This is a genomic window from Plesiomonas sp. ISS29, assembly GCF_056522795.1.
The window spans coordinates 1,095,761-1,153,431 of record NZ_JAWRZQ010000001.1; the positions used below are offsets into that span (position 1 = coordinate 1,095,761).

Genomic DNA, 57,671 nt, shown 5'->3' on the forward strand with positions numbered 1-57,671 from the left:
AGTGGCGAGCCGGTACAGTGGCTTGATGATCAGCTGGCGCTGATCTTAAAAATACCCCAGCGTAAAATGACCCGTTTTGATCGCCCGCTGGCCGATAAAATTCAGCAATTTCAGACCCGTTTTGGCTTGAATGCCGATGGTATGGCTGGCCCGATGACGCTGATTGCATTAAATGCGGCGCTCGGCAATGCTGGGCCTACGTTAACCGCCAAGGAGGCTGAGTGATGTCTAGCATACTTGAAGCGCTGCGCCGCTCTGAGCGTGAACGTCAGCAACGTAATGGCAAGGATTCGGCCTCATTGATTGCTCTGCATCTGGCCGATACTGCCATGCCAGTATTGCCTCAGCCGCTTTCGGTGCGTCAGCGTACGGTGTTGGTGTGTGCAGGCGCAGTGGCTGGCGCTGCCTGTACTGCGGCGATACTGCTGTGGTGGCATACCCATACATTGGCGGTTAAAACCGCAGAGGCGCGCTTGGTTGAGCCTGCGGTTGTTATGATGGCGGAGAGTGATGCTACCACGCTTGCTGCACCGCCGCTGATTGATGGACGGCAGATTTTGCCACTGCCGCGGCTGGATACCGAGAGTGTCAATTTGGCCGAACTAAGTCAGGCCACCGCAATAGCCGAAGCTGGAAATCAGCCACTCACCGCTCCGTGGCTGGATGATGCCATTTCACCGGACGACATTTTACCAACACCACCGCTACCGACTGATCCGGTGCGTAAACCTCAGGCCAGTGGCAGTAACAACCCGCCTCGCCAACAGCTTGGCGCTGCGGCAGCAATGAAAACCGATAAACTGGATTTAAGTGGGGTATCACCCGAGCTGGCTCTGGCTTTTCGCAGTGCGTTAGATGCCGACAGTGCTAGTAATGGCGTTGGCAATAGCGCGCGTTTACAGCCGCTGCCTTCGTCACCCAAAGCAAATGCAATGACAACAAACAGTATATTGCTGCCAAGCCTGACAGATTTACCGGCCGCCAGCAGGAAGATAATCCCGACTTTACGTTTTGAAGTGCACAACTATGTCTCTGATCCTAAAAAACGTTGGGTGAAATTTAACGGAAATGTCTATCGTGAGGGTGCTAAGCTGGCTGACTCAGTCGCCTTAAAACGCATTGAGGCCGGACAGGTGGTGTTGTCGGTGCGTGGGCAAGAAGCAACACTCAATGCGCTACAAGATTGGATTTAAGCCATCAGAATGGCATCTGTAGCATGAAATGTTAATTTAAATCCATATGCTGACTGATAGCGCTAATTGAAGCAGAAAGCTGAAGTTACCGCTCAGAAAAAAGACCGGAGATACCGCGCATTATGTGCGTATATCTGCCGGTCTTTTTAATTACAGCGTTGGTTTAATGACTGTCACGGATTATCGCATCCAGCGATCTTTGCGTCGGCGTGTCGGCATAATGCTTGGCAGCACCAGACCAATGAGCAGACCAATACCAGCAACGCCACCGCCGTAGATAAACCAGCGCATCAGGATCTCACGCTTTTCGCTGTTTAGGTGGGTATTGAGTAGCTGTACTTTATCCTGCGTATTTTTTAATTCGCTTTTCAGGCGGTTATTCTCATCTTGCAGGGCGTTCAGCTCAGAGTCACTGTTGCTGACTTTGTGCTGCATCTCTTTGGTGCGCTCTTGCCAGCTGCTATCAATGGTATTGAGCTTTTCGCTGAGGGTTTTAACCTGTGCTTCAAGTTCCGGCACACGGGTTCGTAAGCTCGGCAGAGGGCTTAACTGATTGGCCGGTAACCAGACCTGACGGCCTTTACTGTCGGTCACCTGCGCATAGCCCGCTTGTGCGTTAGAGGCGTTGAGTGTCACCGGCTCACCGGCATTAAGTGTACCAACAATCCGGTACTGATTACCGGGGCCTGAGTGCACATAGGTTTGCAGCTCATCGGATATATAACGTGTTTCTGAAGCCTGTGCGCTGAACGTGCAAGCAGCCAGCAGCAGAGCGGCAATGTTTGTGCTTAGTTTGGACATAAGGTCAAATTTTGTGCGTGTTCAAGATGGGGGAATAGTAGAAGGTTTGCGAAGGTGAAGCAAATCGGTGGCGCGCCAGTTTGACGCACCACCCAGTTAGCACTGTTATCTTTTGAACTATTTTTCGGCGATTAAGAGAACACCGCGCGGAAAAAGTAGAAGAAAATGATCGACAGGAAAGCACCCGCAGGTAGGGTAATGATCCATGATGCGACAATGTTTCGCACCACGCCCAAGTTTAGCGCCGCAATACCACGCGCAAAGCCAACACCCAATACCGCACCCACCAGTGTTTGGGTAGTGGAGATAGGCAAACCTGTACCTGAGGCGATAACCACGGTAGTGGCGGTAGCAAATTGTGCAGCAAAACCACGGCTCGGTGTCAGATCGGTGATCCCGGTGCCGACAGTTGCCATCACTTTATGACCCAGCAGTGCTAGACCAATCACGATACCGACTGCGCCAAGAGGCAAGATCCACCAGACGATTGGCGAGGTACTTTGTAAATCGCCTCCGCTGTTGATCACGGCAACAATCGCCGAAAGTGGGCCAATGGCGTTGGCAACATCGTTTGAGCCATGGGCAAATGCCATTGCACAGGCGGTGATCACCATCAGCACACTAAAGACCCGCTCTACACCGGCAAAACCGTTTTTAGACACCGCTTTGGCGGTAAAACTTTTGCTGGAGATATACAGGTAGCCGCCGATCATCACGGCAAAGGCAGATAACACGGAAATTAGCAGTGTTTCGCTGTCGCTCAGATCCAGACCAACATGTTTTAAGCCTTTTTTGATGGTTACCAAGAAAATAACCAGCGCGGTTAAAAACATGTATACCGGACCATAGCGCTTGGCATTTTTCATCGGATTTTCGGTATCAAATATCAGCCGTTGTGCACTGATAAATATGCCATAAGCTAGTACCCCCGCAATCAGCGGTGTCACCAGCCAGCTCCCGACGATGCCTTTTACACTGCTCCAGTCAACCGCATGTGGCCCAACAGACACACAGGCAAAACCGATAATTGCACCGATAATGGAGTGGGTAGTGGATACTGGCCAGCCCATGAATGATGCCACTATCAGCCAAGTACCGGCTGCCAGTAGCGCTGACATCATGCCAAAGACCAGAATTTGCGGTTGATGGTTGAATAACGAGGTCTCAATGATCCCGTTACGAATGGTTTGGGTAACTTCACCACCGGCCAGATAAGCGCCGGCAAACTCAAAGATCATCGCGATAATAATCGCTTGTTTGATAGTGACCGCTTTTGAGCCGACAGAAGTACCCATTGCATTGGCGACATCATTTGCGCCGATACCAATAGCCATCAGTAAGCCTAAAAGGGCCGCGACCAGCACGATAAGTGAGCCGTGTTGTGCCAAAATTTCCATTGAATTACCTATTATTTGCTACGTTATGAGCGAGCTAGCATCAGTTCCAGACGAGCGCCTACGCGCAATGCCTGATCGGCTAAATCACCCACCCATTCCAGAGTTTTGTACAGGAACACCACATCAATCGGATTGAATTGATCTTCCAGCGTCAAAAGCGTCTGACGTAGCAGGATCTGGAGGTGGTCTGTATCATCTTCGATGTGATCCAACTCCGTGATCATCGTTTCTACCAGTGCAACCTCACGGCCTTTAAAGCCGGTTTCGAGCAAGCCGTCCATTTCGGCGATAACTCGATTTGATTGCGCGGTTGCGTCCAAGCAGCGTTGCAGATAGTTCATGAAAGCAGGGTGCATTTCATCGGGAATGCGCAAATGGCGGCCGATAATGCGCCCAGAGATGTCTTTCGCACGGTTGGCAAGTTTGTCTTGCTGAGTCAGCAATTCAAGCATGTCAGTACGGTCAACGGGCAGGAATAAGCCGCGTGGCAGCTTAAGTCGGATCTCACGTTTCAGCGTGTCTGCCTGTTTCTCAAGCTGAGAAATATGCTCGCGTAGCTGATTCGCTTTTTCCCAATCATCGTTTGCAGTAGCTTCAAAAAAAGGCACTAGCTGCAAGCAGCACTCGTGTACTTTTTTCGCATGCTCACCCAAAGGTTTGATGGGAGACTTGGCAAAAAGACCTAAAATAGTATTAACTGGCATAACCAATGTACCTATGTTGGCGTTTAATTGCGCAACAGTTGTCAGAGGATGCGCATGTTATCGTATGTCACCGCAGACTTCACCCGCTTGACGTCAAATAACCTCATTTTTCTGCTGCCATTAAGATAAAAGAGCAGTGCTATTTACGTGACAACATCTGGTTTCCCATTATGAATACTGAAATTGAGCTGAAATTTATTGTGTCTTCGGCGATCGAAGCCCCGTTGTTACAGCTGCTGAAAAAACAGCTGATCAGCGAACAGCGCCAGCGACAACTGATCAACACCTATTATGATACGCCTGCGCAACTTTTGCGTAGTGCCAAGATGGGATTACGTGTACGCACGGCGGATAATGCCCATACCCAAACCTTAAAAACAGATGGTCGGGTCGTGGCGGGGTTGCATCAGCGGCCGGAATTTAATGTGGCTATCACACAGGAAACGCCCGATTTGGCACTGTTTGATACCGATATCTGGCCAACCGAGTGGGATATCAGTGCGGTGAATGCACAGTTGCAACCGCTGTTTAATACCGATTTTTTGCGCCAGCAGTGGCTGATTCGTTTTGAAGATCATGATGATAGCGGAAAGCCGTGCAACCGTTTTTCTGAGATAGAGCTGGCGTTTGATCAGGGGTGGGTGATTGCCGGTGATCGCCGTGAAGCGATTTGTGAGATAGAGCTTGAGTTAATCAGTGGCCAGCCGCGTGCGCTATTTCAGCTAGCTGCACAGTTGTGCCAGTTGGGCGGATTACGTCAGGGCAGTGACAGCAAAGCGGCGCGCGGATACCGTTTGGCGCAGCAACTTGCATCACCACGCGCTGGGTTGTCAGAGCATTATACTGCTGATATGGCCACCCCGATGTCATTGATGGCAGTATCGCGAAAAGCCAATTTGGAGCTGGCCTTCGTGCAGGCATTAGAGCAGGCGCTGGCTCACTGGCAGGCCAATGAAGCGCTGTTTCATGCGGCAGTCGGTAAGGTCAGTGAGCCAACATACCGTGCTCCACAGGCATGGTCTGCGCTACAAGAGGTGCGTTGTGCGGTTGATTTTATCCGCCAATGGTTCACGCTGTTTGGCCGGCAAATTCCGCGCAAAGCAACCGCAGCTTTGCGGCAGGATTTACTGTGGCTTGATGAGCAATTGGCGGTTGTTGATGGCTTAAGCCCATTGGCTGCATGGTTAGAGCAACCGGATGTTGCGTTGGAAACCCGTGCTCCGGTGCTGTTTGAGGCCGCTGAAGTGGCATTACGCCCGCTGTGCAGTGCCCATTTTCAAGCGTTACTGCTTAGCCCGCGTTATGCCCAACTGTTGCTGACGTTTAACCAGTGGTTGATTGAACAACGCTGGCAGGGTTTCACTGATGCAAAAGGCAAGCAGGATTTAGCCGCACCGGTCAAACGGTTTGCCGATATCCAGTTGGCGCGCCAGTGGTCTGAGGTAAAAAGTGTCTTTGTTGGCGCAAAATCGCTGGCACGGCAAAACTATCTGGACCAAATGCCACGGGTGCAGCGTTATGCCCAAACTGAACTGGCTCTGGGTGGGTTGTATTCCGCCGAGCTCTGTTTGCCGTTCCGTCAGGCGTGGCAGGCATTGTGGGCACAGCAACAAACTCTACAACAGCACGATGTGGCGCGCCGTTTTGTCCAGAAATATACCGACAGCCTGCTTGCTACTGCAAACGTAGAGCAGGAAAGCGTAGATAATGCAGAGCATGATTTGACGCTAGATACAGACTTGCTTGCGTGCTGTGAACAGTTATTGAGCAGCCTCAATGCTGAAGAGGTTCATTTAGTCGGGCAGTTGGAGTTGGCGCGGCATCATGCCTTGGAACAGGCTGGCTATTGGTTTTGATGGTTAATTATTCAGTGCCAGACGGTGGTGCGTAATTCAGATTGCATTATTGAAATAGCATTATGGAAATAGAAATAAACCCATAATGTAATAGATAAAAGAAAAGGGCGGATGGTTTATCCGCCCTTTTTTATGGGTATCTGAGATGTGTATCTGATAGTAGATATCAGATACCTGACTCCGTTAGCGGTTTATCGGTGTGATTGGCAACATACTCGGTAAACCGACAAGTGTTAGCATGGGCACTTACTCAATGTGCCTTTTTTACCCGGATAGCGCGCCTCAATACAGGCGCGGTGAAATTCGGCTTCCGTTAATACTGGGAGTTCAGGGTGGGCTTCCTGCATATGTTCAACATAGCGCAGATAATCAGGTACACCGACCATCAAACGTGCAGTTTCTGCCACTCGCTGGTAAAGCAGCTTGATACGGCTAAACCGTGTAATCATTTTTGCTGTCGGCATTATAATCCCTCCGGCTGATACTGTGCGGGCGTCTCTTTTGCCGTGGCAGTGTGGCTGCGATGGCCTTTTAACGCTGCGCGGATACCAAAAAACAGCATGGCCAGTACCACACTGATAAACAGGGTGCTTAACCCTGCGTTTACGTAGTCGTTCACGATCACCTGTTGCATCTGCTCGAGGGTTTTTGCAGGCGCTAGAATCTCACCTTTTTCTGCTGCTGCCTGAAATTTATCGGCATGTGCCAAAAAGCCGATTCTTGGATTTTCGCTGAAAATTTTCAGCCAGCCGGCATACAGAGTGGTAATCAGTACCCACGAGCAAGGCAGACCGGTGATCCAGGCAAAACGGGCTTTTTTCATCTTAATCAGTACGGTGGTGCAGAGGATCAGTGCCATTGCGGCTAGCATTTGGTTGGCAATGCCGAACAGTGGCCACAGAGTGTTGATTCCGCCGAGCGGATCTATCACTCCCTGATACAGGAAATAACCCCAACCACTGACGGCCAGCGTGGTGGCCAGCAAATTTGCCGGCAGAGAATCGGTATTGCCCAGTGGTTTAAAGAAGCTGCCGAGCAGATCCTGAATCATAAAACGGCAGACCCGAGTTCCGGCATCAATAGTCGTTAAAATAAACAGCGCTTCAAACAAGATGGCGAAGTGATACCAGAATGCCATCATCGCTTGCCCGCCAAACACTTGCGATAAAATATGAGCCATACCTACCGCGAGTGTCGGTGCGCCGCCGGCACGCGATAAAATGGTTTGTTCACCCACATCACGCGCCATTTGGGTCAGCATTTCCGGTGTGATCACAAACCCCCACTGGCTGATCACTCGGGCCGCTTCTTCAGCGGTTGTACCGATCAGTGCGGCAGGGGCATTCATCGCAAAATAGACTCCCGGCTCGAGTACACAAGCGGCAATCAGCGCCATCATGGCTACAAATGACTCCATCAGCATTGCGCCGTAGCCGATCATGCGGGTGTGCGATTCATTCTCGATCATTTTCGGGGTTGTGCCGGAAGCGACCAGTGAGTGGAAACCGGAAATTGCCCCACAGGCAATAGTGATAAACAAAAATGGGAATAAGCTTCCGGCAAAGACCGGGCCGCTGCCATCAATAAAGCGGGTGATTGACGGCATTTGCAGATCTGGGGCAACAATCACAATACCCAATGCTAAACCGACAATTGTGCCGATTTTCAGGAAAGTAGAGAGATAATCACGTGGTGCGAGCAGCAACCATACCGGCAGTACCGAGGCGATAAAACCATAAATAATCAGCGCCCAAGCCAGATCTTTTCCTTCCAGCATAAACCAACTGGCTATACTGCTTTGGGCAACATTTTCACCGTAGACAATTGAGAGCATTAGCAGGACAAAGCCAATTACCGAGATCTCACCAATCTTGCCGGGGCGGATATAGCGCATATAAATGCCCATAAACAGCGCAATCGGAATAGTGGCAGCAATGGTAAATGTGCCCCACGGGCTGCCTACCAGTGCCTTCACGACCACCAGAGCTAGTACGGCGAGTAAGATCACCATGATCATCAAGATCCCGATTGAGGCAATTGCTCCGCCCACCGGCCCTATTTCTGCACGGATAATTTCACCGAGTGATTTGCCGTCACGGCGGGTAGAAATAAACAGCACGATAAAATCTTGTACCGCACCGGCAAACATCACCCCCACTAAAATCCACAGCGTACCCGGCAGATAACCCATTTGTGCGGCTAATACTGGGCCAACTAATGGGCCTGCGCCGGCAATGGCGGCAAAATGGTGGCCAAACAGCACCCATTTGTTGGTGGGAACATAATCTAGCCCGTCATTGTGGCGCTGAGCCGGCGTTATGCGGGTGGCATCAAGTTCGAGCACTTTGCTGGCAATAAAACGGCTGTAAAAACGGTAGGCGATCAGATAGCACGAAACAGCAGCCACAATCAGCCAGATGGCATTAACGGTCTCACCGCGGTTGAGGGCGATAGTGGCAAAAGCCAGCGCGCCGATCAGGGCAACGGTGAACCAAATAGCCCGCTCCTTTAGGGTTTGCATACACACTCCTTGTTGTTGCGTAGGGCATTACTTGTTGCAAAATGAGGTCAGCACCTTTCGGTCTGTCGGTTTTTAACGTTGCAATTTTGTAAACGTAACAGAGGAAAGACAAGCAGAGTTGCTCTTTGAGGGAAAATACTCAGTTTGTGTTTTTTTACCGAAGAATATGTGGGTATTTCTCCTTACTTGACCGGTTATACAGGCTAATCCTGTGTTCTCTCGAGTTTTAAACGGTACGGGCTATTTCTCCGCATACTTTCTGTTTCGACGCCTTGTTGTATTTGTGATGAAGATCTTCTTTATCCAGCCAGATTATTTTCTTGTCTGTGATTTTTGTGAACCTAATCGCTTATTTTTGTCGCCAAAATTATGTATTGACGCGCTTTGCCGATAGAGGGGGCAGACGAAAAATCTTCCGCTGAAATCAGGCATATGCAGAAACAGGGATGAGTATGAATACAATAACGTTTAATTTCGTAGAGCGCTGTCTGGTCAATATTCGGTTGTTACCGAAAATTGTGCTGTTGATGGTGGTCAGTACCCTGCTTCTGGCGGGAAAGCAGTTGTTTGATGCCAATTTATTACAGCAAAGTTTGCTGATGTCGGCTCAGCAAAACGCACAGCATCAGGCAAAAGTGGCGGCGGCATTGCTGGATAATTTGTACACCGCGGGGCAGGCTTCAACACTTTCCGGTGCGTTACAACCGTTGTCGGGCCAGGAGAACGGTGGCGTTTATGTGCTGACACCGGAAGGAGAGTTGCTAGGGAATTCCCGCTTTCGTGATCGCGAAAGCTGGCAGCAGGCGGTAGGCGGGGTGTCGGCTGGCTGGGTGAGTGAGGGTGGGCAGCAGACTTATCTGCTCAGTCATAACGGGTGGGTTATCGGGGTGGCGCTTGACCGGCAGTTTGCTGATCAAACATATCAGGATTTTCTGCTGAAAATATTGTGGCAAACCGCAGCAATAGCGGTGTTGTTTATTGGTTTACTGGTTAGTGCTGTGCGGACTATGCATAAGCAGATCAACTATTTAACCTGCAATATTAAGGCGATTGCCCACAAAGATCTGACATCGCCGATAGTGATGCCGTGCCGTGATGAATTTGGTGATATGGCGCGGGTACTGGAGCAGACCCGTTTGAATTTACACAATATTGTGGCGATTCAAACCTCAACCGCGCAGGAGTTAACCGCGATTGCCGAGGTAATGTCAGTTGCCATGAGTGAAACCGGCGAGGCGACTAAAGAGGAGTTTGCCGAGATCGATCAGCTGGCATCAGCAATGAGCGAGATGAGCTCTACTGTACAGAATGTGGCACAAAATACCGAGTTGGCCTCACAAGCGACCACCATTAGCGCCGAACAAGCTAAACAGGGGGCGCAGTTTGTCGGGCGAACCACTGAGGTTATCCGCCAACTGTCGGCAGATATTCGTGAGTCAGCTCATGCGGTGAATCAGGTTGAGGAGCGGGTCGGTTCGATTGGATCGGTAGTATCAACCATTCGTAGCATCTCTGAGCAGACGAATCTGCTGGCCCTTAATGCGGCGATTGAAGCAGCACGGGCAGGCGATCAGGGCCGTGGTTTTGCGGTGGTAGCCGATGAAGTTCGCCAGTTAGCCCAGCGTACCCAGAATGCGACTGTTGAAATTCAGGAGATGATTTCACAGCTACAAGGCAGCGCCAGTCAGGCTGTTGAGCTGATGGAGCAAAGTGTCACCGAGGCGGCCGAGGGCACAGCGCAGATTATTCAGGCTGGCAGCGAGTTCAGCAAAATTGAGTCGAGCGTGCTCAGTATCAGTGAAATGAACTTTGAAATAGCCTCGGCTGCTCAACAGCAAAGTGCGGTAGCGCAAGAGATGAGTAAAAATCTGAGCAATGTGCGTGAGCTGATCTCCGGCTCGGTGACGGTGATGACTGAGCTGACTGAAACCGCTGATGCTATGCAGCAGCAGGCAGAAAAATTGCAATCAGAGATCGGTGAGTTTCGTTTTAAGCACGGATGATGTTCCCACATAAAATGCATTGAGCATAAAAAGCCCCGTATTCATGATGATGAAACGGGGCTTTTTTGTTAGTTTAAACCCTTATTGACGTACTGTTTTTACCGGATTGGATGCCGCCATGACCCAGACTTCCTCTGTTCTGCCCGCCACTGTGCTGAGTAATTTCTCTGCCGCCAGTTATGCGGCTTGCGCGTTATTGCCCGAGCCACTGGTGTATGCCACACAACCGCTGTTGCAGCGCTTAGATCAATGCTTAAAACAGCGCCTAGAACGGGAATTGGAGCAGGGCTTAGCTCAGCAATCAGAACAGCAATGTTGCCATATTGCGGCTCTGGATCTTTTGTCTGCGCTGACAATGTTGTCGGCACCCACTTCTGCATCAACACTGATTTCATTGGTTCAGTTGTTAGCGCTTTCTGAATTTGCAGCGGAAACCCTGCTGATGCAGCCGGATCTGCTGGTTAGCTTGTGTAACGAACCGCCGGCTTATGGGCGTGAGCGGCAGTACGCAGTATTGTTGGATCAGGCGCTGGCCGGTGTGAATGATGAAGCCACATTTATGCGTGTATTGCGCCAGTTTCGGCGCGCTGAGCTGACACGTATCGCGTGGCTGCAAGTTGCGGCTCGAACGGCTGCAGATAGCGCGGTACTTCTGGTTGATAGTTCAGAATTAGCGGATCGCCGACCGTACGATAATGCGGCATTACATTCGTTGACCCAAAATAGCCTGACGCAGTTGAGTTTGCTGGCCGAAACCTTAATTGTTGGTGCGCGCGATTGGCTGTATCAGGCCGCGTGTCGTGAAATGGGCACGCCGTGTAATGCATTGGGTGAGCCGCAGCCCCTGTTGATTTTGGGAATGGGGAAACTGGGTGGTGGCGAGCTGAACTTTTCATCGGATATCGATCTGATTTTTGCTTACCCAGAAAACGGCGAAACGCAGGGTGGGCGGCGATCGCTAGCCAATGCCCAGTTCTTTACCCGTTTAGGGCAACGGCTGATTAAAGCGCTCGATCAACCCACGGCCGAGGGGTTTGTGTATCGGGTGGATATGCGGTTGCGCCCGTTTGGAGACAGCGGCCCGCTGGTAATGAGTTACGCGGCGCTGGAGGATTACTACCAAGAGCAGGGGCGCGATTGGGAGCGTTACGCGATGATCAAAGCGCGCCTAATGGGGGAAGATGGCAGCCGTTATGCACAGGAGTTGAAGCAGATGTTGCGGCCGTTTGTGTTCCGCCGTTATATCGATTTCAGTGTGATCCAGTCATTGCGTAACATGAAAAGTATGATCGCCCGTGAGGTTCGGCGGCGCGGTTTGGTGGATAACATCAAACTCGGGGCGGGCGGCATTCGTGAAATTGAGTTTATCGCACAGGTCTTTCAGCTGATCCGTGGTGGTCGAGAACCCGCTTTGCAGGGGCGATCGCTACTGCCCGCACTACAGGCCAGCGCTGATTTGGGGCTATTAACCTTGGAGGATGCGCAGCAGTTGCGTTGTGCATATCTGTATCTGCGTCGGCTAGAAAATCTGCTGCAGGCGATTCGTGATGAGCAGACCCAGACACTGCCAACTCAGGATTTACCGACACAGGAACTTGATCGTGCCCGTTTGGCATGGGCAATGCACCACGATAACTGGTCTGCATTGGAACAGACACTCAACCGGTATACCAATGCAGTACGGCTGATTTTCACCCAGCTCATTGGTGAGGAAGAGGAGGAAAACTGTACCTCTGATGAGCGTACCGCGAATGAGCATGAATCGCAGCATTACCTTGAGTTGTGGCTCGGTGAGCTGTGTGATCCTGAAACCCGCGCGCTACTTTGTGTTGCGGGTGTTGCGATAGAGCAGCAGGATAAAGTGCAGCGCACTGTGGCTGATTTTCGCCACGAAATGGATAAGCGAACGCTCGGCCCGCGCGGGCGTGAAGTGCTCAATCGCCTGATGCCTAGGCTGTTGGAGGCCGTGCTGACACATCCACAAGCTGCCGATCTATTACCGCGCATTATCCATCTGATGAGTAAAATCGCCACCCGTACCACCTACCTTGAACTGTTGGTTGAGCACCGCGCCGCGCTAGGGCATCTGATTACGCTCTGTGCAGCGTCTCCGCTGGTGGCTGAACAACTGGCTCAGTACCCAATTTTGCTTGATGAACTGCTAGACCCGAATACCTTGTACCAGCCACTCTCTTTGCAGCACTATCCTGATGAACTGCGTCAGTATTTACTGCGCGTACCCGAGGAGGATGAAGAGCAGCAGATGGAGGCACTGCGCCAGTTTAAACAGGCGCAGTTATTGCGAATTGCGGCCGCCGATATTGCGGGGGTACTGCCACTGATGAAAGTCAGTGATCATCTGACCTATCTGGCTGAAGCGATCATTGAAGCGGTGGTGCAGCAGGCATGGAGCCATGTTAGTGCCCGTTTTGGTGAACCGGAACATCTGCGCGAACGCGGAGGCCGTGGTTTTGCAGTGGTCGGTTACGGTAAGCTCGGTGGTTGGGAGCTCGGTTATGGCTCAGACCTTGATCTGGTGTTCCTGATTGATTGCCCGCCAGAGGCTGTCACTCAGGGCGCTAGGCAGATTGATGGCCGTCAGTTTTACCTGCGTCTGGTGCAACGGATTATGCATCTGTTTGGCACGCGTACCGGATCGGGGATCTTGTATGAGATTGATACCCGTTTACGCCCTTCCGGTGCGGCAGGGTTGCTGGTTAGCCCACTGAGTGCGTTTCATGCTTATCAGCAACAAGAGGCATGGACATGGGAGCATCAGGCGCTGACGCGCGCGCGCGTAGTGTATGGCGATCCGGCATTACGGGCTGGGTTTACCCAGATCCGACAGGATATTTTATGCCGTTCGCGTAACGAGGCAGCACTCCGACATGATGTGCTGACTATGCGGCATAAAATGCAAGATCACCTCTCTAACCGCGATCTAGCTTGGTTTGATTTGAAAGCCGATCCGGGTGGGATCACGGATATTGAGTTTATCGCTCAGTATTTGGTGCTTCGCTTTGCTGCAGAGCAGCCAGCCGTTACGCTATGGTCTGATAACGTGCGGATTTTTGAACAGTTAGCCCGTTATGGGCTGATGCCAACCGAAGAGGCGCGTGCGTTGACTGAATGCTATTGTCATTTGCGGGATGAAAATCACCGTTTAGCACTGTTACAGCAAGCTGGAAAAGTCAGCACTACTGAATTTGTTGCTGAACGGCAGCAGGTGTTGGCAAGTTGGAATACGTGGCTTGCTGAGCCTGAACAGTAGCATTTATCGCAGTAATCTATATCGATAGTAACTCGCTAGTTACTCGATAGAAACAATAAGGGCCTGATTATCAGGCCCTTATTGTTTCTGGCATGGTGACGCTGTGATGTACGGTTAACACCGATAACTCATGCGTTACGAATACAGTGAAGGCTCACCGTCTGGCCGCGTTTTAAAACGGCGGTGTAGCCACATATATTGGCCCGGTGCGCGTAAAATTTCCTGTTCAACTACCTGATTCATAAAGGCGGCGGCGGCCAGCTCATCTTCCATGGGGAAGCCTTGTGCTGGAGGCTGAACCAGCAGGCGATAACCGCTGTTATCTTGATTACGAATTGGGGCAAACGCAATAATCAGCGGGTTGGCCGCTTTCATTAAAATACTGGTGCCAGTGGTGGTGGCCGCTTTTTCTACCGCAAACAGCGGTGCAAAGACACTGCGGCGCGGGCCGTAATCGTGGTCGGGGGCATACCACATGAGTTCACCTTGCCGTAGAGCCCGAATCATCCCTTTGACATCTTTACGGTCGATCATAAATTTATTTGAGCGCAATCGGCCCCAAGTTTGCAGCCAATCGAGCAGTGCGTTGTTATTGGCGCGATATACCCCAACACCGGGAGTATACGTCCCTAAAATACGGCCACCGAGTTCGAGCGTCAGGAAATGAACGCCAATCAGCAGTACTCCGCGTTTTTGGGCTTGTGCTGCATGAATATGCTCTAATCCCTCCACCTGAAAGACATGCCTTATTCGCCAGTCAGGCCAGAACCATGCCATACCGGTTTCCATGATCGCCATGCCAGTTGACGCGAAATTTTCGCGTAAAATTTGCTGGCGAGCTTCATGGCTCATCTCTGGAAAACAGAGTTCCAGATTACGTTCAGCAATTTTTACCCGACGTTTTCCAACGCGCATATACAGACGGCCAAGGGCGAACCCGAGTTTTCGGATCACTGAATAAGGGAGCAGAGTAACCAGAAATAGGGCGCTGATCCCCAGCCACGTTAACCAATAACGTGGATGAAAAAATGCGGAGCGAAATTGAGTTTGAACCATGATGCACTTCATAATAAATAACGCAGACAGTTTAGTTTACCCTCATCTGTCGCGCCTTGCATGTCTGTTATTTACCCTTGTGGTACACTCAGGCATCATTTGATTATTTTTTGCTGTCTGTGGAGCAAAGCATGAATGTGATGTTGCCTGATTACTCTCGCGCCGGTGTCTTAGTCGTAGGGGATATCATGTTAGATCGCTACTGGCATGGGCCAACCAGCCGTATTTCGCCGGAAGCGCCCGTTCCTGTGGTTAAAGTTGAGCAAATTGAAGAGCGCCCAGGTGGCGCGGCTAACGTGGCGATGAACATTGCAGCGTTGGGTGCTCAGTCACGCTTAGTGGGCTTAACCGGTGTTGATGATGCGGCGATCGCGCTGTCACAGGCTTTGAACGTAGTGAAAGTTGACTGCGATTTTGTGGCCGTGCCAACCCATCCGACCATCACTAAGTTGCGTATTTTATCGCGTAATCAGCAGTTGTTGCGGTTAGATTTCGAAGAGGGTTTTGAGGATATCGATCCTCAGCCGCTGTTTGATCGCATAGCTGCCGCGTTGCCAAATATTGGAGCGCTAGTGCTGTCTGATTATGCTAAAGGGGCGCTCAGTTCTGTACAGCCGATGATTCAACTGGCGCGTGCAGCGGGTGTTCCGGTGTTGATTGATCCAAAAGGCAGTGATTTTGAGCGCTACCGTGGTGCAACGTTGCTGACACCGAACTTGTCAGAGTTTGAAGCTGTGGCCGGCCGTTGTAAGTCAGAGCAGGATATTGTTGATCGCGGCATGGAACTGCTGCGCCGCTTTGAACTGGATGCTCTGCTGGTTACGCGATCAGAAAATGGGATGACGCTGCTGCGTGAAGGGCATGTGCCATTACATTTGCCAACGCTGGCCCAAGAGGTGTTTGATGTGACCGGTGCCGGTGATACCGTCATTGGCACGTTGGCTGCCAGCCTTGCGGCTGGAAAATCGCTGGCGGAGGCCTGTTTTCTGGCTAACGCTGCTGCCGGTGTGGTGGTGGGTAAATTGGGTACATCAACCTTATCACCGCTGGAGCTGGAAAATGCCATCCGAGGGCGTACTGACAGCGGTTTTGGTGTGATGACCGAACAGAACCTGAAAGCGGTGATGACACAGGCGCGTCGTCGTGGTGAGCGAGTGGTGATGACCAACGGCTGCTTTGATATTTTGCATGCCGGCCATGTTTCATATCTGGAGAATGCCCGTAAGCTCGGCGATCGGCTGATTGTCGCGGTCAATACTGATGCTTCGGTGCAGCGTTTGAAAGGCGAAAGCCGCCCAGTGAACCCATTGTCGCAGCGCATGGCTGTGCTTGCTGGCTTGGGTGCAGTTGATTGGGTTGTGCCGTTTGATGAAGACACGCCGCAGCGTTTAATTGCCTCAGTATTGCCTGATTTGCTGGTGAAAGGTGGTGATTATCTGCCTGAGCAAATTGCCGGAGGTGCGGAAGTTATTGCCGCTGGTGGTGAAGTAAAAGTGTTGAATTTTGAAGATGGTTGTTCAACCAGTAACATTATTGCGGCAATCCGTAGTGGGCGCGGATAAGGGTGACGAGCCGATTGATGTAGGCGGGTTTGTACTAATACGCTAAGTGCGCTAAACCTGTTGTATCGGTAAATGAGCCATATTTGCCAGATTATTTTTTCTGCAATCACTCAGATCCCATCAGGCTTCCCTTTATGGGGGCCTCTTTCTTGTGCACAAGGATGTGCCATCTATGTCTATTTTTTCGCGTTTTTTTGCATCCAAATCCTCTAAATTGTCATCACCGTTAGCAATAAAATCGGCAATCAACATAAAAAATACCTCTGGATTAAAACAAGATCTTGGGTTGCTGCAAGGTATCGGCTTGCTGGCCACTTCTCTGCTGGGTACCGGTATTTTTGCTGTTCCAGCTTTAGCGGTAGCGTTGGCCGGTTCGGGAACACTCTGGTTATGGCCGTTGCTGATTATGTTGGTTTTTCCTATAGCAATTGGCTTTGCTGCCTTGGGGCGTACATACCCGCATGCTGGGGGTACGGTACATTTTGTTGAACTCGCTTTTGGCCTTCGCTTGGCTCGGGCAACCGGCTGGCTGTTTTTGTCGGTAATTCCCGTTGGATTACCCGCCGCGCTGCACATTGCCGCTGGATTTTGGATCGCTGCATTTGGATTTAGCCCTGTGCAAGCACTGGGTATTCAATTACTGACTCTGCTGTTGGTGCTCGGGTTGGGGCTACGCAGTGCTGGTTCGTCGGCCAATGTTCAAACGTTGATCGCGCTACTTGTCGTCGCCGTGGTGGTATTAATTGGCTACTACGGTCAGGTCTGGCAGGTGCAGGTGATCCCCTCATGGCCAGCACCGAAGCCCTTAACGGCGGCACTGGCGGTGATGTTCTGGTGTTTTGTCGGGATTGAAGCGTTTGCCCATTTAGGCTCTGAATTTCGTCAGCCAGCCCGTGATTTTCCGCGCGCACTGCTCGGAGGCTTACTGTTGGCGGGCAGTGTGTACTGGGTTTGTACACTGGCAGTTTTGCATTTTCAGGCGTACGGCCCAGCAATCGAGCCGTCTGCGTCTATCCCATCAATTGTGGGTGGTTTGTTTGGGAACACCGCGCAGCAGGTGGCTTGTTTGATCGGGTATCTGGCCTGTTTTGCCAGCATTAATATTTATCTACAAAGTTTTGCCCGTTTAGTTTGGTCACAAGCGCACCAGTATGCGCCACATAGCCGTATCGCACAGCTTTCTGTTCGCCAAACCCCGGTTTGTGCGTTGCTATGGGTTGTGAGTATTTGCGCGTTATGTACGGTGATTATTTATGGGCTGACCATCTCATTGTCGAGTCTGATTACCTACGCCAACGCTATTTTTGTACTGATTTATCTGCTGGCAATGCTGGCTGGTGTGGTGTTATTGCGTGGTACAGCGCGGGTTATGTCACTGATCGGCGCATTGCTGTGTGGTGTGTTATTACTGTGGGTGATTGGCGCACAGAGCAGCTATGCGCTGTTACTGCTGCTGCTCTGCTATCTTGTTGCTGGAGTGTTGGCTCGTCAGTCAACACAGGCAGGGCATAAGTAACGTTGAGATCAGCGCCTGTACCTGTGCATGGTGCTCATTATCGCGGGCGTGATAGATCCAGATAGGCTGACTGTCATCGGCATCGGCCAGCTTACGCCAAACCAGTGCGTTGTCTGGCAGCAGCTGCATAGCGGTAGCCGGCAGAACCGAGATCCCTAAATGGGCATTAATGGCGGTCAATATTGCGGTGATCTGGCTCAGTGTCGCCGAGATTTTTAGCGGTAAATCCTGCTGACGAGCCATATGTAACAGCGTAGTTTGGGTGATGTGTGGTTCTGGCAACAAAATCAGGTTTTGATCCAACAACTGATTAAAATAGATCTGCGGCTGGCTAGCCAGATAGTGATTTTTGGGTACAACCACCATCAACTGATCATCACAAAATGGTTGTTTTTCAATCTGATTGGCCAGTAACGGCACTGAATGACCAATCACCATGTCTAGCTTGTGTAAGCTGAGTAGATCGAGCATCTCGGCAATTGGTGCTTCGGTGATGGTAATAGAGAGCTTAGGCTGTTGCAGGGCATAGCGCAGCAGGTTATTGATTACCGGTTCAACCGACTGCACCACGCCGATATGCAAGTGCTGCTGGGTTTCGCCTTTGTAATCATTGACGCAGTGGTTGAGCGAATCAACTTCATGCAAAATACGCTTTACGTGCGGATAGATGTGGTCGGCAAATTCAGTCGGCAGCATATAGGTTTGCCGCCGTTCAAATAATGGCTGGTTGTAGTGCTGTTCCAAACTCATCATCTGCTGTGATAACTCAAGCGGTGAAATAAACGCTTTACTGGCTGCTTGCGTTATATTCTGCTCTTGATAGAGCGCACTAAAATAGTGCAAAAGCGTTAAATCAGTTAGCCGCATTATCTTCCCTTATCGCTTTTTTTGGATATCACTGCCCGCATCGCCATGCTGTATACCACATATCACAGCGTATATTTAAGTGTAAGAGTGTAATCAGATATGAAACTGACTGTCGGTATTGTTGCTTATATCGTCGGTAATGTGGCTTGTATAACAGGGGGGATACCCCTGAAATCGGCTAGAAGGCTGATGTTTTTTTATGCGAGGATTCCGAGAAACTGATCAGTTCCGCGGTGAGTTTTTTTCCGAACTGAGTATACTAGCCCACAGCTGTAAACCAGAGGTGATTATGCTTGTTGTTTTCCGTACCCTTATTGTTGTGCTGTATGCACTGTTAGTGTCTATCGGCGGTAGCCTGTATTGTCTGTTTAGCCCGCGCAATCCGCGCCATGTTTATACCTTCGGCCGTTTATTCAGTAAACTCGATCGTATTTTGGGTTTACGTGTTGAGCGTCGTTTTGCCCAGAACTCTGATCAATTCGGTAACTGTATTTATATCGCCAACCATCAGAATAATTACGATATGGTCACCGTATCAGGCATGGTAATGCCGCGGACTGTGACTGTCGGTAAAAAAAGCCTTTTGTGGATACCGTTTTTTGGCCAATTATACTGGTTAACCGGCAATATTTTAATTGATCGGAACAACCGCTCAAAAGCGCACGACACTATCGCGCAAATTGTGGAAAAAATAAAAAATCGCAATATTTCGGTGTGGATGTTTCCTGAAGGCACACGCAGCCGTGGGCGCGGATTAATGCCGTTTAAAACCGGTGCGTTTCATGCAGCAATTGCTGCCGGTGTGCCGGTAGTATTAATCTGTGCGTCAGAGCAGCATAATAAAGTCAGATTAAATCGCTGGAATAATGGCGAGGTGATTGTTGAAATGTTGCCGCCGATTGATACAACAGGTTATAGCCGTGAGAATGTGCGTGAATTAGCCGAGCACTGCCATCAATTAATGGCAGATAAAATTGCTCAGTTGAATGCGGAAGTGGCTGCGCGTCAATCACATTAATTTATTTTCAATGTGCATACATTTTGGGCTTATATCCCGCTTACCTGACGTTATGATCCGGTATAAATGCCTGTAGACTTACAGGATCTTTCATTTATCCATCAGGGCATGATCACAATATTGATACCACGATATTGATCATATCCTGATGGGTGATGTGACCACGCAATACTGTTTTTAGATTCGGAGAGAGAGATGTCTGTCAGCCGTCGACGTTTTTTGCAGCTTACGGGGGCTACCTTATGTGCAGGCGCTGCCTATCCGGCATTCAAAGTACAAGCCGAGTCAGACGTGAGTAGCCAAAAGCTGCCTATTCCACCGTTGCTGGAGTATCGTCACGGGCGGCCACTGTTTTTGACGCTGCAATCAACACAGTGGGCGTTTAACGGTGCAATGGCGTCTTCGGTATGGGGCATCAATGGCCGCTATCTGGGGCCAACAGTGCGAGTCCGCCGTGGTGATAACGTTAAGATGATTTACAGCAATCGGTTGGATGAAGCCGTTTCCATGTGCGTACAGGGTTTGCGTGTTCCGGGTATTCTTGATGGCGGAAACGCATGGCTGATGGCACCGAAAAAAGAGTGGGCACCGATTCTGCCGATTCGACAGGTAGCATCAACCTGTTGGTATCATGCTGATACACAAGGCAAGATGGCTTCACAAGTCTACCGTGGTTTGGCCGGTCTGTGGCTAGTTGATGACGATCATACCCGTGATCTGCGTCTGCCCAAGCACTATGGCGTGGATGATCTGCCGTTGATCCTGCAAGACAAACGCTTTAATGCTTTTGGCGAGCCCAAATATGAGCCAGATGAGAGCGGATTTCTGGGCAATATTTTGCTGGTTAATGGCGTGCAGTCACCGTTTATGGAAGTGTCGCGTGGTTGGGTGCGCTTGCGGTTGCTTAACGCGGCCAATGCACGCCGACTGACCTTACAACTGAGTGATGGCCGCCCGATGCAGATCATTGCCGGTGATGCCGGATTGCTGCCCGTACCGGTTACAGTCACACAGTTTACCCTTGCGCCGGGCGAGCGTCGGGAAGTGTTGGTTGATTTAACCAGTGGTGATGAAGTCTCTTTAACGGCGGGTGAAACGGCGACGATCATCGAGCGTTTTAAAGGTTTTTTTGAAGACTCCTCGACACTGGTCTCTTCGTTGGTGTTGACGCTAAAACCAGAAGGGTTACTGCCGCTGATGACCGACAAGTTGCCAGAAACGCTGCCGTCAGATGATTTTGGCCTGACCAATATCGAGCGTACTCGCACCCTGCGTCTTGGCGATGCGAGAAACCCAGGCATCAATGGCGCGCTTTGGGATGCCAATCGGGTTGATATTACTACCCGTGTGGGGGCGGTCGAGCGTTGGATGGTGAGTACAGTCACTCCGCAACCTTTTACGCTGCACGGTGCGGCATTTAGGGTGCAATCGGTGGGCGGTTTGCCGCCAAAAGCCGAGGATATGGGCTGGAAAGATACGGTGTGGGTCGAAAATGAGGTGGAATTGATTGTACGCTTTGATCAGCCTTCCACTGCAAAAACGCCATTCCGTTACCACAGCGGTATTCTTGAACTGGCCGATGCCGGTTGCATGGGGCAGTTGGTGGTCAGTGAAGGGTAAGTGTCCGGTTTTTCAGTGATTATTCGATAAAAAAACGCCACACAGCCGGTTTCGGTAAGGTAATGTGTGGCGTTTTTATATTTAATTAGCTGCGACGCAGAGCAATCGCTTCGATTTCAATTTTTACATCTTTTGGCAGACGCGCCACTTCAACACATGAGCGAGCTGGGAATGTCGCATTGTGTTCAACAAAGAAGGCTTCATAGACTGCATTGACAGTTGCAAAGTCATTCAGATCTTTGACAAAAACAGTCATTTTCACAATATCAGCAACGCGCAGGCTGCCAGCCTCAACGATAGCGCGCACATTTTCTAATGATTGGCGAGCTTGTGCAGCGATATCATCAGGGATCTCGCCGGTGGCTGGGTTCACTGGGATCTGGCCAGAGGTCAGGATCATGCTGCCCAGATCAACGCCTTGCACATAAGGACCAATGGCGGCAGGGGCTTTTTCCGTATTGATAATGTGGCTCATCTGTTTTCCTTTTTAATCATACCAACGAGAATTTGCCTGCAAGTATAGAGGCTGTTGCGTGTGAAACCCAGCCTCCAGTGTAACAGCCTGTATGTTACTGGTTGAACATTAAGATTGTTCGGTGACGACATCACTGGCGAACACTTTCTCGCAATATTTGCATTTTAATAGGATGTTTCCCTGCTGTTTGCGCACACTAAAACCGGAGTTAATCGGCTCACTGTGGCTGATACAATTGCTGTTTGGGCAACTGAGAACCCGCTCAATGAACTCTGGCAGCGTCGGTTTTAATTTACGCACCACCTGATAATTCTCTATCTGATTGACGCTGGCATCTGGCGCGTAGATCGCTAACTGATTGGCCTGATCTTCGGTCAGGAAAATATTCTCAATTTTGATCAGATCTTTTTGGCCGAGTGCCGCAGAGGGCAGATTTAAACCCACGGTGATCCGCTGGTGGGTTTGAGAGAACTTAAACAAACTTAAGATCTTTATACCAATTTGGGCGGGAATATGATCGATGACTGTGCCGTTTTTAATAGCTTCAACTTGTAATTTATTTTCGCGATCCATAATCATCTGCTCCTTGTCTTCACAATTTGTTGCCGTGCGTGCGTGCGTGCGTGCGTTCGTACGTGTATGTATGTTTTGTGTGCCGATAAACCGTTATCTGGTTAGTCTGCTTGATAAGGGATTATGCCGACTCAGCACTTTCCGCGACGACTGGCGAAAGCTCGGCATTGAGCACCAGCGCTAATAGAGCTTGTCGGGCATACACACCGTTATCGGCTTGCTGGAAGTAGTAGGCATGCGGCGTAGCATCAACATCAACGGTAATTTCATCAATACGCGGCAGCGGATGCAGAATCTTCATATTGCTTTTGGCATCGTGCAGTTCGGTGGCGGTGAGCACAAATTGTGATTTTAAATTGGCATATTCTGATGGATCAAAACGCTCTTTTTGTACTCGCGTCATGTACAGAATATCAATAAACGGCATCACCTCTTCAATGCTTGGGTGCACGCTGTAGGCAATTCCCTGAGCGTCAAGCTCTTCGAGGATATAATCAGGCATCGCCAGAGCATCAGGCGCGATAAAGTAGAAGCGGTTGGCGTTGAATTTTGCCAGAGCCTGCGTGAGCGAGTGTACGGTGCGGCCATATTTTAGATCGCCCACCATTGCGATACTGATGTTATCCAAACGCCCTTGTGTTTCACGGATGGTAAATAAATCCAGCAATGTCTGGCTTGGGTGCTGGTTTGCGCCATCACCGGCGTTGAATACCGGAATACCGTTGGAAAATTCAGAGGCTAAACGCGCCGCCCCCTCTTGCGGGTGCCGCATTACAATGGCATCGACATAGTTACTGATCACGCGAATCGAGTCGGATAAGCTTTCACCTTTTTTACCCAGTGAGGTGTTGTTGCTGTCAGAGAACCCGATCACATCGCCGCCAAGACGCTGGATTGCCGTTTCAAATGATAGGCGGGTACGGGTTGAGGCTTCAAAAAAGCAACTGGCAATCACTTTACGCTTGAGCAGTTCAGGCTGTGGGTTGGCCTTCAACTGCGCGGCGGTATCCACCACTAATTCCAACTCTTCCCGCGTAAATTCAGGAATGGATATGATGTGTTTGCGATAAAGCGGGTTAGCCATGGTGCGATCCTCTGCATCCGGTAAAGGTGAATAGGGCGATGTGCCGTGTGGCCATGTGTATGGCTACGTTGTTGCGCAGCACGATCGCTCCCCGAGCGTGTAGATAAAGGTCGTGGCGAAAAAAAAGCCCCTTCATTAAGGGGCTTTTTTCATTGTGTGTATGATAGGAAAAACACCAATAGCCGCGTCTGGTGCGGTATTGTGGCTCAGTGTCACGAATAATCGTTGCATTGGCGATTGTGTCCTGTCATACGCAGCATAAAATACACTGCGCGAATTATACGCCATTTTATATCGCCTGCAATACGCCTGCGGTTGTATACGCAGCAGGCGGTTAACCGTTTGCGTGCGGTGTCATTGTTGGCGGGAGATCCCTTGCCTGATAGCACGACAAAAAATCAGTGGCTGCATTATGCGCCGAGTGTCGCAACCATCACCGCTTTGATGGTGTGCATACGGTTTTCCGCTTCATCAAACACAATAGAGTGTGCCGATTCAAACACCTCGTGGGTGACTTCTAGCCCTTCCATGCCATATTGTGCACTGATTTTTTCCCCGATAGCGGTTTGAGTATCGTGGTAAGCCGGCAAGCAGTGCATGAATTTTACCTGCGGGTTGCCGGTTAACTTAAGGGTATTCATGTTTACCTGATAGGGTTTTAGCGCGGCGATCCGTTCTGCCCAGACACTTTCGGGTTCCCCCATCGAAACCCAGACATCGGTATAGATAAAATCAACGCCCTGCACGCCTTCGGCGACCTCTTCGGTCAGAGTCAGTTTTGCGCCGGTGTTGGCGGCAATGGCCTGACACTGCGCCACCAGAGCCTCTTCCGGCCAGTAGGCTTTGGGTGCGACCAACCGTAAATCAAGGCCCATCAATGCTGCGCCTTCAAGCAGTGAATTGCCCATGTTGTTACGGGCATCACCCAGATAAGCCAGTTTCATTTTGGTGAGCGGCTTTCCCTGCCCGTGTTCGAGCATGGTCAGAAAATCGGCCAGAATTTGAGTGGGGTGGAAGCTGTCGGTCAGGCCATTCCAGACCGGTACGCCGGCGTAACGTGCCAGCTCTTCAACGGTGCGCTGGGCAAATCCGCGATACTGAATGCCATCGTACATCCGGCCCAGTACCCGTGCGGTATCTGCCATTGACTCTTTCTCGCCAATTTGTGAGCCAGAAGGGCCAAGATAGGTGACATGCGCCCCTTGATCAAAAGCGGCTACTTCAAAGGCACAGCGGGTGCGAGTAGAGGTTTTTTCAAAGATCAGGGCGATATTCTTGCCGCGTAAGCGCGGTTGCTCGTAACCTCCATACTTTGCCTTTTTTAGCTCACCGGCCAAGTCGAGAAGGAAGTGGATCTCTTTTGGCGTAAAATCAGTGAGTTTCAGTAGGTTTCTGTGACGTAAGTTAAAAGCCATGAATTCATCCTTGTTTGCATATCCATCTTTAATTAATGGTTTAATTTGACTGTGTATTCAATTTATTTGAGTTTTTATCCATTATCAAGAGGCGCGTGGCATTTATATTAATTAATAAAACAGCAGTGGTGAGTGTAGTGTGAGTGTGTGACAATAAGCGTGAATAATTCAACTCTCTGGAGGCTATATGGCAAACCGTGAATTTCTGGAAGCCCAGCAGGAAGAAACCCGACTGATTATTAGTGAACTGTTGGAAGATGGCAGTGATCCGGAGGCGCTTTATACCATTGAGCACCATTTCTCAGCCGAGCAGTTCGAAGATTTAGAAAAAGCCGCTGTTGAAGCATTTAAAATGAGCTACGAAGTGAGCGATGCCGAAGAGCTGGAAGTTGAAGACGGTTCGGTACTGGTGTGCTGCGATATGAGCTGCGAAGTGCCACTGAAAGCTGAACTGATTGATGCGCAGGTTGAGCAACTGGTGAAACTGGCTGAAAAATGTGGTGTGAACTACGATGGCTGGGGCACCTACTTTGAAGATCCAGATGCTGAAGATGAAGAAGATTTCGACGACGAAGAAGATGATGCAGACGCTGATGATGCAGCGCCAACGCGTCATTAATCGGGCGTTATTGTGCTGATGGTTATGTCAGTACTGTAATATCATTTTTACGCATATTAAAAACGCAGTCTTCTGAGAAGGCTGCGTTTTTTTTCGTTGTTATGTTTCCGAGGTTATTTATATTTTGCATTTTAAATATATGTATTTGAATATGGTGGTTTAAATATAGAAGAATATTTTGTAAAGCTGCTATTAGACTAACATGAGGAATAAATACTTTTTTAAAACACTCATTTTCTGATTGAATTTTATGTTAATAACAAATTTTTGTATGAAGTTTAATGTGATAACTAATTGTTTTGTTAGCCTTTAAAATGAAGTTGGCATGCCATTGAATGTTGATATCTAGATTGTATTTTTAATTGCCACCCCCTCTCTGTTTTTATCCCATCATCGTATTTTTTATATATCCCCCCACTATATTCATTAATTGAAAGTTAGTATTCATTTAATTCACTGTAATACTTGCACACATTTAGACATAATTTCGTTGCTGCGCTGATAACAATTATTGCATTCAAGTCATATAAAAACGCTTTATTGCTACATCCTCTTTGAAATGGAAAGTGGAATAACTCTTGTAAATAACGGTGTTTAAAGGCCAATAAATCATCAGATGGGTGAGTGGTTTTTAATATTTACATATTTATTCTGTGACTATTTATCTACTATTCTAGGCTCGTATTACTCCTATTATGAAAACGACTCAATTAACGACAACACCCAATCGTGCTGTTGCATTAATGGCGTGGGCTAATATTGCTGTTCAAGCATTACTGCCTGTTTCATTAAGCCTGTCACCCGCTGTATATGCGGCCATTACTGATTCTAAGCAGCAAACCGAGGCGCTTGTAGTATATCAAGTGCAATTAGGTGATACCGCGCTCTCTATTGCCAAGCAGTTTGGGTTAACACTGGAAGAGTTAAAAAAACTCAACAGTGAGGCTTATAAAGATAAGTCATTAGATTTATTGCGTATTGGCGATAGCTTATTAGTGCCTGATTTGCGTTTAGGTGAGCGCAAACCTGCACACAGCATTGCCGTTAAAATGGAACGAGATGCCGAAAAATTGATTGCAGAAGCTGCAACCACATTAGCGACCGGTTCAGTGGGCAGCAGCCTACGCTCGGCTGCCGTTTCACAGGCGAATCAATCTGTTGAAGAGTGGCTAAAACAGTACGGTACAGCCAAGGTCAGCATCAATATTGATGACGATTTTAATCTGACCGATTCAGAAGCTGATCTGTTATTAAGCCTTAAAGACACCCCTGAGACCTTCTCATTTACTCAGCTGGGCCTGCGCCACAAAGAAGATCGCACCACCGTCAATGCCGGTTTAGGTCAGCGCCATTTTAATGCGCAAGATAAAGACATGCTCGGCTACAACTTATTTTTGGATCACGAAATTGAAGCGGGCCACACCCGTATGGGCGTGGGGGCTGAGTATTGGCGTGATTTCCTAAAACTCTCTGCCAACGGTTATATGCGCTTAAGCGGCTGGAAAGCCTCTGACGAATTGGTCGATTACGACGAGCGTGCAGCGAATGGTTTTGATCTGCGTGCCGAAGCTTACTTACCCTCGCATCCACAACTGGGTGGCAAGCTCAAGTACGAGCAGTATTTTGGTAAAGAAGTGGCGTTGTCAGATGCCGATAATCGCCAAAAAGACCCGTATGCGATGACAGCCGGAGTTAACTACACCCCAATTCCTTTGGTGACCGCCGGTATTGATTACACCAAAGAGAAGGGCAAATCGGGTGATACCCAGTTTAACCTTGAGTTCAACTATCGTTTAGGTGAGAGCTTAGACAAGCAGCTTGATGGCGCTTCAATGGCGGAGTATCGCTCGTTGGCCGGCAGCCGTTATGACTTAGTTGATCGTAACAACAACATCGTACTGGAATATCGTAAACAAGAGCTACTAAAGCTCGATGTGGTTGATGAATTCAACAGTTGGCCGGAAATTACCGAGCAGCAACTGGTGGTGAATGTTGCCTCAAAATATCCACTTGATCGCATCGAGTGGGAAGGCAATGAGTTCTTTGCTGCGGGCGGTAAAATTACCCCGTTGTCATCGCGCGCAGCCCAAGGTAATAGCCAGTTTAGAGTGACACTGCCAGCTTATCAGGCCGAAGGCGTGAACCTGTATACCCTGGTTGCTAAAGCGGTTGATAACAAAGGTAACGAATCAAACACTGATAGCACCAATGTAGAAGTGACCATCAATAACACCGCTGCGCCGATTGTAACTGATCTGAAAATGCGCGGTAAGCTGGAAATTGGCCAAAAGCTAGAAGCAACCTATGTATGGGATGCTAACAGCGGTGAGCGCACGGATAAGTCAAATTACCAGTGGGGCAATAAAGGCGAAACAGCAGAATTAAAGCAGAGCAAAGATATTGAAACCTCGGGCGTGATCCCGGCGATTGACTTAGTTGCCGCGGATGCCGGTAAAGTGAAAGAGGTGTCGATTCAGGCAGAAAATGGTCTGAATATAAAAGGGGATAAAGTCCTGACTGTTGATAGCAGTATGGAAAGCAATACAGGTAACGAAACCGAGGGTGGAACACCTGAAGGTGAAGTCATTGACCCTGCTATGGGGCCAAAAATTACTGAGCTGACTATTACCGGTACTTTAGAGATAGGTAAGAGCATTGATGGTACCTATAAGTGGGATGCTAATGGTGGTGAACCTACTGATAAATCTAACTTCTTGTGGGGTGTTAAAGAAGATGACACTGCGACAGATGTAGAGAATGGTAAAGGTGCTGATATCCAAATATCAGAGAAAGTACCGGCACTGAAGCTCGATGATCCGGATAAGTATACCGGAAAGGTGATTAAACTTTCGGTTCAAGCTAAAAATGCTCTGAATATTACAGGGAATACCGCCACTGTAGATAGCAGCATGAGCGACGAAGAGGGCAATGGTACCGATGGTGGAAACCCAGAGGGTGAAGTGACTAACCCTGACGGTAAGCCATTGATCAAAGACCTCACGATGACAGGAACACTCGAAGTAGGGCAGGCGCTTAATGCAACCTATACTTGGGATCCGCAGACCGGTGATAAACAGGATAAATCACAGTATCAGTGGGGGCACTGGGTTAATGGTAACCATGCGGGCCTAAACCCAGTAGATACTGTGGTAGAAAGCCAAAAAGTGCCTGCACATACCTTAGAGAGTAATGATATCGGCCATGTGATGTCGGTGTATGTGCAAGCCAAAAATGGCTTAGATGTCACGGGTAATGATGACACCGTGAACAGCGTGCCGAGCAGTGACGGTAATGGAACTGATGGTGGCACACCTGGTGGCGAAGTGATGGATCCAAATGGTCCACCGGCGATTACCGATTTAGTCATTAATGGCGATCTACAAGTGGGTAACACGCTGAGTGCTACTTACAAATGGGATCCACAAAACGGTGACCTCACTGACCAGTCAATCTACCAGTGGGGTTATGAATCAGACGATACGGAAAGTTTAGGTAGCCCAAGCACTATTACTACCTCTGAGAGTATAGATGCTCCGCGGCCATTAGATGCCAGTGATATTGGTAAAACAATTGAGCTTTCAGCTAAGGCAAAGAACGCAAAAGGTATTGCTGCAGCTCAGCCATTAACAGCAATAACCAGTGGCCCGGTAACGGCTGATCCGAGTATTGTGCCAAGCATCACCAACCTACGTATTAGCGGTATGTTGGATATGGGGAATACCCTAAAAGGTACTTATGAGTTTCAACACAACGGCGGTGATGATACTGATAAATCGCATTTTGAGTGGGGTTATAAAGGTACAACCGCCTCATTCTCGGCTCAGAATGAAGTACCGAGCAGAAATGCAGTAGGTAATTATAAGATAGAGAGCAAAGACCTCGGTAAGGTTATGCAATTGTCGGTAAAACCGATCAACGGGTTAGCTACAGAAGGGCGGCCTTTGGCGGTGAATAGTGCTATGGCACAATCGCAGGGAAATGACATCACTCAGATAAACCCTGATGGCCAAGTGTTTGACCCTACATTGAATAGTGTTGGAGCGAGCAAGCACAATGGTGCGAGCGGACACAGACATCCATTAACGGCAGGATACCCAAAAACAGGAGCATTAAATACTAATGTTGGTGGTATAGAGTTTTTCACCGAAGCCAATGGAACACCATCGGGTAAGTATAATAGTTACTATACATGGGAAGCCGATCAAGATTGGGTAACTGTTAATCCTACCACTGGCCAATTTAGTATGGTGCGGATGCCCGATTCGGGTAGTACAACGGTCACTATTACGGGTAAAAAACATGTAGAAGGTGTAAATGAAAGCGTTAGTTATACTTTCACAACCGAAAAATGGTTTGATCTGAATCCCCATGAGTATCATTCGATACCAGAAGCTATTGCGTATTGTAACGCAATAGGAAACGGGGCAAGAGTACCAACTCTTGCTGAGGTGACAACGGTTTCAGCGCCAAGACCCGGCGGAGAAGCAAATTCAGATCGCTCGGTTTTAGGCGTTCTTTATAGTGAGTTACTAAGCATTTCGTTTAATGCCTCAGGCTCGTTTGTTGTTAGTGATACTGACCCCGTGACCGGCAAGTACAGAGTTGTTGCTCCTAAGAACGGCACCTATATGTTCGGTAATATTGGTTATGGTGTAGCTTGTGTGCGTGATCTGTAATTAATTATAATTACGCTATCTTCAGTAAAATACCGCGTTTAACGCGGTATTTTTTTAACTAGAAGCCCTATACATGAAAATGTGTAGGGTTTTTCGTTATCAATAGCAACTATACCAATGGCAACTCTTCAATCAGTGTCCGCTATTCGCTCAACACCAACCCTGCCACCTTTTTCCAGTAGCCGTTACAGTCGTGCTCGGCTTCCAGATGCAGCGGTTGTTGCCCTTGCTCGTTGGCACGAAAACGGCGCAGCATATCGAGTGTATCTAACCCCAGTGGCGAGAGCCGTACAATATCTACCAGCCCCTGCATGGCATTAAGCTCATTGCCGAGGTTGTAACAGTAGCCGCTCTGGGTTTGTATCCCGTTTAATGTAAAGACTTTTTGCTCTTCTTGTGAGTAGAGCGCGCGGCCATTGGGGTATTTGATGCAGCAGGTGGCGCACTCATCTTTTGGCAAGTCTTCGGCGCGTGCGGTAAAGCAGCGAGCGGAGTACGCCAGCGGCAGGTAGCCGTAACTGAATACTTCCACTTCAAACTTGTCTTGCAGCCCGATATCACGGCACTGCTCGAGCAGGTTTTGCAGCCAATCACGTGAAAGCTCAACCGGCATACACCAGCGGCTCATGCCCTGACGGTGTAGAATTTTTAGGGTGTATGCGTTGTAGCAGTTCAGCGCAGGGCCGGCGACAAAGGGCAGTTTTTTTTCGGCAGCCAAGGTTACGCCAGCCAGATCATTGGCTTCAATTAAAAACTCGCCGTTATCTATGAGGCGGCGCATCTGGGTTATTTCAGAGGGCGCTTCGAGCAGCGCCATGGTTGAGAGTACGACTTGTTTACCGCTGCTGGCCAACTCACGGGCCAGTGCAAACCAGTCTTGCACTTTTAGCTCGCGCCGCTTACTGCAGACGGTTTCGCCAAGGTAAACAATGTCGGCATCAGCGTGCTGGGCGGCGGTGTAAAAGGCTTCCATTTGTGCTTTTGGCCAGAAGTAGAGCACTGGCCCTAATGCATATTTCATTGTGTGGAACTCCCTTTATTGCCACTTGCGGTGATACGCACCGAGGGTTGTCTGGCGGCCTTCGGATACGGCATCAAGCGCCTGCATCCACTGCGGTTGGGCGGTGAAATTTTGCGGGTCAGCCTTATAGGCATCAATGGCTTGCCGCCACACTTTGGTGATCTGGCTGACATAGGCCGGGCTGCGCTGGCGGCCCTCAATTTTCACCGAGGCGATGCCGGCGGCAAACAGTTCAGGCAACAGACTAAGGGTGTTGAGGCTGGTCGGCTCTTCTAGTGCATGGTAGAGCGCACTTTTTTCCTGATGCGTGTTGTCGCAGCGGTAGCGCCCTTTGCAGAGCGTCGGGTAGCCGGCATGTTCGTTGTCGGCATAGCTGTCTATTAGTACATCATTTAAACGGCACTCGAGCCCTTTTGGGGTTTGCTGCCAGCGTACAAAGCGTGCCGGAGAGCATGCGCCAACGGTGTTGGGTGATTCACCGGTCAGATAGGAAGAGAGGTAACAGCGCCCTTCGGCCATGATGCACAGGCTACCAAAAGCGAACACTTCTAGCGGTACACTGCTGTTGCGCGCCAGTTGTTTTACCTGATGAATCGACAGTACGCGTGGCAGAACAATGCGTGAAACGGCAAAATTTTGCTCGTAAAAACGGATGGCTTCGCTGTTGGTGGCCGAGGCTTGCACCGAGACGTGCCGTTCAATATGCGGATAGCGCTCGGCGGCATAGTCAAGCATGGCGATATCGGCCAAAATCAGGGCATCGGCCCCCAGTTGTGCAGCGGTATCAACCGCGCGCTGCCAGCGGGCAAACCCATCGGGGTGAGCAAAGGTGTTGATGGCCACGTGCAATTTGCGCTGATGGCGGCGGATATAGCTCACTGCCTCTTCGAGTTTTTTCTCGGTAAAGTTCAGCCCAGCAAAATGGCGGGCGTTAGTGTCATCCTTGAAGCCGATATAAACCGCGTCTGCGCCATTATCGACCGCCGCTTTCAGTGCGGGAAGGTTACCGGCGGGGCAAAGCAATTCCATGTGAAAGACGTCCTGTTGACGAAAAAGACAAAGTCCTGATCCTAAGGGCTTTATCTTCGCACAATATTGATATTCAACAGTAACTGAGAGGGTTTACGAAAAATAATTAGGGCTTTAGCCTTAGCGTGGGGCTATTTATCACAGGGATATTGCCGCTAACAGCGTGCCTAATAGCACGCTGTATTTTGACGATGACACGATAAATTGCAGCCGATTAGCCGGCTGAGAGTATGGTTAATGTCGGTTGCAGCAGTTGTTCGATTTGTGCTTCAGGCATTGGTTTGAAGAAGTGATAACCCTGAATACCGTCACAGTTTAATCCGGCAATCAGTGTGGCCTCTTCGTGGGTTTCAACCCCTTCCATAATGACATGCATATTAAGCGATTTACCCAGATTAATAATGCTTTCAACAATTGCCAGTTGTTTGGGGTTGTGCAGAATATCGTGGATAAAACCGCGGTCAATTTTCAGTTCATCAAACGGGAAGTTTGCCAGATAAGAGAGTGAGGAGTAACCGGTACCAAAATCATCAATGGAGAGCACAAAGCCGTGCTGTCGGAAATCATTGAGCAATTTGGCAGCATGATCCTGATCGGTCATCACCGCGTTTTCGGTAATTTCAAGGATAATGCGTTGCGGCGGGATCTGGTAGCGCTGTTGCAGTGTCAGCACTTCGTTAAACAGCCCCGGATTAGCAAACTGCTGCGGTGATAAGTTAATTGAAACTAGGCCCGGGTTTAACCCCTGTGCCAGCCAGCGCTGCAGTGTTGCAAACACTTTTTCCATCACCACCCGCCCGAGCCAGTCGATCAATCCGCCTTTTTCAGCTACGGGAATAAAGCGGGCAGGGCTGATAAAGCCTTCGCTTTGGTGTTTCCAGCGCACCAGCGCTTCCATGCCGATGATCCGAAAATCACGCGTATTCACTTTCGGCTGGAAATAGATATCCAGCTCATTACGGGCTAACGCTTTTTGCAGCTCAACTTCCAGCCACAAACGTAAGCGCGCTTCACGGTTCATTTGTGCCTGATAGCAGGCCAGCCGATTGCGCCCCTGTGCTTTGGCATCATACATGGCGGTATCGGCATGTTGCAGCAGATGGTGCGCCTCACTGCCATCGGCCGGAAAGCTGACACAGCCGATGGAGCACGAGAGCTGTTTACGCATCTGTTGCAGATCCAGCGGGTGCTGGATGGCGCGGATCAGGCTGTTGCCGTACTGTTTGGCCGCCTCTTTGGCGGTATTGGGTAAGATAATGCCGAACTCATCGCCGCCGAAATAGCCGAGCACGGCATTCTCAGGTAGCTGGCTGCGCAGGCGTCCGGCTATCTCGATCAGCACTTTATCGCCAATATGGTGGCCGAGTGAGTCATTAATATTTTTGAAGTTATCCAGATCTAAATAGAGCATTGAGAGCGGGGTATTGTGGCGGATCAAGCTTTGTAACTGGCGCAGGGTGCTGTGGCGGTTGAGCAGGCCGGTTAGCGGATCGCGCTGTTGCTGCTCATCTTTTACCCGCGCTTCTGTACGCAGCATCACCAGTTGGGCGGGGTTGCCCATCTGCATAATATTGGCCGCCTGTAAGCTTAACCGTCTGCGTGGGCCGATACGCGGGGCGCTGTTCAGCGCCAGTGTCTGGCAATGCTGAAAACTGGTGTGTAAATTTTCGGGAATATTGCCGGAGTGCGGATCACGCAAAAAATCATGCAGCGGGTGTGAAAGCAGCGCGGCAGCATTGGCAACGCCCAGCATGGTGGCGGCAGACTCATTGGCCGAGACAACCACCCCCTCTTCGAGTATGCAGATACCGTCATCGAGCATGGCGGTTAAATGGTGGCAGTAACGCTGTGTCTCTTGCAGGGTATCGAGCAGGCGGTGGCGCTCGGTAATATCACAGCCCTGCAGCAAATATCCTTGTATCTGCTTGTCAGCATTCATGGCGGGGGTGATGCAAAAATGGTAGCTGTAGGGGTGGTTATCCCCTGAAGACATCACTTCGCCATACACAGTTTCTCCCTTCTCTGCACGGACAAAGTAAGGGGAAAGATACTGAAACAGAGCTGGAGAGAGCGCGCGCGACAGCGGTTGGGAGGTCAGTGAGGGGGCATCTTTCCCTAATACAGTACAAAACTGATTATTAACCATTTGAATATTAAGTTGTAAATCGAAAACAGCAAACATAAATGAACTGTGCTGTGTCAGCATAGTTATGTGAGCTGTCAACGTTGAAAGCGGCATGCAGATATCCCCAATTGCCGAAATCGCGGCAATGTTAAGTGTTACGCGCTGAAAAAGAGGTGTTACACCGATTTTTTTATCGTTTTAATTACTTATGGTCAGTAGGTTAGCGGCCTGCTGTGGAATAAATTAATATGTGATTTGCCGATAAGGAAGATTCTAAATGTCATATTCGTGACATGGTGCGAAATTTCAATTTTATTGATGCAGGCCGCTATGCGCAAAGATTGTCTGCGATAAAATCGGCAACAGGCTTCAGTGGCTATTTTTATCAGAAAATAGCTGCCAATAGAGGCGATAATGCAAATGTTAAGGTTAACTTTCTAGAAACAAACCACAGAGAGGTCAAGGTGCTGACGCAATTACCTGCACGCTTAGTCAATGATGCGCCCCGTTTTTTACGGATGCCGTTACAGTGGGTGCCATTTGGGGTGCAAAAGCATGCCCTTGAACAGCTGCTTGGTTGGATGTTTAATCAGGCAATGGAAGATGGTGAGCTGGAGTTTTTACAGTCGCGCTGGTTAAAAGTGGACGTTGAAGATCTGAATTTGATCTGGTTTATCAGTGTGCAGGGTGATCGCTTGGTGGTGGCTCCGCATGCCGAAGCTGATGTCACCTTTCGCGGTAAAACCAATGATTTGATCTTAATTGCCGGCCGTTGTGAAGATCCAGACACCCTATTTTTCCAGCGCCGCTTGGTGATCGAAGGGGATACCGAACTGGGGCTGTATGTGAAAAATCTGTTGGATGCGATGGATATGACACTGATGCCAAAACCCTTGCAGATGGCGCTGCAGCATCTGGCACAGTTTATTCAGCGCGGGATGGCTCAGGCGGCATCGGCAAAAAATACCGCAACGGCACAGGTGATAACATCATGCTGATTCGAGTTGAAATACCGGTTGATGCGCCGCAGATTACGGCGCTGTTATCCCGCACCTTTCCCAGCACGGTAGAGGCTGATTTAGTCAATCAACTGCGGGAAAATGGGCAATTAACCCTTTCGCTGGTGGCGGTAGACGAGTGCGGTCAGTGTATCGGTTATATTGCGTTTAGCCGTTTGTTGCTTAATGGTGATGATTATCACTGGGTTGCCTTGGCGCCAGTGGTGGTTGATGCAGCTTATCAGCGTCAGGGCATTGGTCAGGCGCTGATTAAAGAGGGGTTAAACAGCCTTAATGAGTTTGGGTATGGTGCTGTTGTCGTGCTCGGTGATCCGGCGTATTACCACCGTTTTGGTTTTAGCCCGATCAGTGCCGAACAACTGCCCTGCCCGTGGGCTGAATATCAGCACGCTTTTCAACTGCTTAAACTTGACAGTTTTAACCAGCCTGATGACCTGATTATCACCCAAGTAACTTACGCAGAGCCATTTAATCAGCTGTAATTTTAATACTTTGCACAACGTTTACATATCTTGACATAAATCTCGGGCGACACACGGTAAACTGTCGCCTGAGTTTATTTATGGATCGAGATACCCAAAACATGACTGCAATAACAGGTGTTACCCGCAATCTTACCCGTTTTAGTGTCGCCATTATTTTTGGCCTGTTAAGCCATACCGCCGGAGCCAGTGGGCCGGCTAACGGAAATGGTGCGGCAAAAGCTGTGGTGGTAAGTGTTGAGCCTGTTACCGAGCGGGTGTTGAGCCGTCAGTTGCCATTGATTGGCAACCTGATTGCGCGTCAGGGTATCCGCTTACAGTCACAGGTAGAAGCTACTCTCACCGGCATTAACATGCAGCCGAGCGGGCAAGTGAAGCAAGGGCAATGGCTGTTACAGCTAGATGATGCACAGCCCAAAGCGGCACTGGCAGAAGCGCAGGCCAATGCGTTGGATGCCGAGCGTAAACTGCAAGAGTTATCACGTTTAGCCACGCTCAAAGCGGTATCCAATACCGAGCTAGAATCACAGCGTGCTGCGGTGCAGGTTGCCAAAGCCAAGGTCGCTTCTGCACAGGCTACCGTTAATAACTACAAAATTACTGCGCCGTTCAGTGGTCAGGTGGGGTTATATACCCTGACAACGGGCCAGTTGATCAGCAAAGATACTGTGATTACCTCTCTTGATGATCTGGCGCAAATGACCCTTGATATCAGCGTGCCGGAAAAATTCCTGTCACAAGTGAGTATCGGCTCACCGGTGTCTGCCACCACTGACGCTTTGCCGCAACAGACCTTTACCGGAAAAGTAGTCAATAAAGATATACGGCTTGATGAAACCACGCTCAACGGCAAAGTGCGGGTCAGTTTTGACAATCCGCAGCAGTTGCTGCGTCCGGGTATGCTGGCCAGAGCCAATATTACGCTCGATACCCGCAAACTGCCGGTGATCCCATCACGGGCCTTGCTGTTTCAGGGCAACCAGCGGCATGTTTTTGTGGTTGAAGCCGGCAAAGCCGTTCAGCGTGAGATTCAGGTAGAACGTATTTATGATGATCAGGTTGCGGTGGCAAAAGGCCTGAACGTCGGTGATCTGCTGGTGGTTGATGGCACGGTAAAATTGCGCAGCGGTATGGAGGTGGATGCCAAGCCGTTAACACCTGCCTCGGCGCAACCAACCCCTGCCGACTCTTCTAATCCGGCCGAGCAGGTGAAACCATGAAGTTAGCGGATATCTCTTTGCGCCGCCCCGTGCTGGCGCTAGTTATCAGTTTACTGATGGTGGTTTTTGGTCTGGTCTCATTCAAGCAGCTTGAAGTGCGTGAAATGCCGGAAACCGAAAAACCGATTATCTCCATCAGCACCTCTTATAGCGGTACATCGGCCGCAGTGATGGAGAGCCAAGTTACCAAAGTGCTCGAAGATCAGCTATCGGGGCTGTCAGGGCTAAGCTCGATTCAATCTAGCTCACGCTACGGCCGTTCGAGCATTAACGTTGAATTCTCTGCAAGCCGTGAGCTTGACGATGCCGCCAATGATGTGCGCGAAGCGGTATCGCGCGCCATCCGCAAATTGCCGGATGATGCCGATACACCGATTGTCTCGAAATCCGGCAACAACGATGATGTGATCATGTGGATCTCACTGGCCGGCTCGACGATGGATCCGGTAGCACTGTCGCGTTATGCCACCGAAGTGCTAGAGAAGCGTCTGCTGCTGGTTGACGGTGTCAGCTCTGTCAACATGTCGGGCTATCGAAATTTGGTGATGAATATCCGCCTTGATCCGGCAGCGATGGCCGCCCGCGGTGTGACTGTCGCTGATATTGACAGCGCGCTGCGCAAAGAGAACGTTGAGCAACCGGCCGGAGAGTTGCGCACTGCTGATTTACAGATGTCAGCCCGTATTAACCGCGCATTTAACTCGGTGGATGATTTTGCCCACTTAGTGGTGCGTGGTGATGCCAACCAGCCCATCTATTTAAGTGATGTTGCTAGCATTGAAGAGGGCGCGCGCGATTCAGACTCGCTGTATCGCTCCAACGGTGAAAACGTGGTTGGGCTGGGGATTGTACGTCAGTCACAATCGAACACCGTGATGGTTACCGAAAAAGTGAAAGCCGAACTAGAGAGCCTGAAAGCCAACCTGCCGCAAGGGGTATCGATCAGCATCGGCTTTGACAGTGCCCAATTTATTGAAAGCGCCATTGATGAGGTATACAGCACACTGGCGATTACCGCTGGGTTGGTTATCCTCACTATTTACCTGTTTTTGGGCAGCCCGCGTGCCACCCTGATCCCGACCATTACCGTACCGGTATCACTAGTCGCGGCGTTTATTTCGGCACTGGTTTTCGGATTTTCAATTAACCTTATCACCTTAATGGCACTGGTCTTAGCCATAGGTTTGGTGGTGGATGATGCCATTGTGGTGCTCGAAAACGTGCACCGACACGTTGAAATGGGGCGTTCGCCGCTGGCCGCTGCATGGCATGGTACCAAAGAGGTCGGGTTTGCGGTAGTTGCCACTACTGCCGTTTTGGTTGCCGTGTTTGTACCAGTATTGTTTTTAACTGGCACGGTCGGGCGTATTTTTGCTGAATTTGCCATGCTGCTTAGTGCGGCAGTAGTGTTTTCCAGCGTTATCGCACTGACCTTGACACCGGTGATGTGCGCAAAACTGTTACGACCACAGATGCCGCAAAACTGGCTGACCCGTTCATTCGGGCAGGCCGTGAGCTGGTCATCAGCGCAATACCGCCGTTCACTGCAAGTTACCCAGCGCCATCCGTGGTGGGCACCGATAGTTATGTTGCTGCTGATTGGCGGCTGTTACCTGCTGTATCAACAGATCCCACAGGCGCTGACACCCAAAGAGGATCGGGGCAGTATTTTTGTGATGACCCGTGCCGCTGAAGGTGCAGGCCCAGAGCTGATGCAGCGTAATATGATCGAGTTAGAGCAGCGTTTACAACCGCTATTGGACCAGGGTATTGCAGAGAATATCACCGTACGTACCCCCGGTTTTGGCGGTGGCGTGAACAGCGGTATGGCGATGATCACCTTGAAACCGTGGGATCAACGCAGCCAAAAAGCCGAAGACTTAGTTGGGTTTATCGCCAAAGCCACCGGCGATCTTCCGGGCATGCGCATCGTGCCGGTATTGCCGTCTAGCTTACGTGGCGGCTCTGATAATCCGGTGCAATTTGTGCTCGGTGGGCCAGATTACGAACAACTTAAAGGGTGGATAGAAACGCTGCAAAAGGCTGCCCGTGCTAATCCGGGGCTGACTGATATTGACATTGATTATCGTGAAACCACCCCAGAGATGATACTCGAAGTGGATCGCGCACTGGCTAACCAACTGGGGATTTCGGTATCCGATATTGCCAGCACACTGCAAAGCGTACTTGGCGGAGAGAGCGTGACCACCTTTGCCAAAGATGGCGAAGAGTTTGATGTGTACTTGCGCGGTTTAAAACAAAACTTCCGTGGTGTTGAAGACTTGGCCCAGATTTATCTGCGCGCAAAAAACGGCCAGTTAGTATCAGTATCAACCCTGATCAGTGGGCAGGAAAAAGCCTCTGCATCAACCTATTATCACTATAACCGAAATAAATCGATCACCTTGTCGGCTAACCTTGCTGCAGGATACGATCTCGGTCAGGCACTCGATTACCTTGATGAGCAGGCACGTACCTTACTGCCTCCGCAGGCAATTATTGACTACAAAGGTGAATCACTCGAATACCGCACCAATCAGGGCAATATTATGTTTGCTTTCGGCATGGCGATGGTGGTGGTTTACCTGTTCTTAGCCGCACAATTTGAGAGTTTCGTACACCCATTTGTGGTGATGCTGACCGTTCCGCTCGGTATCGCTGGTGGCCTGTTTGGTCTGTGGGTTACCGGTATGTCGCTGAACATTTACAGCCAGCTAGGGCTTATCATGCTGGTCGGGTTGGTGACTAAAAACGGCATTTTATTGGTCGAGTTTACTAACCAGTTGCGGGATAACGGCTATCGCTTTGCCGACGCGATTTTAGAGGCCGCTGAAAAGCGTTTTCGCCCGATAATGATGACTGCGCTCACCGCAATTATCGGCGGGATCCCGCTGATTGTTGCCAGCGGTGCAGGTGCGGAAGGGCGGCAGGCGATTGGTATTGTCGTGGTCTTTGGCATGAGTATCGCACTGGTGTTGACCTTGTATATCGTACCGGCTATGTATGCACTGCTAGCACGAAACACTGATTCACCGGATGCCGCAGGCCATGCGCTGGATCAGGCCTTACAGGAAGATGCCGTGCGCGAGAAAACCATACCCTCATCGGTGGTCTGACCCGTGTTGCCATCGGCATAAACATTAACGTCAGTAGCAACATCAACAAAAGCCTGCTCTTTTCCGAGCAGGCTTTTTTTCTGACTGTATGCCACTGTAAAGCAAGCGCAGTGTTTTGCTAGCTTGATCCAAAACTGGGTAATTGGCGGCGATTAAGTTATCGCTCATCCATAAAATGAAGACTTTTCAGGGAGGAGATGCAATGAACACAACGTTTGGCATGCTTTTGGGGGTAATGTTGCCCCTGTGCGCGGTTGCCGCAGATGTTCCTTTGGGCACCGACCTTGCCAAACTGCAAGTGGTTGTGCGGGCAAACGGGAAAGACCCTTCGATGCTCGACCCCAATATTGCCGATGCGGATTTTGCCACACAGGCGGTACTTTCCGATCTGTTTGAAGGCTTGGTGCAAGAGGGCGATAACGGCGAAAATATACCGGCACAAGCCGAACGCTGGGTTACGTCACCGGATGGAAAATCAATGACATTCTGGCTGCGCGAAAACGCCCGCTGGTCTGATGGTTCGCCGGTAGAAGCCGCTGACTTTGTCGCCGGATGGCAGCGCGCGGTTAACCCGAAAACCCGCCTGAGTAACCGAAATTATATGGCCGAAGCCGGTATTGCGAATGCCGATCTGATTGGCCGCGGCAAACTGAGCCCTGATAAACTCGGTATCAGTGCATTAGAGCCAAAAGTGCTGAAAGTGACCTTTGATAAACCCATGCCGTTTTTTATGTCAATGCTCTCATTACCTGCCTTCATGCCGGCCCCGTTGCAACAACTCAAGCAGGGTATCAGTTACCCGCAAGCCCCGTTTCTCAGCAACGGCGCGTTTATGCTGGCAGAGTGGGCGAATGGTAAATCATTGCACTTGAACAAAAATACCCACTATTGGGATAGTAGCAAGACCATATTGACCAGTGTGATTTACCTGCCAAAACCGTTTGTTAAAACCGATATTGCGCACATTGATGATGGCCAGTTGCACATGACTGACAGCATACCCGGAAGCCAGTATCGGGCGATTCAAAACAGCGTTCCCGAATCACTGCGCCCGTTTAATTTGCTCGGGTTATACCAGTTAAGTCTGAATAACCGCCGCCCGCCACTGGTTGATAAAAATGTGCGTCAGGCGCTCTCTATGGCGGTTAACCGTGAGTTAGTTACAGATACGCTCAGTGGTCAGCTGGTCAAACCGGCTTATACCGTGATCCCCGATAATGTGCCGCAATACCTTCCGGTTAGCGTTGAGTTTGCCAATGATCCATTCCGTTTACGTCAGGATCAGGCGCGTAAACTGCTGGCGCTTTCCGGTTTTACGCCGGATAACCCGCTGCAAATTACCTTGTCATACCGTGATGATGATGAACAAGAGCGCTTGGTGAATTCGGTAGCCTCAATGTGGAAAGTGATCGGCGTAAAAGTTGAGATGAATCGCCTCACTGATCCGGCTTTTCGTGCTACGCGTTACACCAACCACTATGATGCGGTTGCCACCTATATTTATGGTGACTATAACGAACCGTCGGCACTGTTGAATGATTTTCGTTGTTACAGCTTGGCCAACTTAAGTGGTTATTGTAATAAAGAGTTTGACCTTATTTTGGATCATGCACAATCGGCTGCTGCTGATAAGCGTGGTGTATTATATCGCCGAGCAGAAGAGCTGTTATTAACATCTACACCGTTAGTTCCGGTATTTCATGATACGAAAACCCGCTTAGTCAGTGCTACGTTACAGGGTTTACCGCAAGTCAGCCCGCGTGGAATAGTGCTGAGTAAAAATTTGTATCTCAGTGCATATTAGTGCTGTAATTATTAAGGTTATTTATTTTCAGAGGGGGCACCCTCTGAAATTTACACTTATTATTGAATAACCACTAAACCTACAAATATTGCATAACGGTCTCTTGCTGATTATTTCAAACCGTAATCTTGTTTGTTTATTCGTATTTAAATATACTTTTTTGTCCATTTTATTTATTCGTGATGCGATTCACAGCCGGTGTAAATGTTGAACGTAATCGGCAAGAAAGTGATCACCATCAAATTAATCAGGTGGGTAATCCGTAAGATACCACGCTATAGCCTAGTTGCATAAAGCGTAGCTACACCATTATTGCTGTTGTTGCAGTTACTTGGTATCACAAAGTAAACCATATGGTTTATGGCATGTGATCGCATATTGGCGAATTTTCGGCTACCGGTTATTAGGTAAATAATCTTGATTTTATCGTGTATATACTACACATATATCGTGAAAAAGTGTTCAGGAGGGGATGTGAAAGGGTTATCCATCATGAAACATATCCGCCGGACAAGGCATTTAATGATGCCTGTATACCGGAGCTACTTTTCATACGCATTTTTCATTTGCAGGTAACACTGTGGAATATTGATAAGAAGCCAGGTGCTGATTATCGTGTACCCTATTATCTTTCTGGGATTAATTGAATAAACAGACAATTGATCCAGTCTGCCAATTACACAATAAATAATTGTAGTTAAACGATGCTGTTTTACATGTATTTATGTGTGTAAATATTTATTTAGGTAGGGAGGGAGGTTAAATATGGCACATCACAATATTCTTACACGCTGGCGTAATACTCATCTGCGGCATATGTTCTTCTTTTGATTGTTAACTGAAGTTAACACCAGAGCATCTGTCTATATTTTTAAATATCATGATTTTAAATATCATGATTTTAAATATCATACGGTTAATCATACTATGAAATCATTAAAAATAGCGGCCAGTGAAAGTACTCTATCCTGCTTTGATAGTGAACGTGAAATTACTTCACTTGAGAATACCGATTTTTCCGATATTGGCGCGGTGGTTGTCTCTATCGATGATATTGAACAAGGCATATTAGATAAGTTGCACCACACCGGTTTAACTATTCCGGCATTTGCGGTGGTACATGAGGGTGAAGAGCTCGCTTCCGATGTCTTGCCACAGGTTCACAGTGTGTTTGAACTGGGCAAAGAGAGCACTGATTTTTACGGTAAACAACTTGAATCAGCGGCAGCCCGTTATGAAGAGGAGCTTCTTCCGCCATTTTTTAATACCCTGAAAAAGTATGTAGAAATGGGGAATTCAACCTTTGCCTGCCCGGGGCATCAGGGCGGGCAGTTCTTTCGTAAACATCCGGCGGGCCGTCAGTTTTTTGAGTTTTTTGGCGAAACACTGTTTCGTTCAGATATGTGTAATGCTGACGTTAAGCTCGGTGATCTATTGATCCATGAAGGCGCGCCTTGTGCAGCACAAAAACATGCGGCAAAAGTCTTCAATGCCGATAAAACCTATTTTGTGCTTAACGGAACATCAGCTTCAAACAAAGTGGCAACCAATGCGCTATTAACGCGCGGTGATTTGGTCTTGTTTGATCGTAATAACCACAAGTCAAACCATCACGGCGCACTGTTGCAAGCTGGTGCAACACCGGTTTATCTGGAAACGGCTCGTAACCCGTTTGGCTTTATCGGCGGCATTGATGCGCACTGTTTTAATGAGCAGTATTTGCGTGATGAGATCCGAAAAGTTGCACCGGAAAAGGCCGCCGCTCAGCGCCCGTTCCGTTTAGCGATTATTCAACTCGGTACTTATGACGGTACTATTTATAACGCGCGCCAAGTTGTTGATACTATTGGCCATCTGTGTGATTACATTCTGTTTGACTCTGCATGGGTGGGTTACGAGCAGTTTATCCCGATGATGAAAGAGTGCTCACCGTTATTGCTTGATCTGAATGAAAATGATCCGGGCATTATCGTGACCCAATCTGTGCATAAACAGCAGGCTGGTTTCTCACAAACATCGCAAATTCATAAAAAAGATCGCCACATTAAAGGGCAAGATCGCTACTGCAACCATAAACGTTTTAACAATGCGTTTATGATGCACGCCTCAACCAGCCCGTTCTATCCATTGTTCGCTGCGCTGGATGTCAACGCGAAGATGCACGACGGCGAAAGTGGCCGCCGTTTGTGGATGGACTGCGTTAAAACCGGTATCGAAGCGCGTAAACTGCTGCTCAACACCTGTAGTATGATCAAACCGTTTGTACCGCCAATGATTGACGGGCGCAAATGGGAAACCTTTGATACTGATATCATGGCCAATGATCTGCGTTTCTTCGATTTTGTGCCCAATGAAAAATGGCATGCCTTTGAGGGCTATACCGCGCACCAATACTTTGTTGACCCGTGTAAATTTCTACTGACTACACCGGGTATTGATGCTGCCAGCGGTGAATATACCGAGTTTGGTATTCCGGCGACCATTTTGGCCAACTTCCTACGCGAAAACGGCATTATTCCTGAAAAATGTGATTTAAACTCGATTCTGTTTTTACTCACACCGGCAGAAGATCTGGCTAAAATGCAGCATTTGATTGCCCAGATTGCCCGCTTTGAGCACTTGGTTGCCGAAGATGCACTGCTTTGTGATGTGCTGCCAAGCATTTATCGTGCGCACGAAGCCCGTTATCGCGGTTACACCCTTCGTCAGCTCTGCCAAGAGATGCACGATTTGTACGCCAGCTATAACGTTAAACAGCTGCAAAAAGAGATGTTCCGCCAGTCACATTTCCCGAAAGTGATGATGAACCCGCAGGATGCTCATCTTGAATTTGTGCGCGGTAACGTTGAACTGGTGGCACTGTGCAAAGCTGAAGGGCGTATTGCTGCTGAGGGCGCGCTTCCTTATCCACCGGGTGTACTGTGTGTTGTACCGGGTGAAGTGTGGGGCGGCGCTGCGCAGCGTTACTTCTTAGCGCTGGAAGAGGGGATTAACCTGCTGCCGGGTTTTTCACCTGAGTTGCAAGGGGTGTATATCCAGCAAGAGCCTGACGGCACACAACGCGCTTATGGGTATATGATCAAACAATAAGTCAGTCAGCCATATTTAGTTAGCTCTATATTGGCTAACACTGATATTGCATTCACAATGCCCTTCCTATCGAAGGGCATTTTTTATGGTACTTGAGAGGCTCTTATAGCCGTTTTTTGTGTGTATGATACAACTTGATGAATCACAACTTCACAGTGACCCCCTCAGCATGCCAGAAGCACAGACCTTTTTTGACGCCAATACTACCAATACTCAGACTCTCAAGCAGAGTACTGCATCTGAATGTTTGCCAGAGATAGGCCAAGCACCACTCTTACCGGCGGTAATCTGGTCGGTTTATATGATCAGAATGGCCGACGGGCGCTTATATACCGGTATTTCAACCGATGTGGCACGCCGCGTAGAGCAGCATCAGCAGGGAAAGGGGGCTAAAGCGTTGCGTGGTAAAGGGCCGTTAACACTGGTCTGGAAGCAGGAAACTGATAATCAACGCAGTGCATTACAGATAGAGTACCGAATTAAACAGTGGCGTAAGGCAAAAAAAGAGGCGTTTATCGCTAACCCTTGCGTACTTGTTGGTCGTGAATAGCTTGAATAAGTAACAGGGGTTAAATGGGTGGGATAAAGCAGAAACAAAAAAGCCTCCAGATATCTGGAGGCTTTCTTATATGGTGCTGGCTATCGGAATCGAACTGATGACCTACTGATTACAAGTCAGTTGCTCTACCTACTGAGCTAAGCCAGCGTAAATCTTGTGGTGCCCGGACGCGGAATCGAACCACGGACACGGGGATTTTCAATCCCCTGCTCTACCGACTGAGCTATCCGGGCAGCTCGTGGGACGTATTAAACGGTTTTTCAGCTTTTCTGTCAACGATAAAAATGCAAAAATCAGCGAAAACAGTGTGTTCGGTGTTTTTTTCATCGCTAGCGCGCAAAAAATCAACTGCGGTGTAAAATTCTGACCAATAAACTGCCTGCTTCACGCAGCGGGTCACTATTAATACTCAATACCTGTCCGGCACGAGGTGCGTAATAGCGCTTCACTTCATTGCCAAAAGCATCCCACTGAATCGCCACCAGTTGCTCGGCAAACACCGCATCGCCAATCTGTACTTGTGGCAGTGCATAACCGCTGCTATTGGCGCGCAATGTGGTTGTGCTAGTGCCTTCGTAACAGTGTTCGGCCACAAAACTATTCACCGTACCGGCCAACATGCTTTCGGCACGCAAAATATTTTCGATACCCTCTACACTGCGGTTAACCATATCGGGCTGATAACGTTTAGCTGTGCCGACCTCTACAGTAATACAAGGCACATTACGGCGGTTCCACTCGGTTTCCAGCACACCCGGATCGCCTGGATCATCCAAAATACAGTCAGGATTCATTAGGCGGGCCATACGCACACACTGGTCAATACGGTAATCGGCAAATACATACAGCGGATATTCTGCGCCGCGGGTTTGCGTATGTAAGTCGACCGTAAAATCGGCATTCGGTGTGAAAAGATGATCCCACAAATTGGCTAAATAGCGGCCAGCCGCCGTGTTGTGCTGATGATTTCCGGGAAACAAACGGTTCAAATTCACCGGAGAGGCATCAGGATCATTGGGAATAAAATCGCGGCTGCTGCCCAAAATTCCGGGCAAGTTTACACCCGAAACAATCGTCACTGTGCCGCTTAGTGTGGCGGTCTCTAACGAGCGCATTAACTGCTGCGCAGTTAACACGCCGTTCAGCTCATCACCGTGCACACCGGCGGTGACCAACAGGCGTTTACCCGGCTGCACTCCTTTAAATACGGTCACAGGAATATACCAGCCTTGGCCGGTCGCCATATCCAGTGGCCGGAAGTAGAATTGGTGCTTTCCTGCCGGTAAATCATCGCTATTTAAATGCGCGATGACCCTTTTACCGTCAATAATATCGGATGTAAAACAGGTTGCAGACATAACAGTCAGTGTTCCGTCAGTAATACGTTATCCACCCACGATACCCGCACTTAGTCTGCGTTATCAAGATCATCGGCTGACTTTAGCGTCGATAATCATAGGGTGGATACAAAACGTAGAGAGATGAAGATGTGAATATAAAAAGGTGGATACAAAAAATACCGTAAGACACCTTGCATCTTACGGTATTAATAGCCGATATTTTTACGTGATATGCTTATCTGATATCGTTATCTGGTACATCTACCCAACATATTAATTAGACAAACTTACCCAATCATGGCCGATCATGGATAGCCTGCCATTGATGATGCGGTATTAGCTATAGCCAAACCACTGAGCCAACACAACCACGATACTGGCCATAACAAACAGCAGCAGCATAAAGCGCCAGCAAAAACGCGCCCAATCGCCCCAGTCAACACGGCAGACACCCAGCGTACCCATCAGTGAGGCCGAGGTAGGTACAATCACATTGGTAAAACCATCGCCAAGCTGGAAAGCCAGTACCGAAACCTGACGGCTCACGCCAACCAAATCACCAAGTGGTGCCATCAGCGGCATCGTCAGTGCAGCCTGACCTGATCCCGAGGTTACAAAGAAATTAAACACAGACTGGAAGGTAAACATAAACCATGCCGCAACTGAATCATGCATGCCGCCAATCAGCCCTGAGGCACTGTGCAAAATACTGTTGAGCACGCTCGGCTCATCAGTGCCGCCACTGCCAACCATCAGCAACACCCCTTTGGCCAGACCAACCAGCAGGGCAGGGGCAATCATCACTGCCGCACCTTCACGAAATGAAGAGGCGATATCATTTAATGTCATGTTATTGAGGCGAAAGACCACGGCGATCAGGCCGGAAATTAAGCCCATGGCAAAAAACTGTGAAGCAATTTCAGGGATATACCAAGCATGAACCACCACGCCCCAGATAACCCAAACAGTTACCCCGATAACGGTCGCCAATACCAGCCAATCACCCAGCACAAAGCGGCTGTCGCGCAGCTCGGCAGTTTGGTTACGAAAATGGGCATCGGTACGATAACTGTAAGATAATGTAGGGTCTTTACGCACTTTAGCGGCATAGCGCATGGTAAAGGCCATACCAACCAGCGTAAACAAGCACCACAGTACAATCCGCACACTGGCACCTGAAAGCACTGGAATACCGGCAATACCTTGCGCAATGGCAACACTGAACGGGTTCATCCACGAAGTGGCAAAGCCGATTTGAGTGGCGATATAGGTCACCATCACGGTGGTGATGCTGTCATAGCCTAAGCGCACCATCAGCGGGGCAATGATAATTGCAAACGCAATCGCCTCTTCACCCATCCCAAATACCGCACCGCCCAGTGAAAAGAGCGTAAACATGACGGGGATAAACAGCAGCTCGTTGCCTTTGGTTTTATCGATCAGCCGCAAAATGCCGTTATCGATAGTGCCGGTACGCATAACAATGCCAAATGCACCGCCAATCACCAGCATAAACATGATAACGCCGATCGCCGATCCCCATTTATCACCAGAAACCAGCCCTTCAAATGGGAAGTTCAGTAAACCGATATCTCCGCCGCTGGCGAACACTTTAATCGGCTGATAAACGGTATCACCGGCGGCATCTGTTACATAAGCGAATGATTCAGGGTTAACCACTTTGCGTGTTTTTTCTGCACCATCAATCACATAGTGCACTTCCTGATTTTGGAATGAACCTACTGGAATTACATAGGTCAGCGCCGCAGCAAGGATCCCAACAAAGAAGATAATGACCAAGGTATCTGGCATTTGCCAACGGCTGGCAGTGCCGCCCAATTTGTTCTCAGCAACAGGCTCGCTCATGAATTCCGTATCCTAGATTTTTATTTGAATAATAATGCTTAATAGTGAATATAAATGTCTTCAATGCGCATACTAAGGCAAAGAGGTTTTGTGCGTAAAGCATAAAATTCAATGGACGTAGAATAATTGATAAGAGGTTGGATAGAGATAAAACGATATGTCGGTAATATAGTAAGTCTGTGGCATTTTATCGGGTTTAACCGTATAGAATTTCACGAAAAGTAGATAAAGAGAAAGTAGACAGAAAACAGAACATATCAGCAGAAAAGAGAATAGAACAGATTGTAGAAAAAACAGCGTAGGGGAAAGGAAAGCACAAAAAGGTGAGGGACAGGCAAAAAAAAACCCCGCTCAATGAGCAGGGCTTTTCTGTATGGCTCCTCCTGCAAGACTTGAACTTGCGACATACGGATTAACAGTCCGCCGTTCTACCGACTGAACTAAGGAGGAATTGAATTTTGTACACTTATACGCGATGGTGCCCGGACGCGGAATCGAACCACGGACACGGGGATTTTCAATCCCCTGCTCTACCGACTGAGCTATCCGGGCAGCACGTATAAATTTGGCTCCTCCTGCAAGACTTGAACTTGCGACATACGGATTAACAGTCCGCCGTTCTACCGACTGAACTAAGGAGGAATTATTCTTGCTGTTTTCACAGCTTACAACGCTTAACCAATTTCTCAGTTCACTGAGTGACAATGAGAAGTGGTGCCCGGACGCGGAATCGAACCACGGACACGGGGATTTTCAATCCCCTGCTCTACCGACTGAGCTATCCGGGCAGCGCGTTGTGGGGCGTATTAAACGGGTTTTAGGCTTTTGAGTCAACACCCTTTTGCAATAAATCCCGTTTAATACAGCCGTTTGGCTTATTTTTCAACGAAATGGTTATTTTATAGCATCAATCCGGCAATCATGGCGGAAAGTACACTGACTAGCGTTGAGCCGTACAATAAACGCAACCCAAACCGTGAGACCATATTCCCGCGCTCTTCGTTTAGCCCTTTGACTGCTCCGGCAATAATCCCGATAGAGCTGAAGTTGGCAAAAGAGACCAGAAAAATAGAGATAACGCCAACGGTATGTGGTGATAATTCGATGGCTTGTTTTTTAAGCTCCATCATCGCAACAAACTCATTGGTGACCAGTTTTGTGGCCATAATGCTGCCTGCCTGCAGTGCTTCGGTATGCGGAATGCCCATCAGCCAAGCGACTGGGTAGAACAGGTAGCCGAGCGTGTTTTGGAAGCTTATCCCAAACAACGCACTGAAAATGTGGTTAATCATTGAGATCAGCGCAATAAAACCAATCAGCATAGCCGCGACGATTACCGCAACTTTGAAACCGGCCAGAATATATTCACCCAGCATTTCAAAGAAGGTCAGTGATCTATTTTCTGACTCTATTTCCATCAGATCATCTTCTTCATTGCTGTCATACGGGTTGATGACTGACAAGATAATAAAGGTGCTGAACATGTTTAAAGTCAGTGCGGCCACAACATAACGCGGTTCAATTAACTGCATGTATGAGCCGACGATAGACATGGATACGGTCGACATGGCAGTTGCTGCCATGGTGTACATGCGCCGCTCTGAGATCCGGCTGAGGATGTTTTTATAGGCAATGAAGTTCTCTGACTGGCCAATGATCATGGCACTGATCGCATTGAATGATTCAATTTTTCCCATGCCGTTGATTTTTGACAGTAATATTCCGATAAAACGGATCACCACTGGCAATACTTTGATGTGTTGTAGGATTCCTATCAATACTGAAATAAACACGATGGGCATCAGCACTTGCAGGAAAAAGCTGAATTCGCCGACATTGAGTAAGCCACCAAATACGAAGTTAGTGCCGTCAGCGGCATACGCCAGCAATTTATTGAAAGCATCAGATAAACCGGTGACCAGATCTAGCCCGATTGACGAGTGCAGCAAAAAATAAGATAAGAAAAGCTCAATGACAATCAACTGAATGATATAGCGGACTTTAATCTGTTTACGATCTTTGCTGACAAGCAGGGCGAGAACAAAAACAACAAATAGGCCGAGCAGAAAGTGGAGGATTTTCATAAAAAAGATACCAATGCGGCTCACAAAATAATAAGCAAGATACTGTATATAGGGTTTTATAATTTGAAGTGTATTACAAAAATACGCTTACTTACATTTATCATGCAAATGTGGCAGCCAAGTGGCATAACAGAGAGGCGATTACCCGGTTCACGGGGGGATGCCTGCGTGAACCGGTGGTAGTGCGGGGATATGCTTAATCGGTATGTGAGATGGATTTAGCCAAACAGCATATACAGCTGATGTGCGCTGATTCCGGCAACAAGGCCGCCGAGGGTATGCGCGATAATGGCTCGTGAAGTTAAAAACCGGTAACCCAGCGCATCAAGCATAGCTGTGTGGGTGCTTAAAAAACCGCTCCAGCACATGCCCATGGCGGTAAAGACCGCAATTTCGTTGCCAGAAATAAAGCCTTTACTGATAAAGGGGGGCACTAATGACATTGCCGCACCTACCGCACCAAGTGAGGTGGCCGGAAATGCGATCAGCTCTGGATGCTTAAAGCCAAACAGTGCATCAAACAACCAGCCGGCTTTTCCGGCCAGTACCGGCAGCAACCCAACCCCCTGAAAAGCTTCTCCGGTATAACCTTGCGCGCCGGGGCCAAAGGTCAGCAGCATAACAAAGGTGCTGATAATCAGTACGCCGGGGATCACCGCCATACCCAGTTCAACACCGGATTTCCCGCCATCAAGCAGGGCATTGAGCACCCGTAACCAGATAGGGGCGGTATCTTCAATCACTCTATTTTCCGGCTCGCAGTGAGAGGCATCGGAAGTTAATGTTGATGATGAAGCTGGCGATGAGTGGGTGAGTGTTACTGTGGTATTCACGGTATGGGTTGATGAAGGCTCATCAAGTGGCTGATCCCCAACCAGTGGCCGAATCATGCGCTGCATCAGGCGGGTGCTGACGATTGAGCCGATTAATGCGCCAGCTAGCCCCAGTAACGCGGCTTTAACGGTATTTTCTTGTGAGTTAAGTTGTAGTGTCGCCATAAAGGTGACCACAATCAGCCCCATCCCAAAAGCGGTACCAAAGTTGGTCAGTGAGATCAGTTGCCACGGGCGCAGCCCACGCCGAAAACGCGGGTCTTTTGCCAAGCTGATAACTGCCGGATTATCGGAGAAAAAGGTCATTAATCCAGCCAGTGCAGCCCGGCCAGGCAAGCGATACAGCGGGCGCATCAGGGGGGCGAGCAGCACTTCTAGTAGGCGGATCACGCCAAATTCACTGAGCAATTGGCTCAATGCGCCGGAAAGAACGGTGATCCCCATAATAAAAAGAATGGTGTTCAGTAGCAGTTGATGTGCGGTATTGAACAGGGTGTTGACCATAGCCGATAACCCCATCACATGGCCAAGATAGCCAAAAAGTAGCCCTAACATAGCAAGAACTAAAACTGGCTCAACCCACTGTTTTATTGATGATACACGAAGGATTGCGCTGTTATCTGGGCTTTGCGTAGTCATTTCACACCCTAAGTAATTTTTAAGGCAGGAAGAATAGCGCTTTAGCGGGTGTTGCGGCAATAAAAAAGCCCCGCTCAATGAGCGGGGCTTTCGTATGTGGCTCCTCCTGCAAGACTTGAACTTGCGACATACGGATTAACAGTCCGCCGTTCTACCGACTGAACTAAGGAGGAATTGAACACCTGTTTACCGTTTAGTGAACTCACCCAGTGAGGTTAAACGATCTCTGCCAGTAATCTACCAGCAGTGACGAGATATTCATCCCGAAACAGCGGGCGGAACTATAACCGCTTTACCTACCATTGTCATCTTTTTTTTAAAGTATTTTGCAAAAAAATAACCTGTTTAGTCTGTACTTGGTTATTTTTAATGCAGATTGCTCTGTGCTATCAGTTTAAACTGCGCAAAACTGTGGGCAGTGAGCAATGCTTTGGTTTTTTTATCGTTCATTAAGGTAACAAACAGTTCATATAGCGCCATGGCTTCTTCGTATTCTGATTTGGTGATAGCCAGCAAGAAGATGACATGCGCTTTTTCACCTTTCCCCCACTCGATACCCTGCGGCGATAACACCGTAAATACGGTAGTTTTATTTGCTAATAGCCCGAGTGAGTGTGGCAGGGCGATCCCTTCGCCCAGCATGGTCGACAGAATATTCTCACGTTCAACCAGTGATGGGTGGAAATCTGAATTGATATAGCCCTCGGTTTCGAGCTGTTTACACACTTGTATAAAAAGCTGATCTTTAGTGATCTCTTTTTCCAGAACACAAAAGTGCTGCTCGTGAAAAAAACGTTCAAGTACATACGGTTTAATGCGATCTTTTTGCATTAAATGGCCAATCTCGTCGAGTTGGTAATCGCTTGGAAACAGGGTGAGTTGTACAACGGGTTTATCTCTTGCTGGCAGTGGCATGGAACTGATCACAAAATCCTCTTCAATGCAGGGTAAGCATTGATAATCACTGATTGATTCTAGCCGTTTAATCACCAACTCTGGGAATTTGCGTTTGATAATAGTTTGCAGCATACGGGTGGTCGATTTACCTGAATCACAAACCAGTAATGCTGTCGGGTAGTGTTCATATCCGATGTTATAGTGCCGAACAAGCCCGACTCCGATATGAATCACAATATACCCTATTTCATCTTCACTGATACGGTATGCAGTCTGTTTTTCCCATGCTGACAGTGCAGATAAGGTTATATCGTATGCCAGTGGGTAATATTGTTTAATATGATCACGCAGCGGGTTTTGAATATCAATATGGTGTTGTAAACGGGTGATCATGCTGGTGGTGTGAACAATTAAATCATGCTCAAGTTGTGTGTCGTGGCGTAAATCATAGTTATAGTACTGGTTGATATAGTTCAGTAAATGGCTGACTAACTGCAGGTGTTCATTATGTTCCGGAGTAAGATTGACGTTGTCATGATCTTTGCAACGTGAAGCAATCTGAATACAGAGATAATCAATCTCAGCCGAGGTATTTAATCCGATTTTATTTGCAATATCTTGTGCTGAGAGATAAGCCGCTGAATGGACCATATTGGGTTTTGCTGTGGATTTTTGTTGTAGTGTATAGCCAGCTTGATGGCGAATTACAGCGGCTAAACAGTAAATAGATATATATTTTTCACCTTCAACCCCTGTTTTTATTTTGTGATGGCTACACTCGGTTTTAACAGTATTAAATATCTGCGTGGTGGATAGCTGAGAAAGGTGTTGTTGAATAAACTCATTTTTAAATGTGCCATTTTCACACTCAGAGAAAAGTGCATTGGCTAAACAGGCCCTCACCGATTCTTCTTTGCCAAATAAAGACATGCCGTGTTTAGCTTTGCTCTCTATGGTGAGATGGTATTTTTCAATAATTGCTCTGATTTCTAACAGGTCATTTTGTAGTGCGCCGCGGCTGATAAACCAGTTATCGGCAATCTCGTTGAGCTTTATATATTCATGATTTATCAGGAATAAAATAAGCAGGCATTTTATCCGCTCTTGGGCAGTTCTTGGCGTTAAATTGTGTCGAGTGCCCTGTGTTAAAAATTGCTGGTATTTATCTGCATGTGTAATTTGTAGTTGATAACCTTTCCCACGTAAGTGAATAAACTCAGCACCCTGATCGGAAAGTATATCATTGAGTGTATTAATGTCACTGCGTACCGTTCTGGTTGATACATCGAGCAGTTCTGATAATGCCTCTTGGGGTAATGTTCGGTCTTGCAGGTGATTAAAAATATCATTTAATCGTTGGTGTGAAAAATAAGGCATTTTGTTATCTCGCCGTTCACTACAGTGTGCAAGCCATTCATACTGTGATCTTGATAGCAGATAATGACGCTATCTTGGTATCAAGTGATCGCAATTTTTGCTTTTCACTGCATTTCAATATTTGAAAAGATTTATAGAATCTATTTGTTTCTCCCAAAATTTAAAGCATACAAGGCAAAAAATGTGAGTCAGGTCAATCCTGATAGGGTGATTTCCAGTTTTAACTGGAAAAAGAGGAAATATACCCCTTTAGCAATGTGCGTTAGGGTGAGTGCATTGATAACCATCGAGATAAGGACATTGTATTTTGCTAACTGATGAGAATGTTTCTGTTCATGATGATACTGATTTTTTGCAGGAAATTGACCAGCAAACACAATTAACGCTGCTGCAAATCAGCAATATGCTGAATAAGCACGGTATTTGTCAGGATGACGTGCAAAAGCAAATGCTGGCATCACATATTAAAGCTATGGTGCGCCGATCAAAAACGGGTGAGCCTCTGCCTGAGATTGATCTCTCGTTATTTGATGAGATTTCGGCATTTTCATTAGCACGGGCAAAAGAGGTGGTCGCGTTATTTGATAATTTAGCCTTTGAAGAAGCACATCTACTTTCGGTTCATTTTGAAGTTGCAAAAGAAAATGAATTAAGCGCAGTGAATGAGGGAGCATAAAATGATTAAAGTTGTGATTGGTGATCGTTTAGGTAAAGGGCAAAAAGTGGGTGCAGGTGTTGAAACTGCCGGAGCACAAGTGGTTGTTATTCCTGGTATGGCCGCCGATATGAAGCTGGGTGATACGATGCACCGCGAGCAGGCTGATTTGGGTATTTCATTTTGTGGCAGTGGTGGTGCTGGGGCAATTACCGCACAAACTAAATATGGCTATAAATCACGTTATGGCATGCGTTCGATAGAAGAGGGCGTGACTGCAATTAATGAAGGGTGTACGGTATTGGGTTTTGGTTTCATGGATAAAGAAGAGCTAGGCCAAAAATTGGTGGAAGCTTTTGTTAAAAAACACGGTATTGCTTAAATGAAAGAACAATTTACCTCAACAGTCACAGTCAGCGGGAAAGGGAACACCAAGCAAAGTGCATTTGCCGCTGCACTGAGTCAGGTTCAAAATAAAATGTTAAAGGAGTCATCACAGGTTCTTTTACGAATTGAACCTGTTGATGTCACTATCATCAACGCAACTCATCGTACGATCATTGATAAATTTTTGTTTTTCTTTTTATCTCGCCGTAAAGATGAATTCTCGGTGACATTAGATGTTAAGGTAAATGTTTCTACTGTTGATCCAGAGAAAATAACATTCACGAACATAAAATAATATGCACATCTCTTTAATAAGGGGAGCACGATGTTCTTAGCTATATTGCTTAAATCGCTAATTATTGGCGGCCTCGTCGGGGTTGGATTAGGTGCCGGTGCAGCACGAATGTTTCATGCTCCTACCGTTCAGGGTATGGGCGCATTCAGAACTTTAGGTGAATTAAACTCGTGTGAAGGTGACCCAGCATCACACTTCTCTTTTGGTTTAGGTTTTTTCTTTAATGCATGGGCATCTACTGTAGCAGCCGGTGCTTTTACTCAAGATGTTGACCACCGTATTATTCCGCACTGGGGTGTTTCTGCGCTGTTAATTAAAGATCGTAATGTGGCCACCACATTGCACGATCCGAAAAAAATGGCTATCGCCTGCGGTATTATTGGTGCAATTGTTGTTGCCTTTTTAAACTCAACCGCATCAGCCGTACCGGCTTCACTGCAAGTTACCGCCGTTAAAGTATTAGTACCGGCAGCAAATTTACTGGTGAATACTGTTATGCCGGTTATTTTCTGGTTGGCGGCTATTGAAGCAGGAAAGCGTTCAGGCTTCTGGGCTACTATTTTTGGTGGTTTAGCGCAGCTGATAATGGGTAATGCCGTACCAGGTTTGGTGCTGGGTATTCTAATCGGTAAAGGCGTTGAAGAGAGTGGTTGGAATAAAATTACCAAAAGCATGCTAACAGCAGTTATTGTTCTGTTTGCGCTAAGTGCTTTCTTCCGCGGGTTTGATATGAAATTACTCAGCTCTTTCCAGCTTGATATTCCAATGTGGCTCGATCAACTTCATCTTAGCATTAGCGGTAAATAATTTGTTAGGTTGAATATTACATTGATCAATAGGCACATCACTCAAAAACAGGTGCAGTAATTAAGTAGGAAACCATTATGGATGAGAGTATAAAAAATAATTTCTGGTACGCAGACTGGTCATTCCCTATTTTTGTTGGATTATTATCATCAGGCGTTTTTGCCGGAACACACATGTATTATGTCTACGGTATGGGGGCATTTAACGAAGTTGCATTTGTTTCTATGCTACGTGCGGGCATGGATACCGGTGTTTATGGCGCAGTTGCCGCATTTGGTGCGAGTTTTCTTTTTGCACGGATTATTGAAGGCTCACTAGTTGGTATTCTCGATATTGGCGGTGCTATTCAAACCGGTATTGGTTTGGGTGTTCCGGCATTATTACTAGGGGCGGGGATTGTTTTTCCGGTTGAAAATTTTGCCGCATCACTGGTGACTGGTTTTGCTCTTGGTATTGCGGTAGGGCTTATTATTACCACTACCCGTAAATTTACCATTAACCAAAGTAACTCCACTTATGGCGCTGATGTCATGATGGGGGCAGGTAACTCTTCAGGCCGTTTTCTTGGCCCTTTGATTATCCTGTCAGCTATGACAGCCTCAATTCCAATTGGTATTGGCTCATTATTAGGCGCACTGGGTTTTTATGTTTGGAATAAACCTATCACCGGTGGCGCTATTTTAGGTGCAATGCTACTCGGTGCTCTCTTCCCTGTATCACTGTAATCGGCTGTTATTAATTTAGGCGCTGTTTTTAACAGATAAAACAGCGCGCAAGGGAAAGGAGAGCATTGTGAATA

At 48.4% G+C, this 57,671-nt stretch carries 44 protein-coding genes and 7 tRNA genes (2 of these 51 running past the window's edge); 25 read left to right on the forward strand and 26 right to left on the reverse strand.

Going from position 1 to position 57,671, the window contains the following annotated elements:
* Together AC1HDJ_RS04895 and AC1HDJ_RS04900 are read left to right on the forward strand one after the other, a co-directional pair.
* Positions 1-225 carry the 3' end of an ExeA family protein gene (locus tag AC1HDJ_RS04895; RefSeq protein ID WP_479533836.1) on the forward strand. The gene continues 1,521 nt to the left of window position 1, outside the view, so only the last 225 of its 1,746 coding nucleotides appear in the window; its start codon lies beyond the left edge, outside the window; it ends in the stop codon at positions 223-225.
* A complete protein-coding gene (locus tag AC1HDJ_RS04900; protein WP_479533838.1) occupies positions 225-1,193 on the forward strand; it encodes a general secretion pathway protein GspB in 969 nt (322 codons plus the stop codon). The genes AC1HDJ_RS04895 and AC1HDJ_RS04900 overlap by 1 nt, the downstream gene beginning before the upstream one ends.
* A 180-nt stretch (positions 1,194-1,373) precedes the next feature.
* Here the strand turns inward: AC1HDJ_RS04900 and AC1HDJ_RS04905 are convergent, their stop codons facing one another.
* From AC1HDJ_RS04905 to AC1HDJ_RS04915, 3 genes are all read right to left on the reverse strand, one after another.
* Positions 1,374-1,994: a TIGR04211 family SH3 domain-containing protein gene (locus tag AC1HDJ_RS04905; protein ID WP_479533840.1), complete on the reverse strand. Its 621-nt coding sequence runs from the start codon at positions 1,992-1,994 to the stop codon at positions 1,374-1,376.
* 131 nt (positions 1,995-2,125) lie between these two features.
* Positions 2,126-3,391, reverse strand: a complete 1,266-nt coding sequence (locus tag AC1HDJ_RS04910) for an inorganic phosphate transporter (protein WP_479533842.1) — start codon at positions 3,389-3,391, stop codon at positions 2,126-2,128.
* A 23-nt stretch (positions 3,392-3,414) separates the two neighbouring features.
* Positions 3,415-4,095: a TIGR00153 family protein gene (locus AC1HDJ_RS04915; RefSeq protein WP_438622367.1), complete on the reverse strand. Its 681-nt coding sequence runs from the start codon at positions 4,093-4,095 to the stop codon at positions 3,415-3,417.
* A gap of 170 nt (positions 4,096-4,265) precedes the next feature.
* Between AC1HDJ_RS04915 and AC1HDJ_RS04920 the strand changes: the two genes are divergently transcribed.
* A complete protein-coding gene (locus AC1HDJ_RS04920; RefSeq protein WP_479533844.1) occupies positions 4,266-5,951 on the forward strand; it encodes a CYTH and CHAD domain-containing protein in 1,686 nt (561 codons plus the stop codon).
* 233 nt (positions 5,952-6,184) lie between these two features.
* Here AC1HDJ_RS04920 and AC1HDJ_RS04925 read toward each other — a convergent pair whose 3' ends face one another.
* Positions 6,185-6,415, reverse strand: coding sequence for a YbdD/YjiX family protein (locus tag AC1HDJ_RS04925; protein WP_479533846.1), 231 nt, complete (start codon positions 6,413-6,415; stop codon positions 6,185-6,187).
* Entirely contained in the window at positions 6,415-8,472 is a 2,058-nt protein-coding gene (locus tag AC1HDJ_RS04930) for a carbon starvation CstA family protein (RefSeq protein WP_479533848.1), read from the reverse strand. Before AC1HDJ_RS04930 ends, AC1HDJ_RS04925 begins: the two co-directional genes overlap by 1 nt.
* A 452-nt stretch (positions 8,473-8,924) precedes the next feature.
* Between AC1HDJ_RS04930 and AC1HDJ_RS04935 the strand changes: the two genes are divergently transcribed.
* A complete protein-coding gene (locus AC1HDJ_RS04935; protein WP_479533850.1) occupies positions 8,925-10,475 on the forward strand; it encodes a methyl-accepting chemotaxis protein in 1,551 nt (516 codons plus the stop codon).
* Between the two features lie 355 nt (positions 10,476-10,830).
* Entirely contained in the window at positions 10,831-13,746 is a 2,916-nt protein-coding gene (glnE, locus tag AC1HDJ_RS04940; protein WP_479537006.1) for a bifunctional [glutamate--ammonia ligase]-adenylyl-L-tyrosine phosphorylase/[glutamate--ammonia-ligase] adenylyltransferase, read from the forward strand.
* 135 nt (positions 13,747-13,881) lie between these two features.
* Here glnE and AC1HDJ_RS04945 read toward each other — a convergent pair whose 3' ends face one another.
* The gene (locus AC1HDJ_RS04945; protein WP_479533852.1) at positions 13,882-14,802 is read right to left on the reverse strand and encodes a Kdo(2)-lipid IV(A) acyltransferase; all 921 of its coding nucleotides are present in this window, start codon (positions 14,800-14,802) and stop codon (positions 13,882-13,884) included.
* A gap of 131 nt (positions 14,803-14,933) precedes the next feature.
* Here AC1HDJ_RS04945 and hldE point away from each other — a divergent pair, with 131 nt between their 5' ends.
* Both hldE and yjeH read left to right on the forward strand, forming a co-directional pair.
* Positions 14,934-16,364 carry a bifunctional D-glycero-beta-D-manno-heptose-7-phosphate kinase/D-glycero-beta-D-manno-heptose 1-phosphate adenylyltransferase HldE gene (gene hldE / locus AC1HDJ_RS04950; protein WP_479533854.1) on the forward strand — a complete coding sequence of 477 codons (1,431 nt, stop codon included), beginning with the start codon at positions 14,934-14,936 and terminating at the stop codon, positions 16,362-16,364.
* A gap of 172 nt (positions 16,365-16,536) precedes the next feature.
* Entirely contained in the window at positions 16,537-17,880 is a 1,344-nt protein-coding gene (gene yjeH / locus AC1HDJ_RS04955; RefSeq protein ID WP_479533856.1) for an L-methionine/branched-chain amino acid transporter, read from the forward strand.
* Here yjeH and AC1HDJ_RS04960 read toward each other — a convergent pair.
* A complete protein-coding gene (locus AC1HDJ_RS04960) occupies positions 17,857-18,747 on the reverse strand; it encodes a LysR family transcriptional regulator (protein WP_479533858.1) in 891 nt (296 codons plus the stop codon). The genes yjeH and AC1HDJ_RS04960 overlap by 24 nt on opposite strands.
* A gap of 289 nt (positions 18,748-19,036) precedes the next feature.
* Here AC1HDJ_RS04960 and AC1HDJ_RS04965 point away from each other — a divergent pair, with 289 nt between their 5' ends.
* Both AC1HDJ_RS04965 and ftsP read left to right on the forward strand, forming a co-directional pair.
* Positions 19,037-19,765, forward strand: a complete 729-nt coding sequence (locus AC1HDJ_RS04965) for a 1-acylglycerol-3-phosphate O-acyltransferase (RefSeq protein ID WP_479537008.1) — start codon at positions 19,037-19,039, stop codon at positions 19,763-19,765.
* A 195-nt stretch (positions 19,766-19,960) separates the two neighbouring features.
* Positions 19,961-21,385 carry a cell division protein FtsP gene (gene ftsP, locus AC1HDJ_RS04970; protein ID WP_479533860.1) on the forward strand — a complete coding sequence of 475 codons (1,425 nt, stop codon included), beginning with the start codon at positions 19,961-19,963 and terminating at the stop codon, positions 21,383-21,385.
* 85 nt (positions 21,386-21,470) lie between these two features.
* On the opposite strand, the gene ridA is transcribed toward ftsP, so the two are convergent.
* From ridA to argF, 4 genes are all read right to left on the reverse strand, one after another.
* A complete protein-coding gene (ridA, locus tag AC1HDJ_RS04975; protein ID WP_438623655.1) occupies positions 21,471-21,860 on the reverse strand; it encodes a 2-iminobutanoate/2-iminopropanoate deaminase in 390 nt (129 codons plus the stop codon).
* A gap of 108 nt (positions 21,861-21,968) precedes the next feature.
* Positions 21,969-22,433: an aspartate carbamoyltransferase regulatory subunit gene (gene pyrI, locus AC1HDJ_RS04980; RefSeq protein ID WP_479533862.1), complete on the reverse strand. Its 465-nt coding sequence runs from the start codon at positions 22,431-22,433 to the stop codon at positions 21,969-21,971.
* A gap of 121 nt (positions 22,434-22,554) precedes the next feature.
* Positions 22,555-23,517, reverse strand: a complete 963-nt coding sequence (pyrB, locus tag AC1HDJ_RS04985; protein WP_479533864.1) for an aspartate carbamoyltransferase — start codon at positions 23,515-23,517, stop codon at positions 22,555-22,557.
* Positions 23,518-23,927: 410 nt separating this feature from the next.
* Positions 23,928-24,932, reverse strand: coding sequence for an ornithine carbamoyltransferase (argF, locus tag AC1HDJ_RS04990; protein ID WP_479533866.1), 1,005 nt, complete (start codon positions 24,930-24,932; stop codon positions 23,928-23,930).
* A 187-nt stretch (positions 24,933-25,119) separates the two neighbouring features.
* On the opposite strand from argF, the gene rraB reads away from it, so the two are divergent.
* Positions 25,120-25,551, forward strand: coding sequence for a ribonuclease E inhibitor RraB (gene rraB, locus AC1HDJ_RS04995; RefSeq protein WP_479533868.1), 432 nt, complete (start codon positions 25,120-25,122; stop codon positions 25,549-25,551).
* A 695-nt stretch (positions 25,552-26,246) separates the two neighbouring features.
* Complete coding sequence (locus tag AC1HDJ_RS05000; RefSeq protein WP_479533870.1) at positions 26,247-30,227, forward strand: inverse autotransporter beta domain-containing protein; 3,981 nt, start codon at positions 26,247-26,249, stop codon at positions 30,225-30,227.
* Between the two features lie 142 nt (positions 30,228-30,369).
* On the opposite strand, the gene AC1HDJ_RS05005 is transcribed toward AC1HDJ_RS05000, so the two are convergent.
* From AC1HDJ_RS05005 to AC1HDJ_RS05015, 3 genes are all read right to left on the reverse strand, one after another.
* Positions 30,370-31,248 carry a U32 family peptidase gene (locus tag AC1HDJ_RS05005; protein WP_479533872.1) on the reverse strand — a complete coding sequence of 293 codons (879 nt, stop codon included), beginning with the start codon at positions 31,246-31,248 and terminating at the stop codon, positions 30,370-30,372.
* A 15-nt stretch (positions 31,249-31,263) separates the two neighbouring features.
* Complete coding sequence (gene ubiU / locus AC1HDJ_RS05010) at positions 31,264-32,277, reverse strand: ubiquinone anaerobic biosynthesis protein UbiU (protein ID WP_479533874.1); 1,014 nt, start codon at positions 32,275-32,277, stop codon at positions 31,264-31,266.
* 214 nt (positions 32,278-32,491) lie between these two features.
* Positions 32,492-34,459, reverse strand: coding sequence for a sensor domain-containing protein (locus tag AC1HDJ_RS05015; protein WP_479533877.1), 1,968 nt, complete (start codon positions 34,457-34,459; stop codon positions 32,492-32,494).
* Positions 34,460-34,866: 407 nt separating this feature from the next.
* Here AC1HDJ_RS05015 and ubiT point away from each other — a divergent pair, with 407 nt between their 5' ends.
* From ubiT to AC1HDJ_RS05055, 8 genes are all read left to right on the forward strand, one after another.
* Positions 34,867-35,400: a ubiquinone anaerobic biosynthesis accessory factor UbiT gene (gene ubiT / locus AC1HDJ_RS05020; protein WP_479533879.1), complete on the forward strand. Its 534-nt coding sequence runs from the start codon at positions 34,867-34,869 to the stop codon at positions 35,398-35,400.
* The gene (locus AC1HDJ_RS05025; protein ID WP_479533881.1) at positions 35,394-35,903 is read left to right on the forward strand and encodes a GNAT family N-acetyltransferase; all 510 of its coding nucleotides are present in this window, start codon (positions 35,394-35,396) and stop codon (positions 35,901-35,903) included. Before ubiT ends, AC1HDJ_RS05025 begins: the two co-directional genes overlap by 7 nt.
* Positions 35,904-36,004: 101 nt before the next feature.
* A complete protein-coding gene (locus tag AC1HDJ_RS05030; RefSeq protein ID WP_479533883.1) occupies positions 36,005-37,123 on the forward strand; it encodes an efflux RND transporter periplasmic adaptor subunit in 1,119 nt (372 codons plus the stop codon).
* Positions 37,120-40,239, forward strand: coding sequence for an efflux RND transporter permease subunit (locus AC1HDJ_RS05035; RefSeq protein ID WP_479533885.1), 3,120 nt, complete (start codon positions 37,120-37,122; stop codon positions 40,237-40,239). The genes AC1HDJ_RS05030 and AC1HDJ_RS05035 overlap by 4 nt, the downstream gene beginning before the upstream one ends.
* A 202-nt stretch (positions 40,240-40,441) precedes the next feature.
* Positions 40,442-42,043 carry a peptide ABC transporter substrate-binding protein gene (locus tag AC1HDJ_RS05040; protein ID WP_479533887.1) on the forward strand — a complete coding sequence of 534 codons (1,602 nt, stop codon included), beginning with the start codon at positions 40,442-40,444 and terminating at the stop codon, positions 42,041-42,043.
* Between the two features lie 474 nt (positions 42,044-42,517).
* Positions 42,518-42,619: a leader peptide SpeFL gene (gene speFL / locus AC1HDJ_RS05045; protein WP_479533889.1), complete on the forward strand. Its 102-nt coding sequence runs from the start codon at positions 42,518-42,520 to the stop codon at positions 42,617-42,619.
* A gap of 351 nt (positions 42,620-42,970) precedes the next feature.
* Entirely contained in the window at positions 42,971-45,133 is a 2,163-nt protein-coding gene (speF, locus tag AC1HDJ_RS05050) for an ornithine decarboxylase SpeF (RefSeq protein WP_479533891.1), read from the forward strand.
* 301 nt (positions 45,134-45,434) lie between these two features.
* Positions 45,435-45,683 (forward strand): GIY-YIG nuclease family protein, encoded by a 249-nt coding sequence (locus AC1HDJ_RS05055; protein WP_479537010.1) that lies wholly within the window; start codon positions 45,435-45,437, stop codon positions 45,681-45,683.
* Between the two features lie 80 nt (positions 45,684-45,763).
* On the opposite strand, the gene AC1HDJ_RS05060 is transcribed toward AC1HDJ_RS05055, so the two are convergent.
* The 12 genes from AC1HDJ_RS05060 to AC1HDJ_RS05115 all read right to left on the reverse strand — a co-directional run bounded on the left by AC1HDJ_RS05060 (position 45,764) and on the right by AC1HDJ_RS05115 (position 54,728).
* Positions 45,764-45,839 (reverse strand) — tRNA-Thr (locus AC1HDJ_RS05060).
* 10 nt (positions 45,840-45,849) lie between these two features.
* Positions 45,850-45,925 (reverse strand) — tRNA-Phe (locus AC1HDJ_RS05065).
* 111 nt (positions 45,926-46,036) lie between these two features.
* Complete coding sequence (locus AC1HDJ_RS05070) at positions 46,037-47,050, reverse strand: succinylglutamate desuccinylase/aspartoacylase family protein (RefSeq protein WP_479533893.1); 1,014 nt, start codon at positions 47,048-47,050, stop codon at positions 46,037-46,039.
* 318 nt (positions 47,051-47,368) lie between these two features.
* Positions 47,369-48,844, reverse strand: a complete 1,476-nt coding sequence (gene yfcC / locus AC1HDJ_RS05075) for a putative basic amino acid antiporter YfcC (protein WP_479537012.1) — start codon at positions 48,842-48,844, stop codon at positions 47,369-47,371.
* 428 nt (positions 48,845-49,272) lie between these two features.
* A tRNA-Asn gene (locus AC1HDJ_RS05080) sits at positions 49,273-49,348 on the reverse strand.
* 26 nt (positions 49,349-49,374) lie between these two features.
* Positions 49,375-49,450: transfer RNA gene (locus AC1HDJ_RS05085), tRNA-Phe, on the reverse strand.
* A gap of 14 nt (positions 49,451-49,464) precedes the next feature.
* A tRNA-Asn gene (locus tag AC1HDJ_RS05090) sits at positions 49,465-49,540 on the reverse strand.
* A gap of 70 nt (positions 49,541-49,610) precedes the next feature.
* A tRNA-Phe gene (locus AC1HDJ_RS05095) sits at positions 49,611-49,686 on the reverse strand.
* A gap of 111 nt (positions 49,687-49,797) precedes the next feature.
* A complete protein-coding gene (locus AC1HDJ_RS05100; protein WP_479533895.1) occupies positions 49,798-50,982 on the reverse strand; it encodes a NupC/NupG family nucleoside CNT transporter in 1,185 nt (394 codons plus the stop codon).
* Positions 50,983-51,200: 218 nt separating this feature from the next.
* A complete protein-coding gene (locus AC1HDJ_RS05105) occupies positions 51,201-52,454 on the reverse strand; it encodes a CD0519/CD1768 family membrane protein (RefSeq protein WP_479533897.1) in 1,254 nt (417 codons plus the stop codon).
* 97 nt (positions 52,455-52,551) lie between these two features.
* Positions 52,552-52,627, reverse strand: a tRNA-Asn gene (locus AC1HDJ_RS05110).
* Positions 52,628-52,820: 193 nt separating this feature from the next.
* Entirely contained in the window at positions 52,821-54,728 is a 1,908-nt protein-coding gene (locus AC1HDJ_RS05115) for a BglG family transcription antiterminator (protein ID WP_479533899.1), read from the reverse strand.
* A gap of 361 nt (positions 54,729-55,089) precedes the next feature.
* Between AC1HDJ_RS05115 and AC1HDJ_RS05120 the strand changes: the two genes are divergently transcribed.
* From AC1HDJ_RS05120 to AC1HDJ_RS05145, 6 genes are all read left to right on the forward strand, one after another.
* Complete coding sequence (locus AC1HDJ_RS05120) at positions 55,090-55,404, forward strand: transcriptional regulator (RefSeq protein WP_479537014.1); 315 nt, start codon at positions 55,090-55,092, stop codon at positions 55,402-55,404.
* A 1-nt stretch (position 55,405) separates the two neighbouring features.
* The gene (locus AC1HDJ_RS05125; RefSeq protein ID WP_438623634.1) at positions 55,406-55,765 is read left to right on the forward strand and encodes a glycine-rich SFCGS family protein; all 360 of its coding nucleotides are present in this window, start codon (positions 55,406-55,408) and stop codon (positions 55,763-55,765) included.
* Entirely contained in the window at positions 55,766-56,065 is a 300-nt protein-coding gene (locus AC1HDJ_RS05130) for a DUF4312 family protein (protein ID WP_479533902.1), read from the forward strand.
* A gap of 30 nt (positions 56,066-56,095) precedes the next feature.
* The gene (locus tag AC1HDJ_RS05135) at positions 56,096-56,872 is read left to right on the forward strand and encodes a DUF4311 domain-containing protein (protein WP_479533904.1); all 777 of its coding nucleotides are present in this window, start codon (positions 56,096-56,098) and stop codon (positions 56,870-56,872) included.
* A gap of 77 nt (positions 56,873-56,949) precedes the next feature.
* Positions 56,950-57,597: a DUF4310 family protein gene (locus tag AC1HDJ_RS05140; protein ID WP_479533906.1), complete on the forward strand. Its 648-nt coding sequence runs from the start codon at positions 56,950-56,952 to the stop codon at positions 57,595-57,597.
* A gap of 67 nt (positions 57,598-57,664) precedes the next feature.
* Positions 57,665-57,671, forward strand: the beginning of a protein-coding gene (locus AC1HDJ_RS05145; RefSeq protein ID WP_479533908.1) for an amidohydrolase/deacetylase family metallohydrolase. 1,139 nt of this gene lie beyond the right edge of the window; 7 of the gene's 1,146 nt are visible here — the first part of the coding sequence; the start codon lies at positions 57,665-57,667; the stop codon falls past the right edge of the window.

What these genes read in the sequence shown, in the direction of transcription:
- hldE (WP_479533854.1), top strand. Translation starts at nt 14,934, where the DNA reads ATGAATGTGATGTTGCCTGATTACTCTCGCGCCGGTGTCTTAGTCGTA.
- AC1HDJ_RS05030 (WP_479533883.1), top strand. Translation starts at nt 36,005, where the DNA reads ATGACTGCAATAACAGGTGTTACCCGCAATCTTACCCGTTTTAGTGTC.
- AC1HDJ_RS05025 (WP_479533881.1), top strand. Translation starts at nt 35,394, where the DNA reads ATGCTGATTCGAGTTGAAATACCGGTTGATGCGCCGCAGATTACGGCG.
- AC1HDJ_RS05040 (WP_479533887.1), top strand. Translation starts at nt 40,442, where the DNA reads ATGAACACAACGTTTGGCATGCTTTTGGGGGTAATGTTGCCCCTGTGC.
- AC1HDJ_RS04920 (WP_479533844.1), top strand. Translation starts at nt 4,266, where the DNA reads ATGAATACTGAAATTGAGCTGAAATTTATTGTGTCTTCGGCGATCGAA.
- pyrB (WP_479533864.1), bottom strand. Translation starts at nt 23,517, where the DNA reads ATGGCTAACCCGCTTTATCGCAAACACATCATATCCATTCCTGAATTT.
- AC1HDJ_RS05035 (WP_479533885.1), top strand. Translation starts at nt 37,120, where the DNA reads ATGAAGTTAGCGGATATCTCTTTGCGCCGCCCCGTGCTGGCGCTAGTT.
- yjeH (WP_479533856.1), top strand. Translation starts at nt 16,537, where the DNA reads ATGTCTATTTTTTCGCGTTTTTTTGCATCCAAATCCTCTAAATTGTCA.
- AC1HDJ_RS05005 (WP_479533872.1), bottom strand. Translation starts at nt 31,248, where the DNA reads ATGAAATATGCATTAGGGCCAGTGCTCTACTTCTGGCCAAAAGCACAA.
- AC1HDJ_RS05070 (WP_479533893.1), bottom strand. Translation starts at nt 47,050, where the DNA reads ATGTCTGCAACCTGTTTTACATCCGATATTATTGACGGTAAAAGGGTC.
- AC1HDJ_RS05130 (WP_479533902.1), top strand. Translation starts at nt 55,766, where the DNA reads ATGAAAGAACAATTTACCTCAACAGTCACAGTCAGCGGGAAAGGGAAC.
- AC1HDJ_RS05125 (WP_438623634.1), top strand. Translation starts at nt 55,406, where the DNA reads ATGATTAAAGTTGTGATTGGTGATCGTTTAGGTAAAGGGCAAAAAGTG.
- argF (WP_479533866.1), bottom strand. Translation starts at nt 24,932, where the DNA reads ATGGCTTTTAACTTACGTCACAGAAACCTACTGAAACTCACTGATTTT.
- speF (WP_479533891.1), top strand. Translation starts at nt 42,971, where the DNA reads ATGAAATCATTAAAAATAGCGGCCAGTGAAAGTACTCTATCCTGCTTT.
- AC1HDJ_RS04930 (WP_479533848.1), bottom strand. Translation starts at nt 8,472, where the DNA reads ATGCAAACCCTAAAGGAGCGGGCTATTTGGTTCACCGTTGCCCTGATC.
- AC1HDJ_RS05015 (WP_479533877.1), bottom strand. Translation starts at nt 34,459, where the DNA reads ATGTTTGCTGTTTTCGATTTACAACTTAATATTCAAATGGTTAATAAT.
- AC1HDJ_RS05105 (WP_479533897.1), bottom strand. Translation starts at nt 52,454, where the DNA reads ATGACTACGCAAAGCCCAGATAACAGCGCAATCCTTCGTGTATCATCA.
- glnE (WP_479537006.1), top strand. Translation starts at nt 10,831, where the DNA reads ATGTTGTCGGCACCCACTTCTGCATCAACACTGATTTCATTGGTTCAG.
- ftsP (WP_479533860.1), top strand. Translation starts at nt 19,961, where the DNA reads ATGTCTGTCAGCCGTCGACGTTTTTTGCAGCTTACGGGGGCTACCTTA.
- AC1HDJ_RS04915 (WP_438622367.1), bottom strand. Translation starts at nt 4,095, where the DNA reads ATGCCAGTTAATACTATTTTAGGTCTTTTTGCCAAGTCTCCCATCAAA.
- AC1HDJ_RS04925 (WP_479533846.1), bottom strand. Translation starts at nt 6,415, where the DNA reads ATGCCGACAGCAAAAATGATTACACGGTTTAGCCGTATCAAGCTGCTT.
- AC1HDJ_RS04935 (WP_479533850.1), top strand. Translation starts at nt 8,925, where the DNA reads ATGAATACAATAACGTTTAATTTCGTAGAGCGCTGTCTGGTCAATATT.
- AC1HDJ_RS04900 (WP_479533838.1), top strand. Translation starts at nt 225, where the DNA reads ATGTCTAGCATACTTGAAGCGCTGCGCCGCTCTGAGCGTGAACGTCAG.
- AC1HDJ_RS05135 (WP_479533904.1), top strand. Translation starts at nt 56,096, where the DNA reads ATGTTCTTAGCTATATTGCTTAAATCGCTAATTATTGGCGGCCTCGTC.
- ridA (WP_438623655.1), bottom strand. Translation starts at nt 21,860, where the DNA reads ATGAGCCACATTATCAATACGGAAAAAGCCCCTGCCGCCATTGGTCCT.
- yfcC (WP_479537012.1), bottom strand. Translation starts at nt 48,844, where the DNA reads ATGCCAGATACCTTGGTCATTATCTTCTTTGTTGGGATCCTTGCTGCG.
- AC1HDJ_RS05055 (WP_479537010.1), top strand. Translation starts at nt 45,435, where the DNA reads ATGATCAGAATGGCCGACGGGCGCTTATATACCGGTATTTCAACCGAT.
- ubiU (WP_479533874.1), bottom strand. Translation starts at nt 32,277, where the DNA reads ATGGAATTGCTTTGCCCCGCCGGTAACCTTCCCGCACTGAAAGCGGCG.
- AC1HDJ_RS04905 (WP_479533840.1), bottom strand. Translation starts at nt 1,994, where the DNA reads ATGTCCAAACTAAGCACAAACATTGCCGCTCTGCTGCTGGCTGCTTGC.
- pyrI (WP_479533862.1), bottom strand. Translation starts at nt 22,433, where the DNA reads ATGGATCGCGAAAATAAATTACAAGTTGAAGCTATTAAAAACGGCACA.
- AC1HDJ_RS05140 (WP_479533906.1), top strand. Translation starts at nt 56,950, where the DNA reads ATGGATGAGAGTATAAAAAATAATTTCTGGTACGCAGACTGGTCATTC.
- rraB (WP_479533868.1), top strand. Translation starts at nt 25,120, where the DNA reads ATGGCAAACCGTGAATTTCTGGAAGCCCAGCAGGAAGAAACCCGACTG.
- AC1HDJ_RS04910 (WP_479533842.1), bottom strand. Translation starts at nt 3,391, where the DNA reads ATGGAAATTTTGGCACAACACGGCTCACTTATCGTGCTGGTCGCGGCC.
- AC1HDJ_RS04965 (WP_479537008.1), top strand. Translation starts at nt 19,037, where the DNA reads ATGCTTGTTGTTTTCCGTACCCTTATTGTTGTGCTGTATGCACTGTTA.
- AC1HDJ_RS05100 (WP_479533895.1), bottom strand. Translation starts at nt 50,982, where the DNA reads ATGAAAATCCTCCACTTTCTGCTCGGCCTATTTGTTGTTTTTGTTCTC.
- AC1HDJ_RS05115 (WP_479533899.1), bottom strand. Translation starts at nt 54,728, where the DNA reads ATGCCTTATTTTTCACACCAACGATTAAATGATATTTTTAATCACCTG.
- AC1HDJ_RS05000 (WP_479533870.1), top strand. Translation starts at nt 26,247, where the DNA reads ATGAAAACGACTCAATTAACGACAACACCCAATCGTGCTGTTGCATTA.
- AC1HDJ_RS04945 (WP_479533852.1), bottom strand. Translation starts at nt 14,802, where the DNA reads ATGGTTCAAACTCAATTTCGCTCCGCATTTTTTCATCCACGTTATTGG.
- AC1HDJ_RS04960 (WP_479533858.1), bottom strand. Translation starts at nt 18,747, where the DNA reads ATGCGGCTAACTGATTTAACGCTTTTGCACTATTTTAGTGCGCTCTAT.